The sequence below is a fragment of the Nocardiopsis baichengensis YIM 90130 genome, from assembly GCF_000341205.1.
GTDB classification, from domain to species: domain Bacteria; phylum Actinomycetota; class Actinomycetes; order Streptosporangiales; family Streptosporangiaceae; genus Nocardiopsis_A; species Nocardiopsis_A halophila.
This window is the reverse complement of record NZ_ANAS01000041.1, coordinates 1-57671: the sequence shown is the minus strand read 5'-3', so window position 1 is coordinate 57671 and position 57671 is coordinate 1. Positions and strand designations below refer to the sequence as shown.

At 75.0% G+C, this 57671-nt stretch carries 45 protein-coding genes and 1 riboswitch (1 of these 46 running past the window's edge); of the genes, 20 read left to right on the top strand and 25 right to left on the bottom strand.

The annotated features are described in order from the left end of the window. From C892_RS0126875 to mnmA, 5 genes are all read right to left on the bottom strand, one after another. Positions 1–1555 carry the 5' portion of a putative bifunctional diguanylate cyclase/phosphodiesterase gene (locus C892_RS0126875; RefSeq protein ID WP_017559740.1) on the bottom strand. The gene continues 518 nt to the left of window position 1, outside the view, so 1555 of the gene's 2073 nt are visible here — the first part of the coding sequence; the start codon lies at positions 1553–1555; the stop codon falls past the left edge of the window. A gap of 285 nt (positions 1556–1840) precedes the next feature. Next, complete coding sequence (gene ligA, locus C892_RS0126870) at positions 1841–4036, bottom strand: NAD-dependent DNA ligase LigA (RefSeq protein ID WP_017559739.1); 2196 nt, start codon at positions 4034–4036, stop codon at positions 1841–1843. Between the two features lie 31 nt (positions 4037–4067). Beyond that, positions 4068–5132 (bottom strand): uroporphyrinogen decarboxylase/cobalamine-independent methonine synthase family protein, encoded by a 1065-nt coding sequence (locus C892_RS0126865; RefSeq protein ID WP_017537192.1) that lies wholly within the window; start codon positions 5130–5132, stop codon positions 4068–4070. Continuing rightward, a complete protein-coding gene (locus C892_RS0126860) occupies positions 5125–5628 on the bottom strand; it encodes a DedA family protein (RefSeq protein WP_017537193.1) in 504 nt (167 codons plus the stop codon). The genes C892_RS0126865 and C892_RS0126860 overlap by 8 nt, the downstream gene beginning before the upstream one ends. A gap of 71 nt (positions 5629–5699) precedes the next feature. Beyond that, positions 5700–6791, bottom strand: coding sequence for a tRNA 2-thiouridine(34) synthase MnmA (mnmA, locus tag C892_RS0126855; protein WP_193374819.1), 1092 nt, complete (start codon positions 6789–6791; stop codon positions 5700–5702). Positions 6792–6899: 108 nt separating this feature from the next. Here mnmA and C892_RS0126850 point away from each other — a divergent pair, with 108 nt between their 5' ends. Beyond that, entirely contained in the window at positions 6900–8057 is a 1158-nt protein-coding gene (locus C892_RS0126850; protein WP_017559738.1) for a hypothetical protein, read from the top strand. Positions 8058–8079: 22 nt separating this feature from the next. On the opposite strand, the gene C892_RS0126845 is transcribed toward C892_RS0126850, so the two are convergent. From C892_RS0126845 to glgP, 9 genes are all read right to left on the bottom strand, one after another. After that, on the bottom strand, positions 8080–9255 hold the full coding sequence (locus C892_RS0126845; protein WP_026124666.1) for a cysteine desulfurase family protein: 1176 nt from the start codon (positions 9253–9255) through the stop codon (positions 8080–8082). A gap of 78 nt (positions 9256–9333) precedes the next feature. Then, positions 9334–10278 carry an electron transfer flavoprotein subunit alpha/FixB family protein gene (locus tag C892_RS0126840; RefSeq protein ID WP_017559736.1) on the bottom strand — a complete coding sequence of 315 codons (945 nt, stop codon included), beginning with the start codon at positions 10276–10278 and terminating at the stop codon, positions 9334–9336. A gap of 31 nt (positions 10279–10309) precedes the next feature. Further along, positions 10310–11089 carry an electron transfer flavoprotein subunit beta/FixA family protein gene (locus C892_RS0126835; protein WP_039820073.1) on the bottom strand — a complete coding sequence of 260 codons (780 nt, stop codon included), beginning with the start codon at positions 11087–11089 and terminating at the stop codon, positions 10310–10312. Positions 11090–11322: 233 nt separating this feature from the next. Continuing rightward, positions 11323–13230, bottom strand: a complete 1908-nt coding sequence (locus tag C892_RS29695; RefSeq protein ID WP_239647551.1) for a serine/threonine-protein kinase — start codon at positions 13228–13230, stop codon at positions 11323–11325. A 173-nt stretch (positions 13231–13403) separates the two neighbouring features. Continuing rightward, on the bottom strand, positions 13404–14204 hold the full coding sequence (locus tag C892_RS0126825) for an enoyl-CoA hydratase-related protein (RefSeq protein ID WP_017559735.1): 801 nt from the start codon (positions 14202–14204) through the stop codon (positions 13404–13406). Positions 14205–14258: 54 nt separating this feature from the next. Beyond that, on the bottom strand, positions 14259–14969 hold the full coding sequence (locus C892_RS0126820; RefSeq protein ID WP_017537200.1) for an energy-coupling factor transporter transmembrane component T: 711 nt from the start codon (positions 14967–14969) through the stop codon (positions 14259–14261). A 15-nt stretch (positions 14970–14984) separates the two neighbouring features. Then, positions 14985–16484: an ABC transporter ATP-binding protein gene (locus C892_RS0126815; protein WP_239647550.1), complete on the bottom strand. Its 1500-nt coding sequence runs from the start codon at positions 16482–16484 to the stop codon at positions 14985–14987. Further along, entirely contained in the window at positions 16481–17083 is a 603-nt protein-coding gene (locus C892_RS0126810; RefSeq protein ID WP_017559733.1) for an ECF transporter S component, read from the bottom strand. Before C892_RS0126810 ends, C892_RS0126815 begins: the two co-directional genes overlap by 4 nt. A 63-nt stretch (positions 17084–17146) precedes the next feature. Beyond that, positions 17147–17252, bottom strand: a riboswitch (TPP riboswitch). Between the two features lie 84 nt (positions 17253–17336). Continuing rightward, positions 17337–19961, bottom strand: coding sequence for an alpha-glucan family phosphorylase (gene glgP, locus C892_RS0126805; protein ID WP_017559732.1), 2625 nt, complete (start codon positions 19959–19961; stop codon positions 17337–17339). Positions 19962–20348: 387 nt separating this feature from the next. On the opposite strand from glgP, the gene C892_RS0126800 reads away from it, so the two are divergent. From C892_RS0126800 to C892_RS0126780, 5 genes are all read left to right on the top strand, one after another. Next, entirely contained in the window at positions 20349–22325 is a 1977-nt protein-coding gene (locus C892_RS0126800) for an alpha-1,4-glucan--maltose-1-phosphate maltosyltransferase (RefSeq protein ID WP_017559731.1), read from the top strand. Further along, a complete protein-coding gene (treS, locus tag C892_RS0126795) occupies positions 22322–24118 on the top strand; it encodes a maltose alpha-D-glucosyltransferase (RefSeq protein WP_394296687.1) in 1797 nt (598 codons plus the stop codon). Before C892_RS0126800 ends, treS begins: the two co-directional genes overlap by 4 nt. Beyond that, positions 24115–25500, top strand: a complete 1386-nt coding sequence (locus tag C892_RS0126790) for a maltokinase N-terminal cap-like domain-containing protein (RefSeq protein WP_017559730.1) — start codon at positions 24115–24117, stop codon at positions 25498–25500. Before treS ends, C892_RS0126790 begins: the two co-directional genes overlap by 4 nt. 49 nt (positions 25501–25549) lie before the next feature. Further along, complete coding sequence (gene glgB, locus C892_RS0126785) at positions 25550–27736, top strand: 1,4-alpha-glucan branching protein GlgB (RefSeq protein ID WP_017559729.1); 2187 nt, start codon at positions 25550–25552, stop codon at positions 27734–27736. Positions 27737–27818: 82 nt separating this feature from the next. After that, a complete protein-coding gene (locus C892_RS0126780) occupies positions 27819–28907 on the top strand; it encodes a DUF418 domain-containing protein (RefSeq protein WP_017559728.1) in 1089 nt (362 codons plus the stop codon). Here C892_RS0126780 and C892_RS29690 read toward each other — a convergent pair. After that, positions 28804–29535 carry a hypothetical protein gene (locus C892_RS29690; protein WP_017559727.1) on the bottom strand — a complete coding sequence of 244 codons (732 nt, stop codon included), beginning with the start codon at positions 29533–29535 and terminating at the stop codon, positions 28804–28806. The two genes, C892_RS0126780 and C892_RS29690, sit on opposite strands and share 104 nt — an antisense overlap. An 82-nt stretch (positions 29536–29617) precedes the next feature. Between C892_RS29690 and sppA the strand changes: the two genes are divergently transcribed. Together sppA and C892_RS0126765 are read left to right on the top strand one after the other, a co-directional pair. Beyond that, positions 29618–31321, top strand: a complete 1704-nt coding sequence (gene sppA / locus C892_RS0126770; protein WP_026124664.1) for a signal peptide peptidase SppA — start codon at positions 29618–29620, stop codon at positions 31319–31321. Beyond that, positions 31318–31806, top strand: coding sequence for a flavin reductase family protein (locus C892_RS0126765; protein ID WP_017559725.1), 489 nt, complete (start codon positions 31318–31320; stop codon positions 31804–31806). The genes sppA and C892_RS0126765 overlap by 4 nt, the downstream gene beginning before the upstream one ends. 163 nt (positions 31807–31969) lie before the next feature. Here C892_RS0126765 and C892_RS0126760 read toward each other — a convergent pair whose 3' ends face one another. From C892_RS0126760 to C892_RS0126735, 6 genes are read right to left on the bottom strand one after another with little or no spacing between them, the layout of a single operon-like run. Continuing rightward, complete coding sequence (locus C892_RS0126760) at positions 31970–32869, bottom strand: ABC transporter substrate-binding protein (protein ID WP_026124663.1); 900 nt, start codon at positions 32867–32869, stop codon at positions 31970–31972. Positions 32870–32898: 29 nt separating this feature from the next. Next, complete coding sequence (locus C892_RS0126755) at positions 32899–33588, bottom strand: ABC transporter permease (RefSeq protein ID WP_017559723.1); 690 nt, start codon at positions 33586–33588, stop codon at positions 32899–32901. Continuing rightward, the gene (locus C892_RS0126750; RefSeq protein ID WP_017559722.1) at positions 33585–34256 is read right to left on the bottom strand and encodes an ABC transporter permease; all 672 of its coding nucleotides are present in this window, start codon (positions 34254–34256) and stop codon (positions 33585–33587) included. The genes C892_RS0126755 and C892_RS0126750 overlap by 4 nt, the downstream gene beginning before the upstream one ends. Next, positions 34249–35391 (bottom strand): ABC transporter ATP-binding protein, encoded by a 1143-nt coding sequence (locus C892_RS0126745; RefSeq protein ID WP_017537217.1) that lies wholly within the window; start codon positions 35389–35391, stop codon positions 34249–34251. The genes C892_RS0126750 and C892_RS0126745 overlap by 8 nt, the downstream gene beginning before the upstream one ends. After that, positions 35388–36032, bottom strand: a complete 645-nt coding sequence (locus C892_RS0126740) for an HAD family hydrolase (protein ID WP_017559721.1) — start codon at positions 36030–36032, stop codon at positions 35388–35390. The genes C892_RS0126745 and C892_RS0126740 overlap by 4 nt, the downstream gene beginning before the upstream one ends. A gap of 31 nt (positions 36033–36063) precedes the next feature. Continuing rightward, entirely contained in the window at positions 36064–36771 is a 708-nt protein-coding gene (locus C892_RS0126735; protein WP_275041837.1) for an NUDIX hydrolase, read from the bottom strand. A gap of 71 nt (positions 36772–36842) precedes the next feature. Between C892_RS0126735 and nadA the strand changes: the two genes are divergently transcribed. Together nadA and C892_RS30185 are read left to right on the top strand one after the other, a co-directional pair. Next, entirely contained in the window at positions 36843–37823 is a 981-nt protein-coding gene (gene nadA, locus C892_RS0126730) for a quinolinate synthase NadA (RefSeq protein ID WP_017537220.1), read from the top strand. A 106-nt stretch (positions 37824–37929) separates the two neighbouring features. Further along, the gene (locus C892_RS30185) at positions 37930–39210 is read left to right on the top strand and encodes an RNA polymerase sigma factor (protein WP_051060613.1); all 1281 of its coding nucleotides are present in this window, start codon (positions 37930–37932) and stop codon (positions 39208–39210) included. Here the strand turns inward: C892_RS30185 and C892_RS0126720 are convergent. Both C892_RS0126720 and C892_RS0126715 read right to left on the bottom strand, forming a co-directional pair. Next, on the bottom strand, positions 39207–40319 hold the full coding sequence (locus C892_RS0126720) for a steroid 3-ketoacyl-CoA thiolase (RefSeq protein WP_017559720.1): 1113 nt from the start codon (positions 40317–40319) through the stop codon (positions 39207–39209). The genes C892_RS30185 and C892_RS0126720 overlap by 4 nt on opposite strands. A 22-nt stretch (positions 40320–40341) precedes the next feature. Continuing rightward, complete coding sequence (locus C892_RS0126715; protein WP_193374818.1) at positions 40342–40926, bottom strand: TetR family transcriptional regulator; 585 nt, start codon at positions 40924–40926, stop codon at positions 40342–40344. A gap of 226 nt (positions 40927–41152) precedes the next feature. On the opposite strand from C892_RS0126715, the gene C892_RS0126710 reads away from it, so the two are divergent. The 9 genes from C892_RS0126710 (at position 41153) to C892_RS0126670 (ending at position 51088) form a co-directional block, all read left to right on the top strand. Next, a complete protein-coding gene (locus C892_RS0126710) occupies positions 41153–42244 on the top strand; it encodes an acyl-CoA dehydrogenase family protein (RefSeq protein WP_017559718.1) in 1092 nt (363 codons plus the stop codon). A 12-nt stretch (positions 42245–42256) separates the two neighbouring features. Next, positions 42257–43426 carry an acyl-CoA dehydrogenase family protein gene (locus tag C892_RS0126705; protein WP_017559717.1) on the top strand — a complete coding sequence of 390 codons (1170 nt, stop codon included), beginning with the start codon at positions 42257–42259 and terminating at the stop codon, positions 43424–43426. Positions 43427–43450: 24 nt separating this feature from the next. Beyond that, the gene (locus C892_RS0126700; protein WP_017559716.1) at positions 43451–44779 is read left to right on the top strand and encodes an OB-fold domain-containing protein; all 1329 of its coding nucleotides are present in this window, start codon (positions 43451–43453) and stop codon (positions 44777–44779) included. Further along, complete coding sequence (locus tag C892_RS0126695) at positions 44776–45954, top strand: lipid-transfer protein (RefSeq protein WP_017559715.1); 1179 nt, start codon at positions 44776–44778, stop codon at positions 45952–45954. Before C892_RS0126700 ends, C892_RS0126695 begins: the two co-directional genes overlap by 4 nt. A gap of 30 nt (positions 45955–45984) precedes the next feature. Further along, positions 45985–47028, top strand: a complete 1044-nt coding sequence (locus C892_RS0126690) for an MBL fold metallo-hydrolase (protein WP_017537227.1) — start codon at positions 45985–45987, stop codon at positions 47026–47028. Beyond that, positions 47021–47917: an SDR family NAD(P)-dependent oxidoreductase gene (locus C892_RS0126685; protein WP_017537228.1), complete on the top strand. Its 897-nt coding sequence runs from the start codon at positions 47021–47023 to the stop codon at positions 47915–47917. The genes C892_RS0126690 and C892_RS0126685 overlap by 8 nt, the downstream gene beginning before the upstream one ends. A 77-nt stretch (positions 47918–47994) precedes the next feature. Beyond that, positions 47995–49260 (top strand): glycosyltransferase family 4 protein, encoded by a 1266-nt coding sequence (locus tag C892_RS0126680; protein ID WP_017537229.1) that lies wholly within the window; start codon positions 47995–47997, stop codon positions 49258–49260. A 20-nt stretch (positions 49261–49280) separates the two neighbouring features. Then, positions 49281–50009: a class I SAM-dependent methyltransferase gene (locus tag C892_RS0126675; protein WP_026124668.1), complete on the top strand. Its 729-nt coding sequence runs from the start codon at positions 49281–49283 to the stop codon at positions 50007–50009. Then, positions 50006–51088, top strand: a complete 1083-nt coding sequence (locus C892_RS0126670) for a hypothetical protein (protein WP_017559714.1) — start codon at positions 50006–50008, stop codon at positions 51086–51088. The genes C892_RS0126675 and C892_RS0126670 overlap by 4 nt, the downstream gene beginning before the upstream one ends. Positions 51089–51174: 86 nt before the next feature. Here C892_RS0126670 and C892_RS0126665 read toward each other — a convergent pair whose 3' ends face one another. Further along, entirely contained in the window at positions 51175–54639 is a 3465-nt protein-coding gene (locus C892_RS0126665) for a transglycosylase domain-containing protein (RefSeq protein WP_017559713.1), read from the bottom strand. A 451-nt stretch (positions 54640–55090) separates the two neighbouring features. Then, the gene (locus C892_RS0126660; RefSeq protein ID WP_239647549.1) at positions 55091–55699 is read right to left on the bottom strand and encodes an ICP22 family protein; all 609 of its coding nucleotides are present in this window, start codon (positions 55697–55699) and stop codon (positions 55091–55093) included. Between the two features lie 228 nt (positions 55700–55927). Between C892_RS0126660 and C892_RS0126655 the strand changes: the two genes are divergently transcribed. Further along, positions 55928–56368: a protein-tyrosine phosphatase family protein gene (locus C892_RS0126655; RefSeq protein WP_026124658.1), complete on the top strand. Its 441-nt coding sequence runs from the start codon at positions 55928–55930 to the stop codon at positions 56366–56368. Positions 56369–57671: the final 1303 nt, after the last annotated feature.

Below are 57671 nucleotides of genomic sequence, written 5' to 3'. Positions count from 1 at the left end.
GCAGCTCGCGGGCGGAGAGGTTGACCGCCACCGGCAGCGCCAGGCCCTCGGCCCGCCACCGGGCCACCTGGGACAGGGTCTGCTCCAGCACCTCGTGGGTGAAGCCGCGCATCAGGTAGGACTGCTCGATCAGCGGCACGAACTCGTGCGGCTCCAGCACGCCGCGCCGCGGGTGGCGCCAGCGCACCAGCGCCTCCAGGCCCACCGGCCGCCGCCCGGCCAGGTCGACGGTGGGCTGGTAGAACATCTCCAGCTCCTTCTCCACCAGGGCGCGGCGCAGCTCGCCGAAGAGGCTGAGCCGGGCGGTGGAGTTGCGGTCCTTGTGCGGGGCGTAGAGCTCCACCCCGGTGCGCTGCTCCTTGGCCACGTACATGGCCACGTCGGCGCGCTGCATGAGCAGCTCGAAGTCGGGGGCGTGGTTGGGGTAGAGCGCGATGCCGACGCTGGCCTCCAGGTCGAAGTCCATGCCGTCCAGGCGCACCGGCTCGGCCAGCGCCACCCGCAGCCGTGCCGCCACCTCGCGGGCCGAGGCGGCGTCGCGCACCTGGGGCAGCAGCACCGCGAACTCGTCCCCGCCCAGCCGGGCCACCAGGTCGCCGGGGCGCACGCTGTGCGTCAGGCGCAGCGCCACGGTCTGCAGCAGCCGGTCCCCGGTGGGGTGCCCCAGGGTGTCGTTGACCTCCTTGAACCGGTCCAGGTCGAGCAGGAGCAGGCCGATGCGGTGGTGGCGCTGGCGGGCCTCGCCCAGCGCCTGCTGGGTGCGCAGGATGAGCAGCTTTCGGTTGGCCAGCCCGGTCAGCTCGTCGTGGTTGGCCTGGTGCTCGCGCTTCACCGACAGGGTGGCGCTGGTGTAGAGCGCGGCCAGCGGGAAGGCGAACAGCGGCACCAGCCAGATGGAGTGCGTCATCGCCACCACGACCAGCGGCGCCAGGCTGAGCAGCACCGCGTTGACGAACAGGCGCTGGCCGATGTCCTTGCCCAGCACGCTGCTCAGCGGCGCCCGCTCGTGCATGGCCACCGCGCACTCGACCAGAACCAGGTTGGTGACGAAGTAGGCCGCCCCGGCCAGGGCCACCAGCAGCAGCTCGGGGCCGTCGGGCACCCAGGGCCCGGCCGCGGCCTGCGGGTGGAACAGCCGCATCACCGCGTCGGCCACCCCGAAGCTGAGCACGTACTGGGCCAGGTTGAAGGCGGTCCGGTGCGGGGCGTGCCGGCGGGCGATGCCGGCCGCCGCCGTGGCCACCGCCTGGACCAGGGCGGCGGCGGGCAGGCCGAAGAAGATCAGCAGCGCGAAGGAGAACGGCAGCGAGGTGGGCGCCCCGCTGGTGGCCGGGGCGTTGGGGGTGGCGATGGGCCGCAGCTCGCCGATGACCACCATGCACAGCACGACCCACACCAGCGGCTGGTCGGCCAGCGCCAGCAGGCCGGCCGGGCCGGTCCACAGCAGCGACCCGAGGAGGAGGCCGCACCCGGCCACCGTGGTGCCGGCCAGGTACAGCCACAGCGGCGTGCCGGCCCGCGGTCCCACGTCTCGGGTGTTGTTGGGATCCTTCATAGCGTCCTCGGGCAGTCGGGATGTGCGGCGGAGCGGAGGTCTCACCCCTTCCGGCCACCCCCTCGGTCAGATCCGGCCGGTCTCGTCCGGTGCGCGAGCCGCGCCTTCCAGGCACAGCTTACGACGCTTCATCACCAGCTGTCGCCGCACAAGGACTTTAGGTAAGCCTTGGAGGTTTGCGCCCGTTTTCCGTCGCGATGGGGCCGTGCTCCCCGGTACCGACCGCCGCGGCCTGCGAGGACGCCCGCGGCGTGCGGCGCGGGCGGGCCGCGCCGCACCCCGGACTCACCCCTCGTCCGCGTCCTCGCCGGTGCGGGCGACCTTCCTGGCCTCATCCGGCCCGGACGCCAGCAGCACCCGGAAGCCGTCCTCGTCCAGGACCGGAACCCCGAGCTTGAGGGCCTTGTCGTACTTGCTCCCGGGGCTGTCCCCGGCCACCAGGAAGTCGGTCTTCTTGGAGACCGACCCGGTCACCCGGCCGCCGGCCTCGGCCGCGGCCTCCTTGGCGCCGTCCCGGGTGAAGCCCTCCAGCGAGCCGGTCACCACCAGGGTCACCCCGTCCAGCGGGCGGGGGCCGGAACCGGCGCCCTCGTCCTCCATGCGCACCCCGGCCGCGCGCCACTTGCGGACGATCTCGCGGTGCCAGTCCTCGGAGAACCACTCCCGGATGGAGGCGGCGATGGTCGGGCCGACCCCGTCCACCGAGGCCAGCTCCTCCTCGGTGGCGGCCTCGATCGCCTCCATCGAGCGGAAGTGCCGGGCCAGGTCCTCGGCGGCGCGCGGACCCACGTGCCGGATGGACAGCGCCACCAGCACCCGCCACAGCGGCCGGGCCTTGGCCGCCTCCAGCTCCTCGAAGAGCTTGTCCACCGTCTTCTTGGGCTCGCCGTCCTGGTTGGCGAAGAACGTCACCACCTTGCGCTCGCCCGTCTTCGGGTCGGTCTTGGGCTCGGTGGTGTCGGGGTCCAGCACCAGGGTGCGGATCGGCAGCAGCCGCTCCACGGACAGGTCGAACAGGTCGCCCTCGTCCTTGAGCGGCGGCTCGGCGGGCTCCAGGGGCTGGGTGAGCGCGGTGGCCGCCACGTACCCCAGCGTCTCGATGTCCAGCGCCTTGCGGCCGGCGACGTAGAACAGCCGCTCGCGCAGCTGCCCGGGGCAGGAGCGGGCGTTGGGGCAGCGCAGGTCGACGTCGCCCTCCTTCTGCTGCCCCAGGGGGCTGCCGCACTCCGGGCAGGTCCGCGGCATGGTGAAGGGCCGCTCCGAGCCGTCCCGCGCCTCGGTGACGGGGCCCAGGATCTCCGGGATGACGTCGCCGGCCTTGCGCAGGCGCACGGTGTCGCCGATGAGCACGCCCTTGCGCTCGACCTCCTGGGCGTTGTGCAGGGTGGCGAACTCCACCTCCGAGCCGGCCACCCGGACCGGCTCCATCACGCCGTAGGGGGTGACCCGCCCGGTGCGGCCCACGTTCACCCGGATGTCCACCAGCCGGGTGGTGACCTCCTCGGGCGGGTACTTGTAGGCGATCGCCCAGCGGGGGGCGCGGCTGGTCGAGCCCAGGCGGCGCTGCAGCGCCACGTCGTCGACCTTGACCACCACGCCGTCGATCTCGTAGGCGGGGTCGTGCCGGTGCTCGCCGTAGTGGGCGACGTAGGAGGCCACCTCCTCCAGCGAGCCGACCACCCGGTAGCGGTCGCTGACCGGCAGCCCCCACTCGGCCAGCAGGTCGTAGACGTGCGACTGGCGGGCGAAGTCCACCCCGCGGTGCTCGCCCACCCCGTGGCAGATCATGGTGAGCGGCCGGGTGGCGGTGATCCGCGGGTCCTTCTGGCGCAGCGACCCTGCGGCGGCGTTGCGCGGGTTGGCGAACTCGGCCTTGCCCTCGGCGGCCAGCCGCCGGTTGAGCGCGCCGAACTCCTCCACCGGGAGGAAGACCTCGCCGCGCACCTCCAGCAGCTCGGGCGCCGGGCGCACGCTCTCGTCCAGCCGCTCGGGGACCGCGGCGATGGTGCGGGCGTTGAGCGTGATGTCCTCGCCCACCCGGCCGTCGCCGCGGGTGGCGGCCGTGGTCAGCCGCCCGTTCTCGTAGACCAGGTCGATGGCCAGGCCGTCGATCTTGAGCTCGCACAGGTAGGCGTCGACCGGGGCCTCGCCCTCCACCCGGTCGGCCCAGGCCCGCAGCTCCTCGGCGTCGAAGGCGTTGTCCAGGCTCTCCATCCGGCGCAGGTGCTCCACCGGCGCGAACAGGTTGCTGACCGGCGCGCCGACCTTCTGCGTCGGCGAGTCCTGCGTGACCAGCTGCGGATGGCGCTCCTCGATGGAGCGCAGCTCCTGCATGAGCCCGTCGTACTCGGCGTCCGAGATGACGGGCGTCTTCATGTAGTACCGGTAGCTGTGGTCGTCGATCTCCTGCGACAGCTCGGCATGGCGCTCGCGCACCTCTTCGGGGACGGAATCGACGGCGGTCGACTTCTCCGCGCTCACCCAGGGCGTCCTTTCCTCTTCCAGCGCCGTGTCACCGCCGCGGCTCGTCGCGCAGCACGCGCGCCGCCGCCCGGCAGGCGGCCATCGCCTCGCGCGCGGCGTCCGGTGAGGCGCCCGCCAGTCCGCACGCGGGGGTGCACACCACCGCGTCGGCGAGCATCCCGGGGTCGAGCCCGATGCGGTTCCACAGCTCCCGTACAGGATCGACGGTACTGCCCAGGTCGGACAGTCCCTCCCCGCGACGCGGGCCCGTTCCCGGAACGACACCGAGCAGCAGCCCGACGCCGTCCTCCAGGGCGGTGCCCAGGGCCTCGTCGTCCCGCGGGGCCAGCAGCGCGGCGTCCAGCCCCAGGGCGCGGAACCCGCACCGGTGGAACAGCCCCACCGGCGCCTCCTCGGCGCAGCAGTGCACGGCCGGGACCGCGCCGGCCCCGGCGATCGCCCCGGCCAGCGAGCGCAGACGCTCCTCGACGGCCACCCGGTCCGGGGCGGGGATGCGGCGCAGCCCGCTGGCGGTGGGCACCCGGCCCTGGGACACCGCGGGCAGCCCCGGCTCGTCGACCTGCACCACCAGGCGCGCGCCGGGCAGGCGCGCGGCCACCTCGGCGATGTGCGCGCGCAGCCCCTCCTCCAGGGAGGCGGCCAGGTCGGCCACGGCCCCGGGGTCGGCGAGCATCCGCTCGCCGCCGCGCAGCTCGACCGCCGCGGCCAGGGTCCACGGACCTGCGGCCTGGATCTTGAACACGCCCCCCGGGTCACCGGAACCGCCCGGGCCGGCGAAGCGGTCGTGGCCGTGGTGCTGCACGGCGTCCAGGTCGTAGGAGAGGAAGCTGCGGGCCCGGGCCAGGTCCCGCCCCGGGGCGCGCGCCACGCGCCAGCCGGTGGGCTGCACCTCCACCGGCAGGTCCACCAGCAGGGCGGCGGTGCGGCCGACCGTGTCGGCGCCGGCGCCGCGCTCCGGCAGCTCGGGCAGGTGCGGGAACTCGGGCAGCTCGCCGAAGACGATCCGTGCCGCCTCGTCGGGGTCGGTCCCGGGGTAGGACCCGATTCCGGTCGCGCTCGCGTTCGGCCAGGGGTGGCGTCGGGGCTCAGTCACGTCCGACAAGGGTAGGGGACTCCCGCCGGTCGGCGGCGCGCCGCCGCCGGTGGACCAGCACGCCGACGGCCGCGGCGGCGGCGAGCACCGCCAGGGCCACGGCCAGCGCCGGGGAGCGGGTGAAGGCGCTCCACCAGGCGGCGAGCACCGCCATGCCGCCCAGGCTGTACACCGCCGCCCACAGGGCGCAGCCCGGCAGCATCGCCGCCAGGTAGCGCACGAAGGACATCCGCATGGCCCCGGCCACCAGGTGCACCGCGGTCTGCACCCCGACGGTGAGGTAGACGGCGGTGACCACGGGCGGGCCGAACCGGTCGATCAGACGCTCGGCGCGGACCAGGCGCGGCCCCAGGCGCTCGCCGAGCCGGGAGCGGTGCACGCCCGCCCCCAGGCCCCGGCCGATCCAGTAGGTGGCCTGGGTGCGCACGAAGACGATGGCGTACAGCGCGGAGTAGACGATCCAGAAGGGACGCCCCTCCAGGAACCCGTACTCCATACGCCCTCCCGGCGTCCGCGCCGCCCGGACCGCCCGGTCGGCGTTGCTAAGGCTAACCTAACCGGCAGCGGCTAGGAAAGGGCGGGCTCCTGAGCGGGGTCGGTGGCCGCGATCGTCGCCGAGCCGAGCACCGCGTCGCCCTCGTAGAGCACCGCGGTCTGCCCCGGGGCCACCCCGGTGGCCGGCGCGTCCAGCACGATCCGCAGGCCGCCGCCCTCGCACCGCGCGGTGCAGCCGTAGACCTCGCCGTGCGCGCGCAGCTGCACCGTGCAGGCCAGCTCCCCGTCGGCCTCGGTGAGCGCGGACCGGCCGCTCCACACCGGGCGGACGGCGCGGATCGACCCCACCCGCAGGGACGCGCGCGGGCCCACGGTCACCGTGTTCTCCACCGGCTCGATGGACAGCACGTAGCGCCGCTCCGGGGCCCCGCCCAGGTCCAGGCCCTTGCGCTGGCCCACCGTGAAGGCGTGCGCCCCCTCGTGCTCGCCCACCACGTTGCCGTCCTCGTCCTTGATCGGCCCCGGCGCGCTGCCCAGGCGCCGGTTGAGGAACCCGGCGGTGTCGCCGTCGGCGATGAAGCAGATGTCGTGGCTGTCGGGCTTGTCGGCCACCGAGAGCCCGCGGCGCGCCGCCTCGGCCCGCACCTCGTCCTTGGAGCAGTCGCCCAGCGGGAACATCGCGTGCTCCAGCTGCTCGGCGGTGAGCACGCCGAGCACGTAGGACTGGTCCTTGCCCTCGTCGACGCTGCGCACCAGGCGCCCGTCGACCTTGCGGACGTGGTGGCCGGTGCACACCGCGTCGAAGCCCAGCGCCACCGCCCGGTCCAGCACCGCCTCGAACTTGATCTTCTCGTTGCAGCGCAGGCACGGGTTGGGCGTGCGGCCGGCGGCGTACTCGGCCACGAAGTCCTGGACCACGTCGCGGTCGAACTCCTCGGCCATGTCCCAGACATAGAAGGGGATGCCGATCACGTCGGCGGCCCGCCGGGCGTCCCGGGAGTCCTCGACCGTGCAGCACCCTCGGGCGCCGGTCCGGTAGGACTGCGGATTCTTCGACAGTGCCAGGTGGACGCCGGTCACTTCGTGGCCGGCCTCCGCGGCGCGGGCGGCGGCCACGGCCGAGTCGACGCCGCCGGACATGGCGGCCAGTACACGCAGAGTCATAGCCCCTCCAGCCTATGCGCCCGCCGCGGGTGCCCGGCGCCCCCTCGCGGCCCCCACGCGCGCCCGCGCCCGTGCGAGGTGGGCCCCCGGTTCTGCGAAAATCGGACCATGGCTCTGTTCCGTCGCCGCCGTTCCCCCGCGTCCGATTCCGCCGTCAACGTCGACGCCTTCTGGGCCGCCTGGCCCGGGCTCCGCCCGGCCCTGGCGGCCGCCGTCGACGCCTCCGAGCCCGTCCCCGAGGAGGCCGCGGCGCGCGTGACCGAGCTGGTGCAGCGCATCCACCCGGCCCTGGGCTGGGAGGTGGGCCCGGCCCCCGAACCCGCCGAGACCGGCCTGGAGGACCTGTCCGCCCCGCTCGACGCCGACCCCGACGAGCTGCTGCGGCGGCTGTCGGAGGCCGACGGGGAGGAGCCCGCCGCGGCCCCGGGCTATGCGCTGACGCTGCGCCCCGGCGCCGACGACGAGGCGCGGGTGCTCTCCGAGCGCTGGTCCCGGGCGGCCCCGGAGGAGCCGGAGTGGCTCTTCCGCCCCGCGGTGCCGGCCGACCACCGCGCCCTGGCCGGGGGCCTGGACTGGAACGGCCACGAGCTGGACCTGTCGCACGCCAGCGTGGAGCTGCGGGTGGACCAGCGGCGGGGCCGGATCGACGCCGGGGTCTACCACCCGGACTTCATGTTCCTCTCCGAGCAGGACCGGGCCGGGGTGGCCGAGCACGTGCTGCTGCTCGCGGTCGGCGAGGACGACCGGGTGCGCGCCGTGGGCGAGGTGAGCGCGCTGGTGGAGAAGCCGCTGGACCCGCTGGCGCCCACCGCGGTCCCCTCGGTGGTCGACCAGCTCACCGGCGGCTCCGGCGGCTCGTGGGTGTCCTTCCGCGCCCGGGTGCCGCTGCGCGGCGTGATCGAGGTGCAGGCCCGCCACCCGCTGCGGCGCCGCGACTACCCCGCCTTCACCCTGCTGGCCCGGATCGAGCTGGCCTACAGGGACGCCGACGACGAGCGCCAGCCCACCGCGGAGGCCGCGGCCGAGATGGACGCCTTCTCCACCCGGCTGCAGCGGCTGGCCGGGGACGACGGCGCCCTGTTCGGCCAGGAGACCTCGGCCGGCAAGCGCCGCCTCTACCTGTACCTGGACCCCGAGGCCGGGGTGATGCCGCGGCTGGAGGAGGAGGCGCGGCAGTGGCCGCACGGGGCCTCGGTCGGCAGCAGCCTCGACCCCGACTGGCGGTTCATCGGCACCCTCACCCAGCCGATCCGCCGCCAGCGGTAGCCCCGGCGGCCCCGGGCGGGGCTCAGCGCCGCCGGGTGCCGTGCGCGGCGCGCGCCCGTTCCACCGCCGGTCCGATCGCCGCGCCCAGGGCCTCCACGTCCTCGGGCGCGGAGTCCCGGCCCAGGCTGAAGCGGAGCGAGCCCAGCGCGGTGTCGGTGTCGGCGCCCATGGCCAGCAGCACGTGCGAGGGCCGGGCCACCCCGGCCGAGCACGCCGACCCGGTCGAGCAGGCGATCCCCTGGGCGTCGAGCAGCATCAGCAGGGCGTCGCCCTCGCAGCCGGGGAAGGCCAGGTGGGCGTTGCCCGGCAGGCGCTCCTGGGGGTCGCCGTTGAGCACCGCGTCGGGCACCGCCTTGTGCACCGCGCGCACCAGCTCTTCGCGCAGCCCCCTCAGGCGCTCGGCGTGCTCGGCGCGTTCGGCCACCGCCGGGCGCACCGCGGCCGCGAAGCCGCGCAGCAGCGGCACCGTGAGGGTGCCCGAGCGCACGTCGCGCTCCTGGCCGCCGCCGTGCAGCACCGGCACCGGGTCCACGCCGCGCGCCAGCACCAGCGCGCCCGCGCCCACCGGGCCGCCGAGCTTGTGCGCCGAGACGGTCAGCGCCGCCAGGCCGCCGTGCGCGGAGAAGTCCACCGGAAGCGCGCCCACGGCCTGCACCGCGTCGGTGTGCATCGGCACCCCGAACTCGGCGGCGACCTCGGCCAGGGCGGCCACCGGCTGCACGGTGCCCACCTCGTTGTTGGCCCACATCACCGAGACCAGGGCCACGTCTCCGGGGTCGCGCTCGATGGCCGCGCGCAGGTCCTGCGGGCGCACCGCGCCGCGCGCGTCCACCGGGAGCTCCTCGACCACGGCGCCCTGGCGGTCGGCCAGCCAGCGCGCCGGGTCCAGCACCGCGTGGTGCTCCACCGCGCTCACCAGCACCCGGCGCCGGCGCGGGTCGGCGCCCGAGCGCGCCCAGTACAGGCCCTTGACCGCCAGGTTGTCGGCCTCGGTGCCGCCGGCGGTGAACACCACCTCGTTGGGGGAGGCGCCCAGCGCCCAGGCGACGTCCTCGCGGGCCTCCTCCACCACCCGGCGGGCGGCCCGCCCGGCCCCGTGCAGGGAGGAGGCGTTGCCCAGGCGCCCGAACTCCTCGGTCATCGCGGCGAGGGCCTCGGGGCGGACGCTCGTCGTCGCGGCGTGATCCAGATACACCATGGCGCCCCCAAGGATACGGCGCCCGCACACGCGCGGCGGGCCCGGGCCTGTGGCCCGGGCCCGCCGCGCGGTCGGCGCCTACTTGCGCTTGCCGACCTCCTCGGTCAGCTGCGGGGCGACCGTGTGCAGGTCGCCCACAACGCCGAAGTCGGCGATCTCGAAGATCGGGGCCTCGGGGTCCTTGTTGACCGCCACGATGTTCTTCGAGGTCTGCATGCCGGCCCGGTGCTGGATCGCGCCGGAGATGCCCAGCGCGATGTACAGGTTCGGGCTGACCGTCTTCCCGGTCTGGCCGACCTGGAACTGGTTGGGGTACCAGCCGGCGTCCACCGCGGCGCGCGAGGCGCCCACGGCCGCGCCGAGCGAGTCGGCCAGCTTCTCCACCACGGTGAAGTCGTCCGAGCCGACGCCGCGGCCGCCGGAGACCACGATCGCGGCCTCGGTCAGCTCCGGGCGCTCGCCCTGCTCCTGGGCGACGCGCTCGACGACGCGGGCGCCCTTGGCGGCCTCGGAGACCTCCACCTGGACGGCCTCCTCGGCGGCGTCGCCGGCCTGCGGCTCGGCCGGGACCGAGTTGGGCCGGACGGCGACCACCGGGGTGCCGGTGCGCACCTTGGCCTTGGTGACCATGGCGCCGCCGAAGATGCTGTGGTCGGTGACCAGCTCGGCGGTGACGTCCACCACGTCGGTGAGCACGCCCGAGCCGAGCTTGACCGCGGTGCGCCCGGCGATCTCCTTGTTCCCGGCGGTGGCCGAGACCAGGATCGCGCCGGCGCCCTTGTCCTGCGCCAGCTTGGCCAGCAGCTCGGCGGTGGGCGCCACGACGTAGTCGTTGAGCTCCGCCGGGGCGGTGTAGACCTTCTGCGCGCCGAACTCGGCCAGCTTGGCCTTGCCCGAGTCGGTCGCCTCGCCGACCCAGACGGCCGACGGCTCGCCGATCCGCCGCGCGGCGGTCAGCAGCTCGGTGGTGACCTTCTTGACCTCACCGTCGACGTGGTCGACGAGGACGAGGACCTCAGCCATGTCTCTAACCCCTCTTTCGTCTCCGCCGGACCTACAGGAACTTCTTCTCGGCGAGGAAGTCGGCGGCCTTGGCGCCGCCGTCGCCCTCGTCCTTGACGACGGTGCCGGCCGCCCGCGGCGGGGCGGGGCTGGCCTCGACGGTCTCGGTGCCCGCGGCGGCGGTGCCGACCCGCTCGGCCTCGATGCCGGCGTCGGCGATGCCGAGCTTGGCGACCGGCTTCTTCTTGGCCTGCATGATCAGCTTGAAGGACGGGTAGCGCGGCTCGTTGATCTTCTCCACGACCGAGACGACCGCGGGCAGCTGCGCCTCGACGACGTCGTAGCCGTAGTCGGTCTGGCGCTGCACCGTGACGGCCGAGCCGTCCACGTCGACCTTGCCGGCCAGGGTGAGCTGGGGCAGCCCCAGGTACTCGGCCAGCGCGGCACCGACCACGCCGGTGCGCGCGTCGGTGGACTCCGAACCGAGGACGACCAGGTCGAACTCGATCGTGCCCAGCGCCTTGGACAGCGCGTAGGCGGTCTGCAGGGCGTCCGAGCCGTGCAGCGCGTCGTCGACCAGGTGCACGGCCTTGTCCGCGCCCATGGACAGGGCCTTGCGGATGGAGTCGGTCGCCTGGTCCGGACCCATGGTCAGGACGGTGACCTCGCCCCCGTGCTTCTCGCGGAGGAGGAGGGCCTCCTCGATCGCGTACTCGTCGAGCTCGTTGATGACCCCGTCCGACGCGGCGCGGTCCAGCGTGAAGTCGTCGGACGACAGTTTCCGCTCGGTCGCCGTGTCCGGGACCTGCTTGACCAAAACGACAATATTCATGGCCGGTGGCCGACCTCCCTGCACTCCCATGCGTCGCCCGCTCGGACGGCGCGGACGCGGGCGCGTCCGTGGTCCCTAAGGGTGCCAAATGCGCTGGTCGCATCCGGCGGCGGGGGCGCGTTCCGGTCCCGCGCCTCCCGATTCGTCGCTCTCTGACACCCCCGATGTTACTGACTGGTAGCCAGGAGGGCGAACGCGGGTGTGCGCTCAGAGCGAACAGGGCCCGGCCCGGCTCAGCCGCCCAGCGGCGCACTGGGCTGCCAGCCGGTCCACACCGGGGCCGAGCCGAACCCGAAGGAGAGCACGAGCAGCGCGAACAGCACGGTGAAGACGATGACGGCCCAGTAGACGTACATGTTGCCGAAGCCGACCCGGTCGACCAGCTCCAGGGACTGGCGGCGGGCGCCCTTGCCGTTGGGGCCGACCATGGTCAGCAGCAGCATCACGAACACCGCGTAGGAGCCGACGTTGTTGGCCGAGTTGGTGTCGGTGAGCAGGCCGATGATGATGCCCACGACCACCCCGACCAGCAGGTACCCCAGCCCGAAGAGCAGGTTCACCCCGATCGTGCGCAGCAGCGCCACCGGCATGCTCAGCGCCACCACCATGGTGTCGGAGCTGCGCGGTCCGCGGGTCTGCAGCCGCCGGGCGTGGTCGCCCTTGACCTTGTCCAGCGCGCCCAGCACGCTCACCAGCACCATCCCGACCACGAAGCCGATGGTCGGCACGACCAGCCCCAGGCCGGCGACCAGCGCCGCCAGCGGGAGCAGGTAGAGCTTGGGCAGGTACCAGCGGTCGTCGTCGTGCCCCTCGCCGCCGTAGTCGCCGAAGTAGTCCGAGACCCGGTCGGTGCGGCTGGTGCGCCCGGTGCCGCCGCCGTACTCCCGGGAGGTGGTGTAGCCCTCCTGGATCTCCTCGCCGGCGAACATCGCGGTGCTGTCGGGGGAGGCGTCCCGGCGCTCCTGGCCGACGGGGGTCAGGATGTCGCGGAAGTCCTCGGGGCGCAGGGTGGAGTTGAAGTACTGGGTGTGCGGCCCCTGCGCGGCGTGGTCGTCGTCCTCGGCGTCGTCGGCGTAGTAGGTGCGCACCTCGGGCTGCGGCTCGGCCGGGGCGACGCGGGTGTGCTGGGCCTGCTGGGTGTGCTGGGCCTGCTGCGTGGAGGAGGGGTCGTAGGCCTGCGTCCGGGGGGCCTCGCCGGGCTCGTCGGCCGGCTCCTGCGGGCGCTCCTGCGGGCGCTCCTGCATCGGGGCGTGCACCGTGTGGGCGCCGGTCGTCCCCGAGCCCACGTAGGCCGCCAGGTCGTCGCTGAGCGGCAGGTCCAGGTTGAGCCGGGAGGTCTCGGCGACCAGCTGGGCCGCGGTGGGCCGGGCCGCCATGTCCCGCGAGACCGCGGCGGTCACCAGCGGGCGCAGCTGGTCCGGCATCCCGTCCAGGTTGATCTCGCCGTTGAGGATGCGGAAGAAGATGACCTCGAAGGACCCGGCGCCGTAGGGCGGGGTGCCGGTGGCCGCGAAGGCCACGGTCGCGCCCCAGGCGTGCACGTCGGTGGCCGGGCCCAGCGCGGTGCCCTCGATGACCTCCGGCGACAGGTAGCTGGGCGTGCCCACGAAGGTGCCGGTCTGGGTGAGCTTGGCGCCGTCCACCGCGTGGGCGATGCCGAAGTCGATGACGATGGGCTCGCCGTTGGAGATGATGACGTTGCCCGGCTTGAGGTCGCGGTGGACGACCTCGGCGGCGTGGATGTCGTCGATGGCGCGCGCCATGCCGCCCACGAAGCGGGTCAGGGCGCGCCCGCGCAGCGGACCGTGGTCCTCCACGGTCGCGTCCAGGGTGGGCCCGGGGATGTACTCGGTGACCACCCAGGGCAGCTCGGCCTCGGTGTCGGCGTCGATCACCTCGGCGACGTTGCGGCTGCGCACCCGGCGCATGGTCTCCACCTCGCGGGCCAGCCGGGCGCGCGCGATCGCGTCGCCGGCCACCTCCGAGCGCAGCACCTTGATCGCCACCAGGCGGTCCTGCCGGGGGTCGACGCCCTGGTAGACCACGCCCATGCCGCCCTGGCCGATGCGCCGCCGGATGGTGTAAGGGCCGACGCGTTCCGGCAGCTCCTCGCCCTCGGGGAAACCTGCCGTCATAGCCATTGCCTGCTCATCCCCTCAAACCCCGCATAGCACCACACCAGCTTAGCCGTCGGCCGGGGGCCGTCCGCGGGCGGTTCCGCGGGCCCCGAACGGTTCGGGCAACCCTATGAGTATGACGGAAGCCGGGGGCGCGCGGTTCCGCCGGACCGCCCGCCCCCGCCGCCGCGGCGGGCTCAGCGCCCCGTGAACTCGGCCTTGCCGGGGCCCTTCTCCACGAAGCTGCGCATGCCGGCCTTCTGGTCCTCGGTGCCGAACAGGCCGGCGAACTGGACCCGCTCGATCTCCAGCCCGGTGTCCAGGTCGGTCTCCAGGCCCCGGTCGACCGCCTCCTTGGCGGCGCGCAGCGCCACCGCCGGGCCGCCGGTGTAGCGGGCCGCCGCCTCGACCGCCGCCGTGTAGACCTCGCCGGCCGGCACGACCCGGTCCACCAGCCCGATCCGCTCGGCCTCGGCGGCGTCCACGTGCCGCCCGGTGAAGATCAGGTCCTTGGCGCGGGACGGCCCCACCAGCCGCGGCAGCCGCTGGGTGCCGCCGGCGCCGGGGATGATGCCCAGCTGGATCTCGGGCTGGCCCAGCCTGGCGTCCTCGGCCGCGATCCGGAAGTCGGCGCACAGCGCCAGCTCGCACCCGCCGCCCAGGGCGTACCCGGTCACCGCGGCCACCACAGGCTTGGGGATCCGGGCCACCGCGGTGAAGCAGTCCTGCAGGGTGCGCGAGTGCGCGCTCATGTCGGCGAACGACATGTCCGCCATCTCCTTGACGTCGGCCCCCGCGGCGAACACCCGCTCGCCGCCGTAGAGCACCACCGCGGCCACCGAGGCGTCCGCGGCCACCTCGGCGGCCGCCTGCCCGATCTCCCGCTGCACCTGCGCGTTCAGCGCGTTCATCTTGGGCCGGTCCAGCCGGACCACCGCCACCGCCGGGTGGGTCGGGTCCTTCTCCACCCGCACGAACTCCCGCACGCTCTCGCCCACTCCTGCCGCCTTCCTCGCTCCGGGGGCCACTGTCCCTGGCTGTCTACCACGCCCTCACGCGAACAGCAGGCGCCAGGTCCCCAGCCACAGCGACAGCCCGTGCGCACCGGCCAGAACGGCGGCGGTCCCGGCCACCAGGGCGGTGTCGGCGGCGGTCCACACGCTGCGCCGGGCGTGCGTGCGCGGCCCGGTGCCGAAGGCGCGCGCGTCCATCGCCGCGGCCAGCCGCGTCCCCGTCCGCACCGCCCGCACCAGCAGGGCGAACACCTTGCCCGCGAACAGCCGCACCGCGGCGGCGGGGTTCGCCCCCGCCTCCAGGCCGCGCGCCCGCCGGGCCAGGGTGAGCGTGCGCCACTGCTCGGCCAGCAGCGGCACCAGGCGCAGCGCGGCCAGCACCCCCAGGGCGGGCCGCTCGGGCACCCGCAGCCGCTGCACCAGCGCGTCGGCGGTCTCGGTGGGGTCGCTGGTGAGCACGGCCAGCACGCACGGCAGGGCGATGGCCGCCAGCCGCAGGCCCAGGCCCAGCGCGGCCGCCGCGCCGGCGTCGCCGTAGAGCAGGTTGACCACCGCCACCGAGGCCGCGGCCAGCAGCAGCGGCGGGAAGAGCAGCAGGACCGGGCGCGCCCGCAGCCCGGCGAAGGGCAGCACGAGCACCACGGCGGCCAGCACGGCCCCGGCGGTGACCGGGTCGAGCACCGGCACCAGCGCGGCGGCCACCAGGAGGGCGGCCAGCAGCTTGGCCGCGGGGTTGCGTCGTCTCAGCACCGTTCCACCGCCGCCTCAGCCATCGCTCCCCAGCCGCAGGCGCGTGTCGGTGAACCCGTCCAGCAGCCGCTCGTCGTGGGTGGCGGCGACCACCGCCCGCCCCCGGGCCCGCAGCCCGTCCAGCAGTTCCACCACCTCGGCCCAGGTCACCGCGTCCTGGCCGAAGGTGGGCTCGTCCAGCAGCAGCACGTCGGGGGCGTGCTCGGGGTCGGAGCTGAGCGCGGTGGCCACCGACAGCCGCCGCTTCTCCCCGCCGGAGAGCGTGAAGGGGTGGGCCCCCTCCAGGCCGTCCAGGCGCAGCCGCCCCATGAGCTCCTCGGCCCGCGCGGCGGCGCGCCGGGGCGGTGCGCCGGCCCGCAGCGGGGCGAACTCCAGCTCGTCGCGGACGGTGCCGGTGACGAACTGGTCCTCGGCCTGCTGGAAGACGGTGCCCACGTGCCGGGCGAGCCGCCGGGCCGGCCAGCGCCCCAGGTCCCGGCCGTCGGCCGCGGCCAGCGCCCCGGCCGGGCGCACCCGCCCGCCGTCCGGGCGGGCCAGCCCGCCCAGCAGCGCCAGCAGGGTCGACTTCCCGGCGCCGTTGGCCCCGGTCAGCGCGGTCACGGCGGCGGAGCGCACCGCGGCGTCCACCCCGTCGAGCACGGCCCGCCGCCCGCGCGCCGGCCCGCCCGGGGCGCGCGGCTCCAGCGCGCGCAGCCCGCAGGCCTCGACCAGCACCTCGCCGGGGCTGCCCCCGCCGCGCGGGGCCCGGGGCTCGCGCCCGGGCACCCACACCCCGCGTGCGGCCAGATCGGCGCCGTGCTCGGCGAACACCCGGTCCGGCGGGCCGTCGGCGGCCACGCCCCCGCCGGGTTCGAGCACCACCACCCGGTCCACCAGGCCGACCGCGTCGGCCACCCGGTGCTCCACCAGCACCATGGTGGCGCCGCTGGAGGCCGCCAGGTCGGCGACGACCCCGCGCACCAGCGCCGCCCCGTCCGGGTCGAGGTTGGCCGTGGGCTCGTCCAGGAGCAGCAGCCGGGGCCGCATGGCCAGCGCCCCGGCCAGCGCCAGGCGCTGCTGCTCGCCGCCGGACAGGGCGGCGGTGGGGCGCTCCGGCCCGTAGGGGAAGCCCACGGCCGCCAGCGCCTCGCGCACCCGCGGGGCGACCTCCTCGCGCGCCAGGCCCAGGTTCTCGGGGCCGAAGGCGACGTCGTCCCCGGTGCGCGCCATCACCAGCTGGGCCTGCGGGTCCTGGCCCACCAGGGCCGCGGCGCCGCGCCCGCGCCCGGGCGGGGCGCCGTCCACCAGCAGCTCGCCCTCGCTCTGCCCGGTGACGGCGGCCTCCGGGCCGGCCAGCCCGGCCAGGGCCTGCAGGAGCGTGGACTTGCCCGCCCCGGAGGGGCCGAGCAGCAGGACCCGCTCGCCGGGCGCGATCTCCAGGTCCACCCCGCGCAGCGCCCAGGCCTCGCGCCCGGCGTGGCGCCAGCCCCACCCCGCGGCGCGCACCCGCGCGCCCCGGGGACCGGACGGGCTCATCCGCGCGCCGAGGGGAAGGGCGAGAGCGCTCCGGCCCGGGCCAGGGCGCTGGTCAGCGCGCGGCTGCCGACGCCGCCGATCAGCGCGGCGCTGGCCACCACGAGCACGCCGTAGGCGGCCATGAAGTGCGGCGGCCAGGTCGGGTAGTACAGGGTCAGGTCCATGGCCACCGGGGCCAGCCCGGCGGCGGCGCCGGCCAGCACCGAGATCCCCATGCCCCAGCGGCGGTAGCGGGCCCCGGCGAAGACCAGCTCGGGCAGCAGCCCCTGGGCCAGCCCGGCGACCAGCACCATCAGGCCCCAGGAGGTGCCCAGCAGCGCCGAGACGGCGGCCGCGGCCACCGAGGTGAGCACCCCGGCGCCGGCCTTGCGGACGACCAGCATGCCCAGCACGCCGGGGACCAGCCAGACGCCGTAGAGCACGGCCTGGGCGGGCGGGAAGACCAGGAACACCGGCTCGGTCACCGACCAGAGCATGCCCCAGAACCAGAACACCACGCCCACGGCGACGCCCAGGACGGCGGCCACGACGATGTCGACGGTGCGCCAGCGGGGCAGGCGGTCCCGCAGGGCGGCCAGGACGGCCTTGACGGACTTCATGCGGATGTCCCTTCGTATCGGTTGCGCGACACGAGGGGGCGTGAGCCAAGAGCGCCCGGCGCACGGGCGGGTCCTACGACTTCCTTCGCCGGCATGACCCGGATCAGGTGTCTAAGGGTCTGCGGTCGGACCGCACTCTCAGCGCCGGAGCGCTCCCCTGTCGTTCCCTCCCATTATGGCCGAACGGTCAACAATGGGACATACCGCCCTGATAACGCCTCTCCGCCGCCTCTCCGCCGTCTCTACCGCCTCCTCACCGCAGCACGATGCCGTCCTCCATCGCCTGCGGCGGGGCGGGCAGCGCGATCAGCCCCATCTCCGCCGGGCAGGTCAGCAGCGGGTGGCGGGGCAGCACCCGCACGGTGTACCCGCAGGCCCCGGCGCGCGAGAGCGGGACCGTCCCGGTGTAGCGCGGCCCTTCGCCGCCGTCCGGCTCCAGCGCCACCGCCTCGGGCTCCTCCAGCCGGTCGCCGTCGCCGACCCGCCCGATCAGCGCCTCCACCCGCACGTCCTCCGGGGCCAGGGCGCCCAGCTCGACCGTGGCGCGCACCTCCAGCCGCCCGCCCACCTGCGGCGCCCCGGCCGCCCCGGCAAGGTCGACGTGCTGGATGCGCACCGCCGGCCAGCCGGCGCGCACCCGCCGCTTCCAGGCCGCCAGCTCCCGCGCGCCCTGCGCGTCCTCGGCCAGCAGGAGCCGCGAGGAGTCGGCCGCGCCCTGGTAGAGGCGCTCGGTGTACTCGCGCACCATCCGGGTGGCCAGCACCTTGGGCCCCAGCGAGACCAGGGTGTGCTTGACCATCTCCAGCCAGCGCTTGGGCAGGCCGCCGGCGTCGTGGTCGTAGAACAGCGGCGCCACCTGGTGCTCCACCAGGTCGTACAGGGCGCCGGCCTCCAGGTCGTCGCGGCGGTCGGGGTCCTCCACGCCGTCGGCGGTGGGGATGGCCCACCCGTTGGAGCCGTCGAACCACTCCTCCCACCAGCCGTCGCGCACCGACAGGTTGAGCCCGCCGTTCAGCGCCGACTTCATCCCCGAGGTGCCGCTGGCCTCCAGCGGGCGCAGCGGGTTGTTCAGCCACACGTCGCACCCCTGCACCAGGGCGGTGGCCAGCGCCATGTCGTAGTCGGGCAGGAACACCAGGCGGTGGCGCACCCGCGGGTCGTCGGCGAAGCGCACGATGTCCTGGATCAGGCGCTTGCCGCCCTCGTCGGCCGGGTGCGCCTTGCCGGCGACCACGATCTGCACCGGCCGGTCCGGGTGCAGCAGCAGCCGGCGCAGCCGCTCGGCGTCGCGCAGCATCAGGGTGAGCCGCTTGTAGGAGGGCACCCGGCGGGCGAAGCCGATGGTGAGCACGTCGGGGTCGAGCACGTCGTCCACCCAGCCGAGCTCGGCCGCGCTGGCCCCGCGCGCCCGCCAGGAGGCGCGCAGCCGCTCGCGCGCCTCGGCCACCAGTCGGGCGCGCAGGGTGCGGCGCATCCGCCACAGCTCGGCCTCGTCGGCACCGGACACCTTGCGCCAGCCCTCCGGCCCGGTGAACTCCCCGGAGTCGGGCACCATGCGCGCGGCCAGCTCCTGGGCCTCCTCGGCGACCCAGGTACGGGCGTGCACGCCGTTGGTGACCGACCCGATGGGCACCTCCTCGGCGTCGAAGCCGGGCCACAGGCCCTGGAACATCGACCGGCTCACCGCGCCGTGCAGCCGGCTCACCCCGTTGGCGCGCTGGGCCAGCCGCAGGCCCATCACCGCCATGTTGAACACGCCCGGGTCGCCGTGGGCGTGGTCCTCGGCGCCCAGCTCCAGCACCCGGTCGGCCGGCAGCCCGGGCACGGCCGGGGAGGGCCCGGCCAGGTGGCGGCGGACCAGCTCGCGCGGGAAGCGGTCGATCCCGGCGGGCACCGGGGTGTGGGTGGTGAACACGGTCCCGGCGCGGGCGGCCTCCACCGCCTCGTCGAAGCCCAGCCCGGCGTCGATGTACTCGCGGACCCGCTCCAGGCCCAGCAGCCCGGCGTGGCCCTCGTTCATGTGGAAGACCTCGGGGACCGGGTGCCCCGCGCCGGCGCAGTAGAGGCGCACGGCCCGCACCCCGCCCACGCCCAGCAGGATCTCCTGGCGCAGCCGGTGCTCGCCCCCGCCCCCGTAGAGGCGGTCGGTCACCGCGCGCAGCTGCGGCGTGTTGCCCTCGTGCATCGCGTCCAGCAGCAGCAGCGGGACCCGTCCCACCCGGCACACCCAGACGCGGGCGGTGAGCCGCTCCCCCTCGGGCATGTCCACGGCGACCTCGGCGGGCCCGCCGTCCGGCCCGGCCAGCCGGGACAGCGGCATCCCCTGCGGGTCGACCTCGGGGTAGGACTCCAGCTGCCACCCCTCCGGCGAGAGCGTCTGGGCGAAGTAGCCGTGCCGGTAGAGCAGCCCCACCCCGATCAGCGGCAGGCCCAGGTCGCTGGCGCTCTTGAGGTGGTCGCCGGCCAGGATGCCCAGACCGCCGGAGTACTGCGGCAGCGCGGAGGTGAGCCCGTACTCGGCGGAGAAGTAGGCCACCGCCGCCGGAGGCGCGGGCCGCCCGGCCGCCTCGGCCTCGGCCGCCGCCTTCTGGTACCAGCGCGGCCCGGACAGGTAGGCGTCCAGGTCGGCGGCGGCCGCCGCGACGCGCTCGGTGAACGCCGGGTCGCCGGCCAGCGCGGCCAGCCGGTCGGCCCCGGCGTCGCCGAGCAGGCGCAGCGGGTCGCGCCCGCCCGCCTCCCACAGGCGCGGGTCGATGTCGCGGAACACCTCCCGGGTGGGCGGGTGCCAGGCCCAGCGCAGGTTGGCCGCGAGCCGGCCCAGCGGGGACAGCGGCTCGGGCAGGACGGTACGGACGGTGAATCTGCGGATCGCCTTCACGCAGCGGCACGCTAGTTCACCCGGCGCCGCGGCACCAGGCGCCGCGCGCGAATTCACGTGCATTCGCCCGCCGAATTCCCGATCGGCCCGGTACGGCAGTGACAGAAGACCGTTATGCCGGAATCCACGGAGAGGAAACGGGGCGAAAACGCCGCGGACATCCGAATTGGAAGTGTGACGACTATCACAAAAATATGTGCCTTCGGACTGTCGGAGCGGGGCGCCACGGCGTCGACGATAGGACTGTGGGCGCGGCGGCGATCCGGCCGCGATTCCCCCTCGGACACCAGGTACGCCCTGTTCTCATTCCTCAATGGACGCTGCCCGAAATCGGGTCACACCGGCCACTCGCGGCCCCGCCGCCGCTTGCGAAGAATTGGTGCACACGTGATCGGACGAATTCCTGTACTCGACGTCGCGCCGGCGCTGTCCTACGGCACCGCCCAGGCCGCCGAGGGCGAGACGGTCCCGGTGGCCGCCACGGTGCTGCGCGAGGGCCACGGCGCCCTGGGCGCGGACGCGGTGCTCTACGACCCGCGGGGCCGCCGCCGCGCCCGGGTGCGGATGGCCGAGCGGGCGCCGGGAACCGACCGCTACACCGCGCAGGTGCGCCCCGACGCGCCCGGCCGGTGGACCTTCGCCGTGGAGGCCTGGGCCGATCCCTACGCCACCTGGCGCCGCGAGGCCGCCGCGAAGATCCCGCTGGGCCTGGACACCGAACTGGTCCTGGAGGAGGGCGCCCGGCTGCTGGACCGCGCCGCCCGGCGGGTCCCCCGACGCCCCGTCCTGGCCGAGGCCGCGCGCGTGCTGCGGGACGCCTCGCTGCCGCCGGCCGAGCGGCTCGCGGCCGGGGCCGGCGGCGAGGCGGCCCGGCTGATGGAGCGCGAGCCGCTGCGCGACCACCTCACCCGCACCCGGCGCCTGCCGCTCCAGGTGCACCGGCGGCGCGCCCTGGTCGGCTCCTGGTACGAGTTCTTCCCCCGCTCGGAGGGGGCCGAGTTCGACGAGGCCGCGGGGGTGTGGCGCTCGGGCACCCTGCGCAGCGCGGCCAAGCGGCTCCCGGCCATCGCCGACATGGGCTTCGACGTGGTCTACCTGCCGCCGGTGCACCCGGTGGGCCGCACCTTCCGCAAGGGCCGCAACAACACCCCCCAGGCCGGGCCCGGCGACCCCGGGTCGGTCTGGGCCATCGGCTCCGCCGAGGGCGGGCACGACGCCGTCCACCCCGACCTGGGCGACCTGCGCGACTTCGACGCCTTCGTCTCCGAGGCCGCCGCGCACGGCGTCGAGGTCGCCCTGGACCTGGCGCTGCAGTGCTCCCCCGACCACCCCTGGGTGGCCGAGCACCCCGAGTGGTTCACCGAGCGCGCCGACGGCACCATCGCCTACGCCGAGAACCCGCCCAAGAAGTACCAGGACATCTACCCCCTGGACTTCGACCGCGACCCCGAGGGCCTGTACGCCGAGGTGCTGCGGGTGGTCCGGTTCTGGATGGACCGGGGCGTGCGCATCTTCCGGGTGGACAACCCGCACACCAAGCCGCTGGCCTTCTGGGAGCGCCTGCTGGCCGAGATCGCCCGCACCGACCCCGACGTGGTGTTCCTGTCCGAGGCCTTCACCCGCCCGGCGGCGATGCACGCCCTGGCCCGGGCCGGGTTCCACCAGTCCTACACCTACTTCACCTGGCGCACCGGCAAGGAGGAGCTCCAGGGGTACATGGAGGAGCTGACCGGCGCGGCGGCGGCCTACATGCGCCCCAACCTCTTCTGCAACACGCCCGACATCCTGCACGCCTACCTGCAGGAGGGCGGCCGGCCCGCGTTCGAGGCGCGGGCCGTGCTGGCCGCCACCCTCTCCCCCTCCTGGGGCGTGTACTCCGGATACGAGCTGTGCGAGAACACCCCGCTGCGCCCCGGGAGCGAGGAGTACCTCGATTCCGAGAAATACGAGTACAAACCGCGCGACTGGGACGCGGCCGAGGCCGCGGAAATGTCGATCTCCCCGCTGATCCGCAGGCTAAACTGTCTGCGGCGCGACCACCCGGCATTGCAGGAACTGCGCAACCTGCGGTTCCACCATGTCGACCAGCCTGAGCTGATCTGCTATTCCAAACGGCTGCCCGGGAACGGCGACCGCGAGGGCCGTGACGACGTCGTGATCGTCGTCGTCAATCTCGATCCGCACCGCACGCGCGAAGCGACGGTCCGGCTCGACATGCCCTCTTTGGGTTTTTCGCCGGAAACGTCTCTGTCGGTACACGACGAGCTCTCCGGCACGACCTACACCTGGGGTCAGGCCAATTACGTGCGCCTCGACCCGAACGTCCAGACCGCACACGTTCTCACAGTCGCCTCGGCCGGATGACCCGCACGCCCGCCGGCACGGCCGACCGTACTGGAACGCCGACAGGTGGAGTTGCTCCCGTGACCACACCCGCCCCCGTGCCCGACACCTTCACCGCACTGCCGCCCAACCCGCACTGGTACAAGCACGCCGTCTTCTACGAGGTCCAGGTCCGGGGCTTCCACGACTCCAACGGCGACGGCGTGGGCGACCTGCGCGGGCTCATCGAACGGCTCGACTACCTGGAATGGCTGGGCATCGACTGCCTGTGGCTGCTCCCGCTGCAGGAGTCCCCGCTGCGCGACGGCGGCTACGACATCTCCGACTACATGTCCGTCCAGCCCGAGTTCGGCACCATCGCCGACTTCGTCGAGCTGGTCGAGCAGGCGCACCGGCGCGGCATCCGCATCATCACCGACCTGGTGATGAACCACACCAGCGACCGCCACCCCTGGTTCGAGGCCTCGCGCTCGGACCCCGACGGGCCCTACGGCGACTTCTACGTGTGGTCCGACACCACCGACCGGTACACCGACGCCCGGATCATCTTCGTCGACACCGAGCAGTCCAACTGGACCTACGACGAGGTGCGCGGCCAGTACTACTGGCACCGGTTCTTCTCCCACCAGCCCGACCTGAACTTCGAGAACCCCGCGGTGCAGGAGGCGGTGCTGGAGGTGCTGCGGTTCTGGCTGGACCTGGGCATCGACGGGTTCCGGCTGGACGCGGTCCCCTACCTGTACGAGCGCGAGGGCACCAACTGCGAGAACCTCAAGGAGACCCACGAGTTCCTCAAGCGGGTGCGCTCGGAGGTGGACCGCCTCTACCCCGACCGGGTGCTGCTGAGCGAGGCCAACCAGTGGCCCGCCGACGTGGTCGACTACTTCGGCGACTTCGAGTCCGGCGGCGACGAGTGCCACATGAACTTCCACTTCCCGCTGATGCCGCGGATGTTCATGGCGGTCCGCCGCGAGCAGCGCTACCCCATCTCCGAGATCCTCGCCCAGACCCCGCGCATCCCGCACAACTGCCAGTGGGCCATCTTCCTGCGCAACCACGACGAGCTGACCCTGGAGATGGTCACCGACGAGGAGCGGGACTACATGTACGCCGAGTACGCCACGGACCCGCGCATGCGCGCCAACGTGGGCATCCGGCGCCGGCTGGCCCCGCTGCTGGACAACGACCGCGACCAGATCGAGCTGTTCACCGCGCTGCTGCTGTCCCTGCCCGGCTCCCCGGTGCTCTACTACGGCGACGAGATCGGCATGGGCGACAACATCTGGCTCGGCGACCGGGACGCGGTGCGCACCCCCATGCAGTGGACCTCCGACCGCAACGCCGGCTTCTCCCGGTGCGACCCGGCCCGGCTCTACCTGCCGCTCATCCTCGACCCGGTCCACGGCTACCAGGCGCTCAACGTCGAGGCCCAGCGCGGCGACCCCGGCTCGCTGCTCAACTGGACCCGCAAGATGATCCAGATCCGCAAGCGCCACCCCGTCTTCGGCACCGGCGACTTCACCGAACTGCACGCCAGCAACCCCAGCGTGCTGGCGTTCGTCCGGGAGTGGGGCGACGACCGCATGCTGTGCGTCAACAACCTCTCCCGCTTCCCCCAGCCCGTCGAACTGGACCTGCGCCGGTTCGAGGGCGCCACGCCCGTGGAGTGCACCGGAGGCGTGCGCTTCCCCGCCATCGGCGAACTCCCCTACCTGCTCACCCTGCCCGGCCACGGCTTCTACTGGTTCCAGCTGCCGCCGGTCGAGGAGGCGGACGGACCCACCACCGACGACCGCACCCGGGACACCGCATGAACCGGATCGAGGACCTGTTGGCCGCATGGCTGCCGCGGCAGCGCTGGTTCGCCGGCAAGGCCGCGCCCATCGAGGCGGTGCGCATCGAGCGCGACCTGCCCGTGGGCGGGGCCGACCCCGGCGCGCACGGCCCCGGCATGCGCGTGCTGGTGGTGCGGGTCGACCAGCCCCGCTCCGCCGACCGCTACCTGGTGGTGGTGGGGCTGGCCGAGCGCGGCCGGCTGCGCGCCGGACTGGAGCACTGCGTCATCGGCCGGTGCCGGATCCGGGGCGCCCAGCGCACCGCCTACGACGCGCTGCACGACCCGGAGCTGACCGGCCGGCTGCTGGAGGGGCTGGCCCGCGGCGCCGAGTGCGGAGAGCTGCGCTTTCGCACCCGGCCCGGGCACACCGTCCGCACCGGGCTGCGCAGCCTGGTGATCACCGGCGAGCAGTCCAACACCTCGCTGGTCTTCGGCGAGGAGTACGTGCTCAAGGCGTTCCGCCGGCTGTGGCCCGGGCTCAACCCGGACCTGGAGCTCAACGGCGCCCTGGACGGCTCGCCCTACGCCGCGCCGCCGCACGGGTGGATCGAGGCCGACATCGAGCACGACGGCCGGCCGGTGCCGACCACCGTCGCCATGCTCCAGGGCTACCTGCGCAGCGCCACCGACGGCTGGGTGCTGGCCGCCACCAGCGTGCGCGACCTGTACGCCGCGCCCCGGACCGGCCCGGCCGACGCCGGCGGCGACTTCGCCGCCGAGGCCGAGCGGCTGGGCGCGGCCACCGCCGCGGTGCACCGGGAACTGGCCCGCGCCCTGCCCACCGACGTGCTCTCGCCGTCCTGCCTGCGCGCGCTGGCCGACGCCATGGCCCGGCGGCTGGACGCCGCCACCGAGCAGGTGCCCGAGCTGGCGCCCTACGCCGGGGTGCTGCGCACCGCGTTCGAGGACTTCGCCCGCTCCCAGGCGCCGCTGCCGGTACAGCGCGTGCACGGCGACTACCACCTGGGCCAGGTGGTGCGCACCGACGCCGGGTGGGTGCTGCTGGACTTCGAGGGCGAGCCGGCGGTGCCGGTGGCCGAGCGGCGGCGCCCCTCCAGCCCGCTGCGCGACGTCGCCGGGATGCTGCGCTCCTTCGACTACGCCGCCCGCCACCAGCTCATCGGCAGCGCCGATGAGGAGCTGCTGGCGCCGATCGCCCGCGCCTGGGCCGAGCGCAACCGGGAGGCCTTCTGCGCCGGCTACGCGGCCGGCGGCGGGACCGACCCGGACAAGCACCTGACGGCGCTGCGCGCCTTCGAGTACGACAAGGCGGTCTACGAGGTCCTCTACGAGGCCCACAACCGCCCCACCTGGCTGCGCGTGCCGCTGGACTCCATCGCCGCGCTGGCCCGGCCCTGACCCCGCCGGCCCCGACCCCGACCGCACCGACCACCCGCCTGGAGCACCCGTGAACCTCGCCCCCGCCGCCGTCGCCCCCGCCGAGGCCGACCGCCTCGCGGCCGGCCGCCACCACGACCCGCACGCGGTCCTGGGCGCGCACCCCGTGCCCGGCGGCACCGTCGTGCTGCGGGCGCTGCGCCCGCTGGCCCGCACCGTGCACGCCGTCCTGGCCGACGGGACCCGCGTGCCCATGGAGCACGACCGCGCCGGCGTGTTCACCGCCGCCGTGCCCGGCGACGCGCCGCCCGACTACCGCATCGCCTGCACCTACACCGCCGAGGGGCCCGAGACCGTCGCCGACGACCCCTACCGGTACGCCCCCACCCTGGGGGAGATGGACCTGCACCTGATCGGCGAGGGCCGGCACGAGGAGCTGTGGCGCGCGCTGGGGGCCCACCCCCGCCCCGAGGGCACCGCCTTCGCGGTGTGGGCGCCCGGCGCCCAGGGGGTGCAGCTCATCGGGGACTTCAACCACTGGGACGGCACCGCCCACCCGATGCGCTCCCTGGGCTCCAGCGGGGTCTGGGAGCTGTTCGTGCCCGGCGCCGGCCCCGGCGCGCTGTACAAGTTCCGGGTGCACGGCCGGGACGGCGGGGTGCGCGACAAGGCCGACCCGATGGCCTTCGCCGCCCAGTGCCCGCCCGAGACCGCCTCGGTGGTGCACGCCCCGGCCCACCGCTGGGGCGACGAGGTGTGGATGAACGAGCGCAAGGCCCGGGACTGGACCCGCGAGCCGATGAGCGTCTACGAGGTGCACCTGCCCTCCTGGCGCCCCGGCCTGGGCTACGCCGAGCTCGCCCAGGAGCTGGTCGCGCACGTGCGCGAGCGCGGCTTCACCCACGTGGAGTTCATGCCCGTGGCCGAGCACCCCTTCGGCGGATCCTGGGGCTACCAGGTCACCTCCTACTACGCCCCCACCGCCCGGCTGGGCCCGCCCGACGGGTTCCGGCTGCTCGTCGACGAGCTGCACCGGGCCGGGATCGGGGTGCTGCTGGACTGGGTCCCCGCGCACTTCCCCCGGGACGACTGGGCGCTGGCGCGCTTCGACGGCTCGCCCACCTACGAGCACCCCGACCCGCGCCGCGGCGAGCACCCCGACTGGGGCACCCTGGTCTTCGACTACGGCCGCACCGAGGTGCGCAACTTCCTCATCGCCAACGCCCTGTTCTGGCTGGAGGAGTACCACATCGACGGGCTGCGGGTGGACGCCGTGGCCTCGATGATCTACCTGGACTACTCCCGCGAGTCGGGCGAGTGGGAGCCCAACGCCTTCGGCGGCCGGGAGAACCTGGAGGCGCTGGAGTTCCTGCGCGAGCTCAACACCGTGTGCCACCGGCGCAACCCCGGCATCGTGATGGCCGCCGAGGAGTCCACCGCCTGGCCGGGCGTGTCCCGCCCGGTCGACCACGGCGGCCTGGGGTTCGGCTTCAAGTGGAACATGGGCTGGATGCACGACACGCTGGAGTACCTCAAGCGGGACCCGGTGCACCGCGCCCACCACCACGGCGAGATCACCTTCTCGATGCTCTACGCCTACAGCGAGAACTACATCCTGCCGCTCTCCCACGACGAGGTCGTGCACGGCAAGTCCTCGCTGCTGTACAAGCAGCCCGGGGACGAGTGGCGGCGGTTCGCCGGCCTGCGCACCCTGCTGGCCTACATGTGGGCCCACCCCGGCAAGAAGCTGCTGTTCATGGGCGGGGAGATCGGCCAGGGCGAGGAGTGGTCGCACGAGGCCGGGGTGCAGTGGTGGCTGCTCGACCACGCCTTCCACCGGGGGGTGCGGGCGCTGGTGGACGAGCTCAACGCCGGCTACACCGCCCGCCCGGCGCTGTGGTCGCGCGACTGCGTGCCCGAGGGGTTCCGGTGGATCGACGGCGGCGACGCCGAGGGCAACACCCTGGCGTTCCTGCGCTTCGGCGAGGACGGCGGCACGCTGGCCTGCGTGGTGAACTTCTCCGCCGTCCCGCACACCGGGCGCCGCATCGGCCTGCCGGACACCGGCCCCTGGAACGTGCTGCTGGACACCGACGACGAGCGGTTCGGCGGCAGCGGGTTCCGCGGCGGCCTGACGCGGGTGCGCTCCGAGGCCCAGCCCTGGCACGGGCTGCCCGCCTCGGCCGAGCTGGACCTGCCCCCGCTGGGCGTGCTCTGGCTGGAGCCCGGCCGAAAGGACGAGGCCGGCCCCGCCTGAATCCGGCCGTGCGGCCGAGGCGGCCCGCCCCCGCCGGCCCGTACCTTCTTCCTGTTCACCGTTGGGAAGAGGGGGGAGCGCAGTGGTGGAGAGACGCCGGCGCATCGACGATCTGGACGTGCTGCGCGGGTTCGCGCTGTGCGGGATCCTGCTGGTCAACATCGGGCCCGTCACACAGATGGGCTACGACGCGGTCCTGGCGCTGGGGCCGGGCGAGGCGGCCCCGCTCGCCGCGCCCGAGGCCTGGCTGGACATGCTGGTGGCCGGGCGGTTCTTCCCGATCTTCTCGTTCCTGTTCGGGATCGGGTTCGCGATCTTCCTGGAGTCGGCCGGGCGGCGGCATCCCCGCCCCCGGCTGCTCCTGGTCCGCCGGCTGGTCGCGCTCGGCCTGCTCGGTGCCGCGCACCAGGTGCTCCACCCGGGCGAGGCGCTGACCCCGTACGCGGTCTTCGGGCTGCTGGTGCTGCTGCCCGCGAGCTACCTGCCCCGGTGGGCCGTGCTCGCGCTGGGCGCGGTGGGCGCCGTGGTCCCGGCCGCGCTGGGCAGCGGCGGGATGCTGCTCATCCCGGGCATGTTCCTGCTCGGCATGGCCGTGGCCCGGTACCGGGTGCCGGAGCGGCTCGGGGAGCTGACCGGGTGGACCGCCCTGGTCTTCGCGCTGCTGGCGGCGGCTTCGGTGCCGGCCGCGCTGTGGCAGTTCGGCGAGGTCCGCGACACCGGCTTCACCGCCTCCAGCGCGGTGGCCGGGCTGCTCATGGCCGGGGCCTACACCAGCGGCATCGCGCTGCTGATGCGCACGCCGGCCGCCGGTGCGCTGCGGGCGGTGTTCGCCCCGCTCGGCCGGATGGCGCTGACCAACTACGTGGCCGCCACACCGGTGGTGTTCGCCGTCGGCCTGCTGCTGGACTTCCGCGCCGAGGAGCGGTGGGGCGCCCTGTTCGCGCTGGCCGGGGTCCTGCTGGCCGCCCAGTGGGCGTTCAGCGCGCTGTGGCTGCGCGCCTTCCGGTACGGCCCGCTGGAGTGGGCCTGGCGGTGCGCGACCTGGTGGGAGGCGGTCCCCCTGCGGGTCAGTCGTCCTGCTCCTCCCGGTCCTCCTTCTCCTCCTTCTCCTTCTCCTTCTGCTCCTCTTCCTCCTTCTGCTCCTGAGCCCGGCGCTTCTTGTACTCGGTGACGTCCATCGAGGCCGCCACCTGGTCGTAGACCTGGGCGTAGGCGGGCTCGACGGCCGGGACGTAGAGCATCACGTCGCTCTCGGGCAGGAACCACATGCGCACCTCGAAGGAGGCGCCGCCGTCGCAGGAGACCTCCCACACCCGGTGGTGGGACTTGAGCCCGTCGGCGTGCTCGGTCACCTCCGGCGAGCCGACGGTCATCTCCGCGTCGCCGGGGCTCTGCCCCTCGCCGTCGGGCGCCCGGCACGTCGCGCCCCCGCCGTTCCAGCCGTCTGCCTTGTTGAAGGCCGACCCCTTGGCGGGCCAGTCGGCGCCGTTGCGCTCGGCGGCCTGCGGGTAGAGCTGCACCGACCCGTAGCCGCAGCGCTCGCCCTCCGGCGGATCCATGCAGATCCGCCCCTGGCCGTCGGAGCGCTGCCAGCCCTCGGGCATGCCGATCGCCACGCCCTCGAACTCGGTCCCCGACAGCGGGACCGAGGCCGCCGGGACCGCGCCCGTGTAGGCCCCCTCGACCGACGGCGCCGCCTCGCCGCCGCCGTCACCGCCGTCGCCGCCGCCGCATCCGGCGGCGAGCAGGAGCACCCCCGCGGCGGCCGCCGCGGTCCGCAACGCCAACGCCTCGGACATCGGACCCTTCCTCAACCGACTCTGCGGCCGATCCGGCCGGATCGGCCCTCCGACGATAGCCGACCCCCACTACCCTGTGGGCATGGCGGACCTTGACGAGCTTCTCGCCCCACTGGCCGACCTGCGGCGCAGGCGCACCGCGCCGCTGGTCCTCGAACTCGACCTGACCGAAGGGGTCACCGACGAGCCGCCCGGCCCGCCGCTGGCCCAGCTGCTGACCCGCCGCAGGGAGCGGCTCACCGACGTGGTGGAGGGGCTGCGGCGCGGCGCCCGCGACCCGCGGGTGGCGGCCGTGGTGGCCAAGATCGGCGGGGCCCCCGCCGGGCTGGCCAAGGTCCAGGAGATCCGCGACGCGGTCGCCGACTTCCGCGCCTCGGGCAAGCCCGCGATCGCCTGGAGCGAGTCCATCGGCGACTTCGGCCCCGGCACCGTCGGCTACTACCTGGCCGCCGCCTTCTCCGAGATCGCCCTGGCCCCCACCGGCACCGTGGGCCTGACCGGGCTCACCCTGAACGCCCTCTTCCTGCGCGGGGCGGCCGACAAGGCCGGGGTGCGCCCCGAGACCGCCGCCCGGCACGAGTACAAGACCGCGGTGAACACCTTCACCGAGCACGACTACACCCCCGCCCACCGGGAGGCCGCCGAGCAGCTGCTGGGCTCGCTCGCCGAGCAGGTGCGCACGGGCATCGCCGCCGACCGCGGCCTGGACCCCGAGCGCGTGGCCGAGCTCACCGCGCGCGGGCCGCTCACCGCCGGCGAGGCCCTGGAGGCCGGCCTGGTCGACCGGCTCGCCTACCGCGACCAGGTCTACGCCGAGGTGCTGGAGCGCGCCGGCGGCGAAGGCCCCGAGCCGCTGCTGCGCTTCGCCGCCCGCCACCACCGGCACCGCACCGCCGCCGAGCAGCTCTCCCCGCACCCCGGGCGCGGCCAGATCGCGCTGATCGGGGTGCGCGGCCAGATCCACTCGGGGACCTCCCGCCGCTCGCCCACCGGGCGCACCACGGCCGGCGCCGAGACCGTCTCGGCCGCGCTGCGCGCCGCCCGCCGGGACGACGCGGTGCGCGCGGTGGTGCTGCGGGTGGACAGCCCCGGCGGGTCGCACTCGGCCTCCGACGCCGTGCGCCGCGAGGTCCGGCTCACCTGCGAGGCCGGCACCCCGGTGGTGGTGTCCATGGGCGACGTCGCCGCCTCCGGCGGGTACTACGTCGCCCTGGGCGCCGACCGCATCATCGCCCACCCCGGCACGGTGACCGGCTCCATCGGGGTGTTCGTCGCCAAGGCCGTGGCCTCGGACCTGCTGGAGCGCCTGGGCATCGGGCACGGCAGCGTGGACAGCGCCCCGCACGCCGGCATGTTCTCGGCCACCCGGCCCTTCAGCGACTCCGAGTGGGAGCGGGTCGACGCCCTGCTGGACGGGGTCTACGCCGACTTCACGGCCAAGGTGGGCCAGGCCCGGGACATGGACGCCGACCGGGTGGACCGGCTCGCCCGGGGGCGGGTCTGGTCGGGGGCCCAGGCCCACGAGGCCGGGCTGGTCGACGGGCTCGGCGGGCTGGCGACGGCGGTGCGGCTGGCCCGCTCGCTGTCGGGCGCCGACGACGCGCCGCTGCGCCCCTACCCGCGCTCCACCCCGCTGGACCGGCTGCGCCCGCCCGAGTCCAGCGAGGAGCGGGCCGGCGAGCAGGTGCGGCTGGACGCCTGGGGCCCACTGGCCGAGCTGTCGGCCCGCGTCGGCCTGCCCGCGGCCGGCCCGCTGGTGCTGCCCGGCGACTGGGAGGTGCGGTGACCGAGTACACCGAGGCGATGGCGGCCCTGCCCACCGGGGTGACGGTGGTGACCGTGCGCGACGGGCGGGACGACATCGGCGGCACGGTCAGCGCCCTGTGCTCGATCTCGGCCGACCCCCCGGTGGTCATGCTCAGCCTGTCCGCCGAGGGGTACCTGCGCGAGGTGGTCGACCGCCAGGGGGCCTTCGCCGTCAGCGTGCTGGGCGCCGGGCACCGCGCCCTGGCCGGGCGGTTCTCGGCCGAGGGGCGCCCCAGCGCCCGGCTGCTGCTGGACGCCGAGCCGCACGCGCGCGGGGAGGCCACCGGGGCGCTGGTGCTCACCGAGGCACTGGCCGCGCTGGAGTGCACGGTCGAGCGGAGCCTGGAGGTGGGCGACCACGCGGTCTACTTCGCCGCCGTGGCCGCCCTGCCCCGGGTGGAGGGCGGCCGCGGCGGTGCGGGCCCCCTGGTGCGCTACGGCGGGGGGTACCGCACCCTGGGGTGATCGAAACTCTCTAGAGAGGTCGCCGGGGGCTACCCCGGCGCGAGGGCGGTGTGCGGCCGGCGCCAGTTCACATCGCACCGCCGCGGCGGTGCAATGGCCCCATGGACGGCTTCTACACGGTAATCGGAATCCTGGTGGCCGGGCTGATCCTGGCCATGATCCTCTAGTCCAGCCCGGCCTCGGACAGCCAGTCGGCGGCCACCGCGTCGGCGCTCTCGTGCTCCACGCCCACCCGTTCGTTCATCGCCAGCAGGTCCTCGGTGGTCAGCTCCGCCGAGACCCGGTTCAGCACCTCGCGCGCCTCCCGCGGCACCGAGGCGTCGTGGATCAGCGGCACCACGTTCTGCGCCCCGAACAGGTTCTCCGGGTCCTCCAGGGTCACGAAGCCCTCGGAGGCGATGGCGGGGTCGGTGGTGAACAGGTTGGCCGCCTGCACGTCGCCGTCGGTCAGGGCGGTGGGCAGCAGCGCCGGGTCCAGCGAGCGGAACCCGCCGAACTCGACCCCGTAGACCTCCTCCAGGCCCGGCAGGCCCTGCGGCCGGGTCTCGAACTCCGGCGGCCCGCCGATCTCCATGTCCCCGGCGGCGCCCTCCAGGTCCCCGATCTCGGTCAGGCCCTCCTCCTCGGCGGTCTCGGCGGTGACCGTCACCGAGTCCTTGTTCTGCGCCGGGGAGGAGTCCAGGATGCTCAGCCCGTCGGGCAGGGCCCGGGACGCCCGCTCGTCGGTCTCCTCGGTGTCCCCGGACTCGGCCTCGGGGTCCAGGTAGAGCAGGATGCCGCCGTTGTACTCGGGCAGCACCGAGATGGCGCCCGACTCCACCTGGTCGTAGTAGACCTCGCGGCTGCCGATGTTGAGCGTGGTCTCGACCTCGCTGCCGGCCGCCTCCAGAGCCTGGGCGTAGACCTGCGCCAGCAGGGCCGACTCGGGGAAGTCGGCCGAGCCGACGGTGATGGTGCCGGAGCCGCCGCCCCCGCCGCCGTCGGCGTAGGGGTCCTCGCCGCCGCAGGCGGTGGCGGCCAGCGCCAGCGCCCCGGCCGCCGCCACCGTCCCCGCCGTTCGCATCGTGTGCATCGCTTCCACTCCCGTCCTGGTCATGACTCCACCGTGCGGGCGGCCTCGCGGGCGCGCAGCCCCGGCGCCACGGCCAGTCGCCGCAGCAGCCAGAACAGGCCGAGCACCAGCACCGCCATCAGCGCCACCAGGAGCGACCCCCCGGCCACCATGCCGAACTCCTGGCGGTTCTGCCCGTCGAAGATGAACCTTCCCAGCCCGCCCACGCCGACGTAGGCGGCGATGGTCGCGGTGGAGACCACCTGCACCGCGGCGGTGCGCAGCCCCACCAGCACCATCGGCAGGGCCACCGGCAGCTCCAGGCGCAGCAGCACCTGGCCGCCGCGCATGCCCATCCCGGCGGCGGCGTCGCGCAGGCCGGGGTCGACCGCGCGCACCCCCTCGTAGGTGTTGACCAGGATGGGCGGCACCGCCAGGACCACCAGCGCCACCTGCACCGGGACCAGGCCGATCCCCATCAGCAGCACCACCAGGAACATCACCCCGATGGTGGGCAGCGCGCGGGCGACGTTGGCCAGCCCCACCGCGAACAGCCCGCCGCGGCCGGTGTGCCCGGTGGCCAGGCCCAGCGGGACCGCGATCGCGGCGGCCACGGCCATCGCCGCCGCCGAGTAGGCGGTGTGCTCGGCGAACCGGGCGGGGACGCCGTCCGGCCCGGTCCAGGTGGCCGGGTCCGAGAACCAGGCGGCGACCAGCTCGGCGATGCTCATGCCCGCCCCTTTCCGCGCCGCGGCGCCCAGGGGGTCAGCAGCCGCTGGGCCAGCACCAGCAGCGCGTCCACCGCGAAGGCCAGCACGGCGGTGAGCACCACGCCCACGATGATGGGGGTGGCGAAGCGGTTGTTGAAGCCCTCGCGCAGGATCAGCGCGCCCAGGCCGCCCAGCCCCACCATGGAGGCGACGCTGACCATGCTGATGGTGGCCACCGAGGCCACCCGCAGCCCGGCGATGACCGCGGGGACCGCCACCGGCAGCTCCACCCGCACCAGGCGGCGCAGCGGGCCGAAGCCCATCGCGGTGGCGGCCTGGCGCACGTGGTCGGGCACCTGGTGCAGCCCGTCGACGATGTTGGGCACCAGGATCGCCAGGGTGTACAGCGCCAGCGGCAGCACGGCGGTCCAGACCGTCAGCCCGGTGTAGGGCAGCAGCAGGAAGAACAGCGCGATCGAGGGCACCGCGTAGAGCACGTTGACCGCGGTGAGCACCGGCGGGTAGAGCCGCCGCCAGCGCGCGGCGGCCACCCCCAGCGGCAGCGAGGCCAGCAGGCCCAGCGCGATGGGGATCAGCGACAGCTGCAGGTGCTGGACCAGGGCGGTGCCGATGGGGTCCTCCAGGCCGCGGGCGATCCAGTCCCAGCGGATCAGCGGCTCCTCACCCATGCCCCTCACCGTGCCCGTGGTCCTCGCCCACCGACCAGATGGCGGCGGCCAGGTCGGCCTGGGAGACCACCCCGGCCACGGCGCCGTCGGGGTCCACCCCCACGGCGCGGCCGGCCGGGGAGAGCACCGCGGCGTCCAGGGCGGCCCGCAGCGAGTCGGCGGCCACGTGGAACACGTGGCCGTAGGCGGCCAGCTCCAGGGCGCCCACCGGGCTGTGCGGGTCGGCGGCGGCCGCCCGCTCGGCCGACAGCCAGCCCACCGGCTCCCGGTCGGGGCCGGTGACCAGCAGCCAGGGCTCGCCGGTGGCGGCGGCGGTGCGCGCCGCCCGGCCGGCATCGGCCCCGGCGTCCAGCACCGCGTCGCGGTGCAGCTCCAGCCGGGAGGCGGGGAAGAAGGAGAGCCGCCGCACGCCCCGGTCGTAGCCGATGAACCCCTCGACGAAGGTGTCGGCCGGCTCGGCCAGCAGGCGCTCGGGGGCGTCGAACTGGGCGAGCACGCCGCCGGGCCGGAAGACGGCGATGCCGTCGCCGATCCGGACCGCCTCGTCGATGTCGTGCGTGACGAACAGGACGGTCTTGTGCAGCTCGGACTGCAGGCGCAGCAGCTCCTCCTGCAGGCCCGCGCGCACCACCGGGTCGACCGCGCTGAACGGCTCGTCCATGAGCAGCACCGGCGGGTCGGCGGCCAGCGCCCGGGCCACCCCCACCCGCTGCTGCTGGCCGCCGGAGAGCTGGTGCGGGTAGCGCCGCCCCTGGGAGGCCTCCAGCCCGACCAGTTCCAGCAGCTCGCCGGCGCGGGCGCGGGCGCGGCGGCGGCCCCACCCCAGCAGCAGCGGCACGGTGGCGATGTTGTCCAGCACGGTGCGGTGCGGGAAGAGCCCGGCCTGCTGGATGACGTAGCCGATGGAGCGGCGCAGCAGCGCGGGGTCGCGCTCGCGCACGTCGGTGCCGTCGATGAGCACCCGGCCGCCGGTGGGCTCGACCAGCCGGTTGACGGTGCGCAGGGCGGTGGTCTTGCCGCTGCCCGAGGAGCCGACCAGCACGGTGGTGCGGCCGCTGGGCGCCTGCAGGTCCAGTCCGTCCAGGGCGACGGTGCCGTCCGGGTAGCGCTTGGTGACGCCCTCGAAGGTGATCAACCCGAGATCCAGGCGGGGATGTCGGTGAGCGCGTCGGCCACCAGGTCGGCGTGCTTGGCGTCGGGGTCGTCGGCGTGCAGGTAGCCGTGCATGCCGCGGCGCACCAGCACGGTGGCCATCCCCGCGGCGCGGGCCGGCAGCACGTCGTTGTCGAGCCGGTCGCCCACGTAGGCGATCTCCCCGGGCGCGGCCCCGGCGACGTCGGCCACCCGGGCGAAGAAGGCCGGATCGGGCTTCTCCAGGCCCCACTCCTCGGACACGTGCACCGCGTCCACCGGCAGGTCCATGGCCTCCAGCGCGGTCCGGGCCGCGGCGGGCTGGTTGCCGGCGATCACCACGCCCACCCCCAGGGCGCGCAGCTCGGCCAGGGCCGGGCGCACGTCGGGGTACAGGTCGTGGAAGTCGAAGCCGTCGGCCAGGGTGGCGGGGTCCTCGGCCTTCCAGGCCGCGACCTCCTCCTCCAGCCGGAAGTCCGGCTTGACCAGGCGGAAGGCGTCCATCAGGGGCCGACCGCGGGCCATCACCCCGCCCATGAGGCCGAAGAAGGCCAGCCGCGGCACGCCCAGCCGGTCCGCCCAGCGTTCGAAGATGCGCGTCTCGTCGACCAGCGTCTCCCCGACGTCGAAGACCACGCTGCGCACGGCGCCACTGCGATTCCTCACGAATGGGACGCTAACACGGTCGGCCGCCGCCGGGCGGCCGCAGCACCGCGAAGGCGTCGGTCACCTCCAGGCGCCGGGCGCGGAACCGGAACAGCGCCGCCGGGCGGCCCCCGGAGCGGCCCGAGGGCACCGAGCGGCCGGTCTCCTCGATCTGGCCGCGGCGCAGCAGCACCCGGCGCAGGTTGGTGGCGGCCACGTCGTGCCCCAGTGCGGCGCTGTAGTAGCCGGACAGCTCGGACATGGTGAACTCCGGCGGGGCCAGCGCGAAGCCGATGTTGGTGTAGGAGAGCTTGGCGCGCAGCCGGCGGTGCGCCGAGTGCACGATCGCCGCGTGGTCGTAGCCCATGGCCGGCAGGTCCGCGGCGGGGTGCCAGGCGGTGTCGGCGGGCACCACCGGCTCCACGTCGGCCGGGACCAGCCCCAGGTAGGCGGTGGCCAGGATGCGCCCGCCGGGGCAGCGGTCCGGGGCGCCGCGGGTCTCCAGCTGCTCCAGGTGGGCCAGGTCGCGCACGTCGACCTTCTGGGCCAGCTGGCGCCGGATGGACTCGCCCAGGCCCTCGCGGGCGCCGAGTCTGCCGCCGGGCAGCACCCAGGCGCCCTCGAACGGCGGCCGCGCCCGGCGCCACAGCAGCACGCTCAGGCGCCCCGACCGGATCTGCACCACCGCGGCCAGGACCTCGTGCCCGGCCCGACCCGCCATGCCCGCTGCCTCCTCCATGACCCCCCATGTTAGGCTTGTCCGAGTTTTTGCCTACAAGTCAAAAACCCGTTCCGAAGGAAGAACCGGCCATGGCCACCGAGAACGCAAGCCAGACCTGGGCCTCCGAGGTCCGGCGCCTCGCCGACGAGCGCGGCGCGGTCATCCTCGCCCACAACTACCAGCGCCCCGAGATCCAGGACGTCGCCGACCACACCGGCGACTCGCTGGCCCTGTCCCGTCTGGCCGCCCGTGTGGAGGCCGACACCATCGTCTTCTGCGGCGTGCACTTCATGGCCGAGACGGCCAAGATCCTCGCCCCCGAGAAGACCGTGCTGCTGCCCGAGCCCGCGGCGGGCTGCTCGCTGGCCGACACGATCACCGCCGAGGACGTGCGCGCCTGGAAGGCCGAGCACCCCGGCGCGGCCGTCGTCGCCTACGTCAACACCACCGCGGCGGTGAAGGCCGAGACCGACATCTGCTGCACCTCCTCCAACGCCGCCGACGTCATCCGGTCCATCCCCGAGGACACCGACATCCTCTTCCTGCCCGACCAGTTCCTGGGCGCCCACGTCAAGCGGGTGACCGGGCGGGAGAACATCCACGTGTGGATGGGCGAGTGCCACGTGCACGCCGGCATCGACGGCGCCGCGCTGCGCGAGCGCGCGGCCGCCGACCCCGACGCCGAGCTGTACGTGCACCCCGAGTGCGGCTGCGCCACCTCCGCGCTGTACCTGGTCGGCGAGGGCACCGTCCCCCAGGAGCGGGTCAAGGTCCTGTCCACCGGCGGGATGCTCGCCGCGGCCGAGACCACCACCGCCGACAAGGTGCTCATCGCCACCGAGACCGGGATGCTGCACCAGCTGCGCGCGGCCAACCCCGCCACCTCCTTCGAGCCGGTCAACCCGCGCGCCGAGTGCCACTACATGAAGATGATCACCGGCGAGAAGCTGCTGGGGTCGCTGCGCACCGGCAGCGGGGAGATCCACGTCGACGCCGACACGGCCGAGCGGGCCCGCCGCTCGGTGGAGCGGATGATCGCCATCGGCACCCCCTCGCGCGGGGGCGAGTGAGCGCCTTCGATAACGGATTCCTCTCCTTCCCCCCGCACGCGGCCCATGGCCCCGGCCGGTGCGGGACCCTCGGGCACACAGGCCCGGGCACAGAGGGGAGGAGCCGATGGCACCACGGAGCCGGCCGGCGGCCCTGTACGACGCGCACGCCGCCGAGCTGTACCGCTACTGCTGGACGCTGGTGGGCCCCGGAACCGCCGACGGGGCGGTCCGCGAGGCGCTGATGGCCGCGGTGTGCCTGTCCGGTGAGCTGCCCGACGCCGAGGACCTGCGCCCCTGGCTGTTCGCCCTGGCCCGGGCGGCCTGCCGGAACGCCGGGTTCGCCGCCGCCCCGCCCTTCGCCGGGGTCGCGGCCGCCCCCGGCGAGCGCCCCGCCCGCGCCATGTGGGAGCGGCTGCCGCCCAGCTACCGGGAGCTGCTGGAGCTGCACCGGCGGCACCACCTGACCGCGGGGCAGATCGCCAAGATCCTGGGGCTGGACCCCGAGACCTGCGCCGAGCTGTGCCGGGCCGCCGAGCGGCGCGCCGCCGACCTGCTCGCCGGGGAGCCGGTGGAGCCCGCGGCCGCCCTGGAACTGCTGGAGCCGCCCGGCCCGCCGGCCGCGCTGCGCGCCGAGGCGGTGCGGGCCTGCTCGTCCCCGTCCGGGCGGGTCGAGCGGGAGGAGGCCGCCGAACTGATGCGCCCCCTGGGCAACGACGGCTTCCCGCTGCACCGCCGCCGGGGCCCACACGCCGCCCCCGCGCACGCTGCGGAGCCCGCCGCGCCCTCCGCCGAGACCGCACCGCCTCCGGCGCCCTCCCGCGAGGCCGCCGCGCCCCCCGCGGGCGACCGGGTGACCACCGCCGACGTCCCGCTGGAGGCCCCGCCCGGGGACGAGGGGCGCCGCTGGCCCGGCGCCGCGGTCTCCGGCCTGGTCACCGTCGCCGTGGCGGTGCTGCTGTCGGCGGCGGCGTTCCTGCTCAACGAGCCGCGCACGCTGACCGCCGAGGGCGCCCCGCCGGTCGCCGACCGGCGCGCCCCGGCCACCGGCCCCCCGAGCGCGGGCGCGACCGCGCACATCCGCCCCGACAGCGCACCCGGCGGCACCGGCGGCGGCACCGGCGGCGGCACCGGCGGCGGCACCGGCGGCGGCACCGCCCCGTCGCAGGGGGCCGCACCGCAGCCGTCCGGGGCGCCGTCGGCGGCCCCGTCCGGGGAACCGCCGGCGGAACCGGGCACGCCCCCGGGACAGGAGCCCGAGCCCCCTGAGGAGACCGCCCCGCCGGAGTCGGCCCCCTCCGCGGAGCCGTCCCCGGAGCCGCCGCCGACCGACGACGGGGACGGCGGCGGCCGGGACGGCCCGGTCACCCGCTTCATCGAGGAGCTGGCCGACCTTCTCTCGCCCTAGAGGCGCTCCAGGACCGCGCCGGAGGCCAGGGCGCCGCCGGCGCACATGGTGACCAGGGCCGTCGTGCCGTCGCGGCGTTCCAGCTCGTGCAGGGCGGTGGCCAGCAGGCGGGCCCCGGTGGCGCCCACCGGGTGGCCCAGGGCGATGGCGCCGCCGTTGGGGTTCACCCGCTCGTGGTCGGGGCCGTGCACCCGCGCCCACGACAGCACCACCGAGGCGAAGGCCTCGTTGACCTCCACCAGGTCGATGTCGCCCAGCCTCATCCGGGCCCGGTCGAGGACCGCCGTGGTCGCCTGCACCGGGCCGTCCAGGTGGTACCGGGGCTCGGCGCCCGCCAGGGTGTGCGCGCGCAGCCGGGCCCGGGGCCGCAGCCCCAGCTCGCGCGCCCGGTCGGCGCCGGTCAGCAGCACCGCGGCGGCCCCGTCGGAGATCTGCGAGCTGGTGCCGGCGGTGTGCAGTCCGCCCTCGGCCACCGGCCGCAGCGCCGCCAGGCCCTCGGCGGTGGTCTCCCGCAGCCCCTCGTCCCGGTCCAGCCCGGCCACCGGGACCACTTCGCGGTCGAAGCGCCCCTCGGCCCAGGCGCGGGCGGCCAGGCGCTGCGAGCGCACGCCCCAGGCGTCCAGGTCGGCGCGGGTCAGGCCGCGCCGGGCGGCGATCCGCTCGGCGGCGGTGAACTGGTCCGGCAGGTCCACGTCCCAGTCGGCCGGGCGGGGGTCGTCGGGGTGCACGGCCCGCCCCAGCGGGACGCGGCTCATCACCTCCACGCCGCAGGCCACGGCGGTGCGCACCGCGCCGCAGGCGATCATCGCGGCGGCCACGTGCACCGCCTGCTGGCCCGAGGCGCACTGGGCGTCCAGCGTGGTGGCCCCGGCCGACCAGGGCAGCCCGGCGTACAGCCAGGCGTGCCGGCCCACGTGGTTGCCCTGCTCCCCGCCCTGGGTGACGCACCCGGCGAAGACCTGGTCCACCTCGGCCGGGTCGGTCCCGGAGCGGTCGAGCACGGCGCGCTGGACGCGCCCGAGCAGCTCCACCGGCTTGGTCCCGGCCAGCGCGCCGCGCCGCCGGGCGATCGGAGTGCGAACGGCTTCCACGATCACGGGCTCGGCCATGACCGCGAGACTATAACGCGTTCTACTCGTTTTGAAGGCCCGGCATCAGCCGTTCGGCGGTGACCGTGAGCCGCTCCTGGACCTGTTCCACGTCGCGGTGGCCCTTGAGGATCTCCAGCAGCTCGAAGATCCACACGCTGGCCAGCGACCCCGCCAGCACGTAGGCGGGGGCGTCCCGGTCGGGCTCGGCCGGCGCCTCCTCGCCCTCCCCCTGCGCCACCCGCCACAGCAGGTCGGTGATGCGCCGCCCCAGCTCGGTCTTGACCTCGGCCATGATCAGCGAGCGCACCAGCGCGTCGGCCAGCTCCGGCTCGCGCATCAGCCCGCGGGTGGCCCGCATGAGCACGTCCACCGCCCGGCCCGCCGCGGTGGGCGCCCCCGGCGGCCGCCGCTCGATGCTGGACTCCAGCAGGTCCAGCTCCTCGGTGACCACGGCCACGACCAGGTCCATCTTGGAGGGGAAGTAGCGGTAGAGGGTGCCCAGCGCCACCCCGGCCCGCTCGGCCACGGTGCGCATCTGCATCGCCTCGACGCCGCCCCGCAGCGCCAGCGCGGCGGCCGTCTGCACGATGCGCCTGCGGCGCTGGTTCTGACTCCGCGACCGCATCCCTACCGGCGCCTGAACCGCCACGGTGCCCCTCCCGGCTCGTTCCCCGTCCATGTCCCGTCCACAAGAACACGTTATCTAAGGATCGCCCACCAGTTCAGCCTTCCACAACTGTGGAGAAGGCCTCATCTTTCGATGTTGCGGCCGTGTTAACCGGCGAATTGCGGACACCCTTCCCCTTCCGGGCGCGGCCAACTAGAATCCGTTCTAGATTTGAGGAGGATCCGTGGACTTCTCCCCCGACCCCGCCCAGGAGGAGCTGCGCGCCCTGGCCGCGCAGGTCCTGGACCGCGAAGACGACCCCGAACGCCTGCACCGCGCCCTGGCCGGGACCGGGGTGCTCGGCACGGCCGTCCCCGCCGACGCCGGCGGCGCCGGGCAGGGCGCCGTCGGCGCGGCGCTGGTCCTGCGCGAGGCCGCCGCCCGCGCCGCCCCCGCCCCGCTGCTGCCCGCCCTGGCCCTGGGCACCCTGCCGGTCGCGCTGTGCGGCACCGCCGCACAGCGCGCCGCGCTGGCCCCCGTCGCCGAGGGCCGGGCGCTGACCACCGCCCCCGCCGTTGCGGGCGACCCGGCCGGCCCGCTCGGCGTGTCGGCCCGGCGCGAGGGCCCCGGCCTGCGGCTGGACGGCGCCGCGGCCGGCCTGCCCCACGCCGACCGGGCCGACACCCTGCTCCTGCCGGTGCGCACCGCCGACGGCCCCGCCGCCGTCCTGGTGCCCGCCGACGTCCCCGGGCTGACCCTGGCCCCCCAGCACACCGGCGCCCACGTCCCCGCCTTCCGCGCCGGCCTGGACGGCGTGCGGGTCGCCGAGGCGGCCCTGCTGGGCGGCGACACCACCGGCGCCGCCGCCCGCACCCTGCACCACTGCGCGCTCACCGGCCTTGCCGCCACCGCCGCCGGCGCCCTGCGCGCCGCCCTGGACCTGACCACCGCGCACGTGCGCACCCGGCACCAGTTCGGCCGCCCCCTCGCCGAACTGCAGGCGGTCACCCTGCGCGTGGCCGACATCTGGATCGCCCTGCGCGCCCTGGACGCCGCCCTGCTCGCCGGGGCCTGGCGCCTGGACCGGGGCGCCGACACCACCGGCGCCGGCGACACCGACGACACCGGCGCCGTCCTGGAATCGGCCGCCCTGCTGGTCACCGAGGACGCGCTGGACGCCCTGCACGCCGCCCAGCACCTGCACGGCGGGCTCGGCGTCGACACCTCCTACCCCCTGCACCGGCACTTCGCCACCGCCGCATGGGCCGCGGCCGCCCTGGGCGGCCCCGAGGCGCGCCTGGACGCCCTGGGCGCCCTGGTGTGCGGCGCGGCCTGAAGGGAGCGGTCCGTGTACATCGACCTCACCGACGACCAGCGCCGGCTCCGCGACGAGCTGCGCGCCTACTTCGCCCGCGCCGTCGACGACGAGGAGCGGGAGCGGGCCGCCGACGACCCCGCGGTCTACAAGCGGGTGGTCCGCCGCCTGGGCGGGGACGGCATGCTCGCCCTCGGCTGGCCCGAGGAGTACGGCGGCCGCGGCCTGGGCCCGCTCGAACAGCAGATCTTCGTCAACGAGGCCTCCCGAGCGGGGGTGCCCTACCCCCTGGTCACGCTGCAGACCGTCGCCCCGGTGATCCTGCGCCGCGGCACCCCCGAGCAGCGCGCGCGCTTCCTTCCCCCCATCCTCGCCGGCGAGCTGCACTTCGCCATCGGCTACACCGAGCCCGAGGCCGGCACCGACCTGGCCGCCCTGCGCACCACGGCCGCCCCGGACGGCCAGGGGGGCTACACCGTGGACGGCTCGAAGCTCTACACCTCCGGGGCGCACTTCGCCGACCACATCTGGCTGGCCGCCCGCACCGGAGAACCCGGCTCCCGCCACCGGGGCATCACCCTGCTCATCGCCGACACCGCCGACCCCGGCTTCTCCTGGACCCCCGTCACCACCGCCGACGGCCACCACCACACCAACGCCACCTACTACTCGGGGGTGCGCGTGCCGCCCGGCCGCCGCATCGGCGACCAGGGCGAGGGCTGGCGCATCATCATCGAGCAGCTCAACCACGAGCGCCTGACCCTGGGCCCCTCCGGCACCATCGGCCGCACCTACGACCGGTTCCGGGAGTGGGCCCGCACCGCCCGCGGACCCGGCGGCCGCCCTCCGGACGAGCACCCCCAGGTGCGCCGCGCCCTCGCCCGCGTCCACGCCTACCTGCGCGTCAACGAGCTGCTGAACTGGCAGGTCGCCGCCGGCATCGACAGCGGGTGGCTCGGTGCCCCCGACGCCTCGGCCAACAAGGTCTACGCCAGCGAGCGCCTCCAGGAGGTCCCCCGGCTCGTCGCCCGGACCGTGGCGCGCTTCGGCGACCCCGCCGACCCCGCCACCGCCGACCTGGCCGAGCGCATGGACACCGCCGCCAAGGGGTCGCTGGTGATGACCTTCGGCGGCGGCGTCAACGAGGTGCAGCGCGAGCTGATCGCCACGCTCGGGCTGGGCCTGCCCCGCGCCCCGCGCTGAGGACCCCCGCCGAGAGGAGCCCGCGTGACCGCGACCGACACCGACACCGACACCGCCCCCGACCTCGACGGCCTCGCCGCGGCCGCCCGCGCCCGCGGGGAGGTGGACGGCGGCCCCGCCCCCGACCCGGTCAACGCCCCCATGGTCCGCCACTGGCTGGAGGCGATGGGCGACGCCAACCCGCTCTACCTGCGCGAGGGCCTGGCCCCGCCGGCGATGCTCCAGGTGTGGACCATGCCCGGCCAGGACCCGCGCCCCACCGCCTCGGCCGTGGACGAGCTGCTCGGCGCGCTGGACGCGCACGGCCTGACCGGCGTCGTGGCCACCGACTGCGTCCAGGCCTACGACCGCTACCCGCGCTTCGGCGAGTCGCTGCGCTCGGCCACCCGGTTCGGCGGCCTGAGCGGCCCCAAGACCACCGCCCTGGGCACGGGCCGCTTCCTGACCTGGCACACCGCCTGGTACAGCGGCGCCGAGCGGGTCGGGGAGATGACGTTCCGCGTCCTGAAGTTCGCCCCCGCCTCCCCCGACGGCGCCTCTCCTGACGGCGCCTCCCCCGGCAGTGCCTCCCCCGACGGTCCCGCGCCGTCCGCCCCGCGCCCGCCGCGCAACGCCGACACCGCCTTCTTCTGGGACGGCGCCGAGGCCGGGGAGCTGCGCATCCGCCGGTGCGCCGACTGCGGCGCGCTGCGCCACCCGCCCGGCCCGCTGTGCCCCCACTGCCGCTCGGGGGCCGCCGACCACGTGGTCGCCTCCGGCGAGGGCACCGTGTTCAGCCACGTGGTGCACCACCACCCGCCGGTCCCCGGGCGCACCGCGCCGTTCCCGGTGGCCGTGGTGGAGCTGCCCGAAGGGGTGCGGGTGGCCGGCGCCGTGGTGGGCGCCGCCCCCGGCGAGGTGCACGCCGGCATGGCGGTGCGCGTCGACTTCGAGCGGATCGGCGACGGCCCGGCGCTGCCGTGCTGGCGCCCCGCCGGGCAGCGCCGGCTGCCCGTGGCGGAGCTGGAGCTGACCCGCACCGCGGTCACCGCCGGGGCGCTGGCCACCCGCGACTTCACCCCCGTCCACCACGACCCCGACCGCGCCCGCGCCCAGGGCGCGCAGGACGTGTTCCTGAACATCCTGTCCACCCAGGGCCTGGTCCAGCGGCACGCCACCGACTGGGCCGGGCCCGGCGCCCGCGTGCGGCGCATCGCCCTCCGGCTGGGCGCCCCCGCCCACGCCGGCGACACCCTGGTGCTCACCGGCACCGCCCACCCGCCCGAGGACGGCACCACCCGGGTGGAGGTGCGCGGTACCACCGCACTCGGGCCGCACGCCACCGCCACCGTCGAGCTGGAGGGGGTCCGATGAGCCGGACACTGGCCGGGGCCGCGGCGATCGCCGGGATCGGGGCCACCGCGTTCACCAAGGAGTCGGGCCGCACCGAGCTGGCGCTGGCCGCCGAGGCGGTGCTCGACGCCCTCGGCGACGCCGGGGTCGCGCCGCAGGAGGTGGACGGCATGACCGCCTTCGCCCAGGACGCCAGCTCCGAGATCGCGGTGGCCCGCGAGATCGGCGCCGGGGAGCTGCGCTTCTTCTCCCGGGTGCCCTACGGCGGCGGGGCCGCGTGCGGCACCGTGGCCCAGGCCGCGATGGCGGTGGCCACCGGGCAGGCCGACGTGGTGGTGGCCTACCGGGCGTTCAACGAGCGCAGCGGGCGCCGGTTCGGCCGGGCCGTGCGCCAGGACGGCGGCGAGCCCACCTCCCAGAGCCTGGAGCTGGGCTGGCACGTCCCCGTCGGCCTGGCCACCCCCGCCTCCTGGGCGGCGGTGGCGGCCCGCCGCTACATGCAGGTGTACGGGGCCGTCGGCGAGGACTTCGGCCGGGTCGCGGTCCAGGCCCGGCGCGCCGCCGCCACCAACCCCCGGGCCTGGTTCCACGGCCGCCCCATCACCCTGGAGGACCACCAGGCCTCCCGGTGGGTGGCGGAGCCGCTGCGGCTGCTGGACTGCTGCCAGGAGAGCGACGGCGGGGTGGCGCTGGTGGTCGTCTCCGCCGAGCGCGCACGCGCGCTGCGCCGACCGCCGGCGGTGGTGCGCGCCGCCGCGCAGGGGGCGGCCGACGGCCAGATGACCATGACCTCCTTCTACCGCGGCGACGGCGCCGGACTGCCGGAGACCGGCCTGGTCGGCGGGCGGCTGTGGGCGATGTCCGAGCTGGGCCCGTCCGACGTGCAGACCGCGGTGCTCTACGACCACTTCACCCCCTTCGTCCTGATGCAGCTGGAGGAGCTGGGGTTCTGCGGCCGCGGCGAGGCGCCGGCCTTCGTCGCCGAGGGGCGCACCGCCCTGGACGGGCCGCTGCCGGTCAACCCGCACGGCGGCCAGCTGGGCGAGGCCTACATCCACGGGATGAACGGCATCGCCGAGGCGGTGCGGCAGGTCCGCGGCACCGCCGCCAACCAGGTGGCCGGGGTCGAACACGTGCTCGTCACCGCGGGGGCCGGGGTCCCCACGAGCGGGCTGGTGCTCGGTGCCTACAGTTAGAACCGAATTCGGTTCTACGAAAGGCAGCGTATGCGAACCGTCCCTGGTGTCGAGGACCTGGGCGGCGGGGTGTGGAGCATCCCCGTGCCGATCCCCGCGAACCCGCTCGGCTACACCCTCGTCTACGCACTGGAGACCCCCCGCGGGCCCGTCCTCGTCGACGCCGGCTGGGAGCACGAGGAGTCCTGGGCCGCCCTGGACGCCGGGCTCCGCGCCGCCGGCTCCTCCCCCGAGCAGGTGCACGGCGTGGTCGTCACCCACTTCCACCCCGACCACGCCGGCCTGGCCGGGCGGGTGCGCGCGGCCTCCGGCTGCTGGGTGGCCATGCACCACGCCGACGCCGAAATGGTGCGCCGCATCGACGCGCTGGGCGGACTGGCCGGCGGCGGCCTGCACATCGAGACCGAGCAGCTGCGCCGGGCGGGCGCCCCGCAGGCCGCGATCGAGGAGTACGCCCGCACCGACCCCCGGCTCGACCCGCCCGCCGAACCCGACACCGAGCTCGCCGACGGCGACCCCGTCGACGTGCCCGGCCGCAAACTGCGCACGGTGTGGACGCCCGGCCACTCCCCCGGCCACATCTGCCTGCACCTGGAGGACGCCGACCGGCTCTTCACCGGCGACCACGTGCTGCCCCGCATCACCCCGCACATCGGGCTCTACCCCTTCACCACCGACGGCCCCGACGACCGGGACCCCCTCGGCGCCTTCCTGGAGTCCCTGGCCCGGCTGCCCGACGCCGTGCCCCGGCCCGGGACCGTCGAGGCCCTGCCCGCCCACGAGGCCCGGTTCACCGGACTGGACGACCGCGTCGCCGGGATCCTCGCCCACCACGAGGAGAAGCTGGACACGCTCGCCGCCGCCCTGGAGGCGGCCGCGCCCGGCCCCGCCACCCTGTGGGAGCTGTGCGCGGCCCTGCCCTGGCGGCACGGCTGGGACCGGATGCCCATCGTGCAGCGCCGCCTGGCCGCCTCCGAGACCGCGGCCCACCTGCGCGCGCTGGAGCGCCGCGGCCTCGCCGCGGTGACCGAGACCCCCGCGGGGGTGCTGACCTGGAGGAGGACCCATGGATGAGCAGCAGCCGCCCGAGGTGGCGCTGGACGGGCTGACCGCCGCCGTCACCGGCGCCGGACGCGGCCTGGGCCGGGCCCACGCCCTGGCCCTGGCCGCGCTCGGCGCCCGCGTGGTCGCCACCGACCTGGACGGCGCCGAGGACACCGCCGCCGAGATCCGAGCCCGCGGCGGCACGGCCCGCGCCCTGGCCGGCGACGCCGCCGCCGACGGAGCGGGCGAGCGCCTGGTCGCCGCCGCCGAAGAGCACTTCGGGCGACTGGACGCCCTGGTCAACAACGCCGGGACGACCCGCGACCGGATGCTGTTCAACATGGCCGAGCAGGAGTGGGACACGGTGGTCCGCACCCACCTGCGCGGGCACTTCCTGGCCTCGCGCGCCGCCGCCGCGCACTGGCGCTCCCGGGCCAAGCGCGACGGCGGCACCGTCTACGGCCGCATCGTCAACACCGCCTCCGAGGCCTTCCTGCTCGGCCCGCCCGGCCAGCCCAACTACGCCGCCGCCAAGGGCGGCATCGCCGCGCTCACCACCTCCACCGCCCAGGCCCTGCGCCGCTACGGGCCGACCGCCAACGCCATCTGCCCCCGCGCCCGCACCGGCATGACCGCCGAGGTCTTCGGGCCGCCCCCGCCGCAGGGCCCCGACCCGCTGGCGCCCGAGCACGTCTCGCCCCTGGTCGCCTACCTCGCCTCCCCCGCCTCCGCCGGGGTGAGCGGCCAGGTGCTGCTCGTGCACGGCGGCGTCATCGGGGTGCTGCGCCCGCCCGAGGTCGGCACCGTGCTGCGCTCGGCCGGCGGCTGGTCCGGCCCCGGCGAGGTCGCCCGCGCCATGGGCGGCGCCGACCTGCCCCCGCACGGCTTCACTTGCCCGGAGGCAGCGTCCCTGGCGTGAGGACCGGACCATAAGATCAGGCGGGACGGCCGCATACTAAACTGCCGAGTAACTTTTCGCCGATGGGTTCGAGGACCATGCCGCACACCCCGCCGCCCCCCGCCCCGCTGCGCGTCGCCCTGCTCTCCTACCGGAGCAAGCCGCACTGCGGCGGGCAGGGCGTGTACGTCCGCCACCTCTCCCGCGAACTGGCGGCCCTCGGCCACCGGGTCACCGTCTTCTCCGGCCAGCCCTACCCCGAACTCGACGACGGCGTCATCCTGGAGAAGGTCCCCAGCCTCGACCTGTACAACGACGCCGACCCCTTCGCCACGCCCCCGCTGCACCGGTGGCGCGACTGGATCGACGCCCTGGAGGTCGGCACCATGTGGACCGCCGGCTTCCCCGAACCCCTCACCTTCTCCCTGCGGGCCCTGCGCGAACTGCGCCGCCGCCGCGGCGAGTTCGACGTCGTGCACGACAACCAGACCCTCGGCTACGGCCTGCTCGGGCTCCGCCGCACCGGCCTGCCCCTGGTCACCACCATCCACCACCCCATCACCGTGGACCGGCGCATCGAACTGGAGGAGGCCACCGGCTGGCAGCGCATCTCCAAGCGCCGCTGGTACTCCTTCGTCGGCATGCAGGGGCGCGTCGCCCGCCGCCTCGACCCCGTCCTGGTCCCCTCCCGCTCCTCGGCCGACGACATCGTCCGCGAGTTCGGCGTCGACCGCGACCGCATCGACGTGGTCCCCCTCGGCGTGGACACCCGCCACTTCCACCCCGGTGCCGCCGGAGGCTCCGCCGGCACCGGGCGGGTGCCCGGCCGCATCGTGTGCACCGCCAGCGCCGACAGCCCCCTCAAGGGCGTGGCCACCCTGCTGCGCGCCGTCGCCAAACTCGCCACCGAGCGCGAGGTCTCGCTGACCCTGGTCAGCCGCCCCAAGCCCGGCGGCCCCACCGACACCCTCGTCGACGAGCTCTCCCTGCGCGAGAACACCACCTTCGTCAGCGGCATCGACGACGCCGAGCTCGGCCGCCTGATCGCCTCCGCCGAGGTCGCCGTCGTCCCCTCCTTCTACGAGGGGTTCTCGCTGCCCGCCGTGGAGGCCATGGCCTGCGGCACCCCGCTCGTCGCCAGCCGCGCCGGCGCCCTGCCCGAGGTCGTCGGCACCGACGGCCGCGCCGGCGTGCTCACCGAACCCGGCGACGCCGAGGAGCTCGCCGCCCGCATCGGCGCCCTGCTCGACGACCCCGCCGAGCGCACCCGGATGGGCCGCGCCGCCTGGGACCGCGTCCAGCACCGCTTCACCTGGCGCGCCGTCGCCGAGGCCACCGCCGCCCGGTACGCGGCAAGCATCTGACAGACCCGAAGGAGCCTGCACTGATCACCGTCGACTTCTCCCTGTTCCCCGTCGGCCCGGGCCACCGCGTCCTCGACCTGGGCTGCGGCGGCGGCCGCCACGCCTTCGAGGCCTACCGGCGCGGCGCCGACGTGGTCGCCTTCGACCAGAACGAGAACGACCTGGCCGAGGTCGCGACCATGTTCGCCGCCATGCGCGCCGAGGGCGAGGCCCCCGCCGGCACCGAGGCCGAGACCGTCAAGGGCGACGCCCTGGGCATGCCCTTCGACGACGGCTCCTTCGACCGGGTCATCGCCGCCGAGATCTTCGAGCACCTGCCGCACGACACCGCCGCCATGGCCGAGCTGTACCGGGTGCTGCGCCCGGGCGGCATCGCCGCCGTCACCGTCCCCAGCTGGCTGCCCGAGCGCCTGTGCTGGGCGCTGTCGGAGGACTACCACACCGTCGAGGGCGGCCACGTGCGCATCTACACCCGCGCCGAGCTGGAGGCCAAGCTCAAGGCCGCCGGCTTCGCCATCGGGCCGCACCACCACGCGCACGCCCTGCACGCCCCCTACTGGTGGCTCAAGTGCGCGGTGGGCACCGACGACGACCGGCACCCCGCCGTCAAGGCCTACCACCGCATGCTGGTGTGGGACATGCTCCAGGCGCCCCCCGCCACCCGGCTGGCCGAGAAGGCGCTCAACCCGGTCATCGGCAAGAGCGTCGTCGTCTACGTCCGCAAGCCGCTGCCCGCGGGCCCCGCATGAGCCCCGCCCCCTCCCAGGCCCCCACCGCCCTCGAGGTCCCCGGCGTCCTCACCGCCGACCAGATCGACCGCTCCGCCCGCTACCTGCTCGCCAGCCAGGAGCCCGGCGGGGCGCTGCCCTGGTTCCCCGGCGGCCACCTCGACGTGTGGGACCACGTCGAGTGCGCCATGGCGCTGACCGCCGCCGGCCACCACGGGGCCGCCCGGCGCGCCTACACCTGGCTGGCGGGGGTGCAGAACGCCGACGGGTCCTGGCCCGCCAAGCTCCGCCAGGGCCGCGTGGCCGAGGCGCACCGCGAACCCAACCACGCCGCCTACCCCGCCGTCGGCGTCTGGCACCACCTGCTCGTCACCGGCGACACCGCCTTCGCCGCGCGGATGTGGCCCGCCGTCGCCGCCGGCATCGGCTTCGCCCTGGGGCTGGCCACCGAGCGCGGCGAGATCCTGTGGGCCCGCGGCACCGACGGCTCCCCCGGCGATCACGCCCTGCTCACCGGGTCCGCCAGCGTGCACCACGGGCTGCGCTGCGCCGCCGCCCTGGGCGCCCGGCTGGGCCAGGACCGCCCCGACTGGCGGGCCGCCGCCGACCGGCTGGGCCACCTGGTCGCCGCGCACGAGGAGGTCTTCGCCGACCGCGGCCGCTTCTCCATGGACTGGTACTACCCGGTCCTGGGCGGGGCGCTGCGCGGGCCGGGGGCGCACAAGCGCCTGGACGAGCGCTGGGACACCTTCGTCGTCCCCGGGCTGGGCATCCGCTGCGTCAGCGACCAGCCCTGGGTCACCGGCGCCGAGACCTCCGAACTGGTGCTGGCGCTGGCCGCCGTCGGCGACACCGAGCGCGGCACCCGGCTGCTCGCCGACATCGCCCACCTGCGCGACCCCGACGACGGCGCCTACTGGACCGGCTACCAGTTCGCCGAGGAGGTCAACTGGCCGGTGGAGCGCAGCACCTGGACCGCGGCCGCGGTCATCCTGGCCGCCGACGCCCTCACCGGCACCACGCCGGGGGCCCAGGCGTTCACCGCCGACTGGGGCGAGCCCGGGCCCGACCCCCGGGGCCTGTGCGGCTGCCCCCTGTGACGCGGCCCTGGACGCGGCGGAGCCGCGCCCCCTACGAGGGGCGCGGCTCCGGCGTCTGATCACCCTCCGGGTCCTCCGGAGGCGGTTCAGGGAAAGAAGGTGCCGTCGTCACCCCCTCCTCCCCCGCCCTCGGGCGGGGGATCGCCGCCTCCGTCGCCGCCGTCCGGCGGGGTCTCGCCCCCGCCGTCACCGCCGTCCGGCGGGACCTCCCCGCCGCCGTCACCGGGGTCGGTCGGGTCCGGGTCCGCCGGGACCTCCGGCTGCTGCGGCTCCTGGGGCTCCTGCGGCTGCTGCGGCTCCTGGGGCTCCTGCGGCTCATGGCCCGCGTTCGGGTCCTCGGTGGGCACGTCCGGGGCGTAGTTCTCGGTCTCCCCGCCGTAGCTGGGGCCCGGGAAGGACTTCGGCTCCTCGCCCTCCATGGCCGTGGTCATGAAGCTCTTCCAGATCGCCGCCGGCACGTTGCCGCCGTAGACCACACCGACACCGGGCAGGCTGAACGGCTGGTTGTTGCCGTTGTACACGCCCACCGCGGTCGACAGCTGCGGGGTGTAGCCCGCGAACCAGCCGGCGACGCTGCTGTCGGTGGTGCCGGTCTTGCCGGCGACCGGGCGCCCGTCCGGGAGCTGCGCCGAGCGGCCGGTACCCGAGGTGACCACGCGCTCCAGGGCGTAGGTGACGTCGGCCGCCACGCCCTCCTTCATCGCGCGGCTCTCCTCGGGCTTCTCCCGCAGGCTCTCGCCCTCCCGGTCGACGATGTCCCGCACCACGTGCGGCTCGATGTGCACGCCGCCGTTGGCGAACGTGGCGAACCCGCTGGCCTGGTCGACCGCGCTGACATCGGACACGCCCAGCGCCAGCGTGGGGGCGCCCGCCTGCGCCTCGGTGATCTTGTCCTGCGGGATGCCGGACGCGTGCGCCATGTCCACGACCTTGTCCAGGCCGGTCTCCAGCGCCAGGTTGATGTACCCGGTGTTGCTGGAGCGCCGCGTCGCCTCGATCAGGTTCTCCGGGCCGCCGCCGCCGTCGGAGTTCTTCACCACCGAGCCGGAGAAGGTCTGCCCCGAGGTGCCGTCCACGACCGTGTTCAGGCTCTTGCCGCTCTCCAGGGCGGCCGCCAGCACGTAGGGCTTGAACGCCGAACCCGCCTGCGCCGCGCCGCGGAAGGCGCTGTCGTACTGGTTCTCGTTGTAGTCCTTGCCGCCGTAGAACGCCACGACCTCGCCGGTCGCAGGATCGATCGCGGTCAGCCCGGCGTGGACCCCGTCCGGCAGGTTGTCCACGTCGACGTTGCTCTCCACCGCATCGACGGCGGCGTCCATCAAGTCCTTGTCGAACGTGGTGACGATCTTGTAGCCGTTGCGGTTGATGTTGTCCTCGGTGTAGCCCATGCCGTCCAGCTCGGCCATGGCCTGCTGGAGCATATAGCCCTTGTAGCCGCTCAGGTCCATGCCCGCGGAGGGGCGGGACTCCTCGGGTTTGGGGAACTCCATCTCATCGGCCTCGGCCTGGGTGATGATCTCCTCGGAGACCAGCCCGTTCACCACGTACTTCCAGCGCTTCTCCATCTCGGGGGTGGTGTCGCTGTCCGCCATGCCGAACTTGGTCGGCTGCTGGATCGCGGCCGCCAGGAACGCCGACTCGGCGGGGGTGAGGTCGCCCACGTCCTTGTGGTAGTAAGCCTGGGCGGCGGCCTGGATGCCGTAGGCGTTGCGGCCGAAGTAGATGGTGTTCAGGTACTGCTCCATCACCCACTCTTTGTCATAGCCCTCAGACCGGTCGATCTTGAGGGCGATGACCATCTCCTTGAGCTTGCGGGAGACGGTCTGCTCCTTCGAGACGCCCTCGAAGTAGTTGCGGACCATCTGCTGGGTGATCGTGGAGCCGCCCTGCACCTGCTGCCCCGTGAGGGTCGACCAGGCGCCGCGCACGGTGCCCGACAGGGACACGCCCGGCTCGGTCCAGAAGCCGCGGTCCTCGGCGGAGATGACCGCCTCCTGGACCTGCTCGGGGATCTCGTCGTAGGTGACCGGGTCGCGGTCGACACCGCGCTCGGCGAACTTGGTCTCCCCGTCCGCGTAGTAGAAGATCGAGCCCTGGTCGGTCGCCTCGGCCTTGGCGGCGGTGGGGACGTCGAAGGAGTTGTAGGCCACCAGGAACGCGCCGATGCCCAGCACCGCGAACACACCCGCGGTGATCAGCAGCGCGCGCGTCGCCCGGAACCACATCGGCTTCTTGGGCTTCTTGCCCTTGCCCGGGCCGTTCGGCCCCTTGGGGCCCTTGGGACCCTTCGGCCCCTTGTTCCCCTTGCCGGGGCCGCCGGAGGCCGCGGCCGAGGCCTCTCCGGGCGCACCGTCACCGCCCTTGCCCGTGCCCGGCACCTTGGCCCGGAGCAGGTTCCGCGCGCCCGTCACCGGCTCGCTTCCCGCCCCCTCCGGCGAAGGCGGCGGCGACGGCGTGGGGACCGCGTAGACGGGCTTGTCCCCGGAGGACTCTCGGGTCCCCTCGTCGGGCTCCTGAGAGGACCCCTGGTTCTGCGCGGACTCCTGGTCCTGCGAGTGGTCCTGCGAGGACTCCGATGCCCCGGAGGCGGCGCCCGCCACCACACCTGCGGCCGCCGCACCAGCGGCAGCGGCACCTGCGGCGGCGGCGCCCGAGACCTCGGGCTTCTCCGGTTCCTCGGATCGTCCGGCGGACCCGCTCCCGGCCTTGTCCTCCTCGGTGACCGTGTCCGGCGCATCACCGGCGTCGGTGTCGGAGGAGTCGTCGGAGGGCTCCGTGGACGTGTCGTCAGAGGCGATGCCGGCGACCGACGCGAAGGCGGCCGTGCTCTCGGGGTCGCCGTCAGGATCGGCCCCGGCCGTCGAAGGCACGTCTTCGACAGGCTCGTCGGACTCGCCGGACTCGCCGGACTCGCCGGCAGAAGGCTCGGTCGCCGAAGGGCCGCCAGAGGCCCCCGCGGCCTCCTCCTGCCCCTTCGTCCGTTCCGCCTCTGCGTCGTCCGCGTCGTCGAAGACCGGGGCGAAGGCCGCCGTGCTCTCAGGATCCCAGGACTCGGACTCCTCTCCGGGCCCGGAAGCGCCGGATCTCTCCCGGTCCTCCGCGTCCGCGCCCTCCGTTTTCGGCGCCTCCTTCTCAGGAGCGTCGTCGGCGGCGGGAGCGTCGGCAGAGGAAGCGTCGTCCTCGGCTGCGGCGGCGGAGGCCTCTTCCCGGACGGGCCCCTCTTCGGTGTCCTTCTCGGCCGCCCTCTCCGCGTCGTCCCCCTTGGGGACCGCAGAGGCGCTGTCGTCCCACGTCCCGTCGTCGCGCAGGCTGAACCCCTGCGCGGCGAGGCTCTGGGCGACCTTGTCCCGGAAGAAGCTGCCGCTGTCCTTGAAGGCGCCCACGCCCTCCGCGTCCTCGGAGGCGTCGTCCTCGCCATCACCGCTCAGCGGCGCCTCACCGGCCTCGGCGCCCTCAGCCCCTGCACTTTCGGACCGCTCGTTCTCGGGCTCCTCGCTCTCGGGCTCCCTGCTCTCGGGCTCCCTGCTCTCCGGCCTGCCCTTCTCGGGCACGCCATCGACCGCCGCGTCGGCCGGCGCCCCCTCATCGGCGGGGGCACCCGCGGCGGTCTCGTCGTTCTCTGGCGTCTCGGGGCGCCGCTCGTCGTCGCCGGCGCCGTAGGTGCTGTCACTCAGTTGGAGGCCCCCTGGAATCCTCGATCCCCCTTGCGTCTACATCGACGTGTGACGCAGACGCGGGCCGAATCGGTTCAGCAGAAATCTCGGGTGGGGAACGGCGCTGCGGGGGATACCGCCGAAAACCCCGCCAACACGATACCGGGCCCCGCCCCCGCCCGACGTCGCGGGGAATGGTCAGCGGCCGATTCTTACAGGACTCTTATTCCGCGAGGCGGGGGCCCATATTGCCCAGGACCGAGCGCGCGTTCACCGTGAGTGAAGATGCTCGGCGCACACCGCCCGAAAGCGGGTCAAGCCATTCCAAGGAGTGACCATGGCCGTCCGGTCAGGGGACGTCCTCCTGCGGGGCGTCCTCCTGCGGGACACCGTCCTCAGCGCCGCCGTCCGTGCCGCCGCCCTCAGCACGGCTCGGGTCGGGGAGGCCCGGCTCGGCCTCGTCGAGTTCGGCCTCGTCCGGATCGGTGAGGGCGGGTTCGGACGCACCGGGGTCGGGGGCCGCCGGATCGCCGCCGTCCGGGCCGGGGACGGCCGTCGGCGGGCACTCGCCGCTCACCGGGTCGGGTTCGGCGCAGGGTGATGCCTCTCCAGGGGGACCGGCCTCGCCCTCACCCGGGGCGCGGTCCGGAAGCGGGAGGGTCGTGCCCGACCCCGCGTCGTCCCCGCGCACGACGGATGCGACGGGACGTTCGGCGGCGACCTCGGCGGTGGTGACGACCCCGGCCGGGGCGACGAGACTGGCCGGGACGAGCAGAGCGAGAGCCAGGCCCCCGACCGCACCGTTGGCGACGGCGGCGACCGCCACCCCTGTCAGCGCCACACCGCCGCCCAGCATGCCGAGGACGGTGCCGGCGTTGCCGAAGAGGTAGGCGAGCGCGGGAACGGCGACCATGTCCACAGCGAGGGTCGCCAACCATGCGGCCACATGTTTGCCCATGCCACTCCCCTCCGAGCACGGCGACGAGCGAAGTGAGGGGATCATAGCCCCGGGAAGGTCGGCCGGCGCTCTGAATTCCCGGATCGCCGTCCTTGCGGAAGCCCTTTCCCTCCTCCTGTTCGCCCGCAATGGAGAAGGACGTTCCGAAGGATCGGGAATGTGCCCCGAGAAGCGTTCCCCGCACCACCGCGCAGGATTCACCACCTGCCGAAGAAAGGAGAATCGGCCGTGTCCACGACATGGGATCCCGGAGCGCCGGGCGTCCTGGCCCTGCCTTCGGGACGCCTGGTGCGCGGAAGGGGGCTCCATCGGCGAGAACCGACCGGCCCGCGTCCGAACTTCGGCCTCTACCTGCAGGGACGCCAACCTCCGAGCGTTCCGTGGGACAGCGTTTGGGTGCGTTGGCCCGACTTTCTCCTGCCGACCGACCCCGACGCCGAGCGACACTTCAGAACGGCGTGGCGGCGGGCCGGGCAGGAACGCGTGGAGGTGGCGTGCTCGGCGGGCATCGGGCGCACCGGCACCGCGCTGGCGTGCATGGCGGTACTCGACGGCCTGTCACCGGATGAGGCCATCGAATACGTGAGGGGGAACTACGACCACCGCTCGGTCGAGACCCCGTGGCAGCGGTGGTACATCCGGCATTTCCGTCCCACGGCAGACGACTAGCACAGGCGAAGCCTCTTTCACAGTAGGAACAGAAAATCGGTTCCATCCACACCACCGAACGCGCGCTCCAGACCGATTCCCCAGGTCGGCAGCGGCCGCACCGGCCGCACCGGCCCTCTGAGGGACCGACGACCCGACGCCTTCTCTCCGACCACACGGCTCCGCCCGTCAGCCCTGAGGCCGACGGCCTGGCAGGCAGCGATGAAGAAGGTCGACGGCACCGGGTGCAACCCTGTCGTCTGCCAGGTGCGCGAACAGTCGATGCCCTAGCGGCGACGACGAAGGCGGGCGGTCCTGCCGGCGACGCTGTCGTCCGCCGGGTGTGGCGGTGGTCTCGGGAGAGGGCGGCGACGGAGTGGCGGGTACCCCACTCACGGCCCCTGGCCGGGTGGCGGGCCGCCGGTGGCCGGGGTGGGCAGCAGCGACGAGGACGATGGCGCCGGGGTGTCGGGCGCCGCTGCCGGGCGCCGGGCGTACGGATGGTCGCCGGGCAGGCGGCGATGACGGAGCCGGGAGGTTCCGGTCACGGCGCTGTCGGCTGCCGGACGCGCGGGAGCGATGGGGCGCGCGGGCACGGGGCGGCAGAGCGGTACCCCGGTCCAGGGCGTTTGCCCGGCCTTGCTGTCCGCGGGGCCGGTGTGCGGTGAGGGCGCGGTGGAGGCCGCGGACGGAGCCCGGGGCCTGGTTCGTGTCCGCTGGAGTGGTGAAACCCTCGGCCGCGTCCTTGTGAGCGGCGCGGCCGCTGCGGCGTGGTCGGCGACCCCGCCCCGGGGTGCGCGCCCCCTCCTTGCCGTTGATCTCGGGGAAGTCGGGGTAATACTCGCCGGTATTACCCCGACTTCCCCGAGATCAACAAGGGTGTCGATGCGGGTGGCAGGAAGTGCCCCCCGGGGGCGGCCCGGGACCGGAGGGTTCCACCACGCCGGCGGACACGACCGGGGCCGCCCCCGGCCGTCCGCACGCCCGATCCCCGACAGCGCCGCCCGAAGGCCCGCCGGCCTTGCTCGTCGCCGCCTCCCCGCCTGGACCACCCGGGGGCCGGCCGCCCGGCAGGCAAGCCCGGGCACCCGCCCCGCCTCGCCGCCGCCGCCCACGCCCGACCAGCGGGAACCCGGCGGACGGGAAGCGGCAGCAAGAGGGGCACCCGCCCATCCGTCGCCGCCGGCCACCCGGACCACCCGGGGCCCGGCGGACGGCGAGCAGGCACAAGCACCCGCCCGGCCCGCCCTCACCGCCGCCCGCGCCCCAGGAGACACCCCCCACGACCGGCCGGCCACACTTTCACATGATCACAAGCAAGGGA

Bases quoted from the DNA above. Each gene is read 5' to 3' on its own strand.
- C892_RS0126670 (WP_017559714.1), top strand. From the start codon at position 50,006: ATGAGCCCCGCCCCCTCCCAGGCCCCCACCGCCCTCGAGGTCCCCGGC.
- C892_RS0126835 (WP_039820073.1), bottom strand. From the start codon at position 11,089: ATGAATATTGTCGTTTTGGTCAAGCAGGTCCCGGACACGGCGACCGAG.
- C892_RS0126695 (WP_017559715.1), top strand. From the start codon at position 44,776: ATGAGCCGGACACTGGCCGGGGCCGCGGCGATCGCCGGGATCGGGGCC.
- C892_RS0126840 (WP_017559736.1), bottom strand. From the start codon at position 10,278: ATGGCTGAGGTCCTCGTCCTCGTCGACCACGTCGACGGTGAGGTCAAG.
- C892_RS0126760 (WP_026124663.1), bottom strand. From the start codon at position 32,869: ATGCGAACGGCGGGGACGGTGGCGGCGGCCGGGGCGCTGGCGCTGGCC.
- C892_RS0126660 (WP_239647549.1), bottom strand. From the start codon at position 55,699: ATGGGCAAACATGTGGCCGCATGGTTGGCGACCCTCGCTGTGGACATG.
- sppA (WP_026124664.1), top strand. From the start codon at position 29,618: ATGGCGGACCTTGACGAGCTTCTCGCCCCACTGGCCGACCTGCGGCGC.
- C892_RS0126715 (WP_193374818.1), bottom strand. From the start codon at position 40,926: ATGCGGTCGCGGAGTCAGAACCAGCGCCGCAGGCGCATCGTGCAGACG.
- C892_RS0126680 (WP_017537229.1), top strand. From the start codon at position 47,995: ATGCCGCACACCCCGCCGCCCCCCGCCCCGCTGCGCGTCGCCCTGCTC.
- C892_RS0126750 (WP_017559722.1), bottom strand. From the start codon at position 34,256: ATGGGTGAGGAGCCGCTGATCCGCTGGGACTGGATCGCCCGCGGCCTG.
- nadA (WP_017537220.1), top strand. From the start codon at position 36,843: ATGGCCACCGAGAACGCAAGCCAGACCTGGGCCTCCGAGGTCCGGCGC.
- C892_RS0126690 (WP_017537227.1), top strand. From the start codon at position 45,985: ATGCGAACCGTCCCTGGTGTCGAGGACCTGGGCGGCGGGGTGTGGAGC.
- C892_RS0126850 (WP_017559738.1), top strand. From the start codon at position 6,900: ATGGCTCTGTTCCGTCGCCGCCGTTCCCCCGCGTCCGATTCCGCCGTC.
- C892_RS0126815 (WP_239647550.1), bottom strand. From the start codon at position 16,484: ATGAGCCCGTCCGGTCCCCGGGGCGCGCGGGTGCGCGCCGCGGGGTGG.
- C892_RS29690 (WP_017559727.1), bottom strand. From the start codon at position 29,535: ATGTCCGAGGCGTTGGCGTTGCGGACCGCGGCGGCCGCCGCGGGGGTG.
- C892_RS0126735 (WP_275041837.1), bottom strand. From the start codon at position 36,771: ATGGAGGAGGCAGCGGGCATGGCGGGTCGGGCCGGGCACGAGGTCCTG.
- C892_RS0126755 (WP_017559723.1), bottom strand. From the start codon at position 33,588: ATGAGCATCGCCGAGCTGGTCGCCGCCTGGTTCTCGGACCCGGCCACC.
- C892_RS0126810 (WP_017559733.1), bottom strand. From the start codon at position 17,083: ATGAAGTCCGTCAAGGCCGTCCTGGCCGCCCTGCGGGACCGCCTGCCC.
- C892_RS29695 (WP_239647551.1), bottom strand. From the start codon at position 13,230: ATGGCTATGACGGCAGGTTTCCCCGAGGGCGAGGAGCTGCCGGAACGC.
- C892_RS30185 (WP_051060613.1), top strand. From the start codon at position 37,930: ATGGCACCACGGAGCCGGCCGGCGGCCCTGTACGACGCGCACGCCGCC.
- mnmA (WP_193374819.1), bottom strand. From the start codon at position 6,791: ATGACTCTGCGTGTACTGGCCGCCATGTCCGGCGGCGTCGACTCGGCC.
- treS (WP_394296687.1), top strand. From the start codon at position 22,322: ATGACCCGCACGCCCGCCGGCACGGCCGACCGTACTGGAACGCCGACA.
- C892_RS0126845 (WP_026124666.1), bottom strand. From the start codon at position 9,255: ATGGTGTATCTGGATCACGCCGCGACGACGAGCGTCCGCCCCGAGGCC.
- C892_RS0126860 (WP_017537193.1), bottom strand. From the start codon at position 5,628: ATGGAGTACGGGTTCCTGGAGGGGCGTCCCTTCTGGATCGTCTACTCC.
- C892_RS0126685 (WP_017537228.1), top strand. From the start codon at position 47,021: ATGGATGAGCAGCAGCCGCCCGAGGTGGCGCTGGACGGGCTGACCGCC.
- C892_RS0126720 (WP_017559720.1), bottom strand. From the start codon at position 40,319: ATGGCCGAGCCCGTGATCGTGGAAGCCGTTCGCACTCCGATCGCCCGG.
- C892_RS0126790 (WP_017559730.1), top strand. From the start codon at position 24,115: ATGAACCGGATCGAGGACCTGTTGGCCGCATGGCTGCCGCGGCAGCGC.